General features: G+C 55.0%; 53 protein-coding genes (2 of these 53 running past the window's edge). 35 read left to right on the top strand and 18 right to left on the bottom strand.

Features of this window, described 5'->3' with window-relative positions; genetic code table 11:
• Positions 1-983, bottom strand: the 5' portion of a protein-coding gene (gene mltF, locus ACIGCM_RS13715) for a membrane-bound lytic murein transglycosylase MltF (protein WP_397502617.1). It extends 487 nt beyond the left edge of the window; 983 of the gene's 1,470 nt are visible here — the first part of the coding sequence; its start codon is at positions 981-983; its stop codon lies off the left edge, out of view.
• 166 nt (positions 984-1,149) lie between these two features.
• On the opposite strand from mltF, the gene purL reads away from it, so the two are divergent.
• Together purL and ACIGCM_RS13705 are read left to right on the top strand one after the other, a co-directional pair.
• A complete protein-coding gene (purL, locus tag ACIGCM_RS13710) occupies positions 1,150-5,046 on the top strand; it encodes a phosphoribosylformylglycinamidine synthase (protein WP_397502616.1) in 3,897 nt (1,298 codons plus the stop codon).
• Positions 5,047-5,407: 361 nt separating this feature from the next.
• Positions 5,408-5,725 (top strand): NGG1p interacting factor NIF3, encoded by a 318-nt coding sequence (locus ACIGCM_RS13705; RefSeq protein WP_397502615.1) that lies wholly within the window; start codon positions 5,408-5,410, stop codon positions 5,723-5,725.
• Between the two features lie 84 nt (positions 5,726-5,809).
• Here the strand turns inward: ACIGCM_RS13705 and ACIGCM_RS13700 are convergent, their stop codons facing one another.
• The gene (locus ACIGCM_RS13700) at positions 5,810-6,295 is read right to left on the bottom strand and encodes a murein L,D-transpeptidase family protein (protein WP_397502739.1); all 486 of its coding nucleotides are present in this window, start codon (positions 6,293-6,295) and stop codon (positions 5,810-5,812) included.
• A 55-nt stretch (positions 6,296-6,350) separates the two neighbouring features.
• Entirely contained in the window at positions 6,351-6,908 is a 558-nt protein-coding gene (locus tag ACIGCM_RS13695) for an NUDIX hydrolase (protein WP_397502614.1), read from the bottom strand.
• 157 nt (positions 6,909-7,065) lie between these two features.
• Between ACIGCM_RS13695 and ACIGCM_RS13690 the strand changes: the two genes are divergently transcribed.
• From ACIGCM_RS13690 to ACIGCM_RS13670, 5 genes are all read left to right on the top strand, one after another.
• Entirely contained in the window at positions 7,066-7,671 is a 606-nt protein-coding gene (locus ACIGCM_RS13690) for a CoA pyrophosphatase (protein WP_397502613.1), read from the top strand.
• 14 nt (positions 7,672-7,685) lie between these two features.
• A complete protein-coding gene (locus ACIGCM_RS13685) occupies positions 7,686-8,210 on the top strand; it encodes a gamma carbonic anhydrase family protein (protein WP_397502612.1) in 525 nt (174 codons plus the stop codon).
• Complete coding sequence (locus tag ACIGCM_RS13680) at positions 8,210-8,398, top strand: DUF1289 domain-containing protein (protein WP_397502611.1); 189 nt, start codon at positions 8,210-8,212, stop codon at positions 8,396-8,398. The genes ACIGCM_RS13685 and ACIGCM_RS13680 overlap by 1 nt, the downstream gene beginning before the upstream one ends.
• Before the next feature lie 81 nt (positions 8,399-8,479).
• Complete coding sequence (purT, locus tag ACIGCM_RS13675; protein WP_397502610.1) at positions 8,480-9,661, top strand: formate-dependent phosphoribosylglycinamide formyltransferase; 1,182 nt, start codon at positions 8,480-8,482, stop codon at positions 9,659-9,661.
• Complete coding sequence (locus ACIGCM_RS13670) at positions 9,658-10,377, top strand: SGNH/GDSL hydrolase family protein (protein ID WP_397502609.1); 720 nt, start codon at positions 9,658-9,660, stop codon at positions 10,375-10,377. Before purT ends, ACIGCM_RS13670 begins: the two co-directional genes overlap by 4 nt.
• Here ACIGCM_RS13670 and ACIGCM_RS13665 read toward each other — a convergent pair.
• The gene (locus tag ACIGCM_RS13665) at positions 10,367-11,653 is read right to left on the bottom strand and encodes an HlyC/CorC family transporter (RefSeq protein ID WP_397502608.1); all 1,287 of its coding nucleotides are present in this window, start codon (positions 11,651-11,653) and stop codon (positions 10,367-10,369) included. The two genes, ACIGCM_RS13670 and ACIGCM_RS13665, sit on opposite strands and share 11 nt — an antisense overlap.
• A gap of 15 nt (positions 11,654-11,668) precedes the next feature.
• Positions 11,669-12,469 (bottom strand): inner membrane protein YpjD, encoded by an 801-nt coding sequence (locus ACIGCM_RS13660; RefSeq protein ID WP_397502607.1) that lies wholly within the window; start codon positions 12,467-12,469, stop codon positions 11,669-11,671.
• A 272-nt stretch (positions 12,470-12,741) separates the two neighbouring features.
• Between ACIGCM_RS13660 and ffh the strand changes: the two genes are divergently transcribed.
• The 6 genes from ffh (at position 12,742) to ACIGCM_RS13630 (ending at position 16,915) form a co-directional block, all read left to right on the top strand.
• Positions 12,742-14,121, top strand: coding sequence for a signal recognition particle protein (ffh, locus tag ACIGCM_RS13655; protein ID WP_397502606.1), 1,380 nt, complete (start codon positions 12,742-12,744; stop codon positions 14,119-14,121).
• A 227-nt stretch (positions 14,122-14,348) separates the two neighbouring features.
• Positions 14,349-14,600 (top strand): 30S ribosomal protein S16, encoded by a 252-nt coding sequence (gene rpsP / locus ACIGCM_RS13650; protein ID WP_397502605.1) that lies wholly within the window; start codon positions 14,349-14,351, stop codon positions 14,598-14,600.
• Between the two features lie 6 nt (positions 14,601-14,606).
• Complete coding sequence (gene rimM / locus ACIGCM_RS13645; protein WP_397502604.1) at positions 14,607-15,143, top strand: ribosome maturation factor RimM; 537 nt, start codon at positions 14,607-14,609, stop codon at positions 15,141-15,143.
• 5 nt (positions 15,144-15,148) lie between these two features.
• Entirely contained in the window at positions 15,149-15,901 is a 753-nt protein-coding gene (gene trmD, locus ACIGCM_RS13640; protein ID WP_397502603.1) for a tRNA (guanosine(37)-N1)-methyltransferase TrmD, read from the top strand.
• A 42-nt stretch (positions 15,902-15,943) separates the two neighbouring features.
• Complete coding sequence (rplS, locus tag ACIGCM_RS13635) at positions 15,944-16,294, top strand: 50S ribosomal protein L19 (RefSeq protein ID WP_397502602.1); 351 nt, start codon at positions 15,944-15,946, stop codon at positions 16,292-16,294.
• Between the two features lie 201 nt (positions 16,295-16,495).
• Positions 16,496-16,915: an acyl-CoA thioesterase gene (locus tag ACIGCM_RS13630; protein ID WP_397502601.1), complete on the top strand. Its 420-nt coding sequence runs from the start codon at positions 16,496-16,498 to the stop codon at positions 16,913-16,915.
• Positions 16,916-16,975: 60 nt separating this feature from the next.
• Here ACIGCM_RS13630 and ACIGCM_RS13625 read toward each other — a convergent pair whose 3' ends face one another.
• Entirely contained in the window at positions 16,976-18,847 is a 1,872-nt protein-coding gene (locus ACIGCM_RS13625; RefSeq protein ID WP_397502600.1) for a cation:proton antiporter, read from the bottom strand.
• 142 nt (positions 18,848-18,989) lie between these two features.
• Here ACIGCM_RS13625 and xerD point away from each other — a divergent pair, with 142 nt between their 5' ends.
• The 5 genes from xerD to gtfA all read left to right on the top strand — a co-directional run bounded on the left by xerD (position 18,990) and on the right by gtfA (position 25,176).
• Positions 18,990-19,886, top strand: a complete 897-nt coding sequence (gene xerD, locus ACIGCM_RS13620) for a site-specific tyrosine recombinase XerD (protein WP_397502599.1) — start codon at positions 18,990-18,992, stop codon at positions 19,884-19,886.
• Positions 19,887-19,965: 79 nt separating this feature from the next.
• Positions 19,966-20,694, top strand: a complete 729-nt coding sequence (dsbC, locus tag ACIGCM_RS13615) for a bifunctional protein-disulfide isomerase/oxidoreductase DsbC (protein ID WP_397502598.1) — start codon at positions 19,966-19,968, stop codon at positions 20,692-20,694.
• 112 nt (positions 20,695-20,806) lie between these two features.
• The gene (locus ACIGCM_RS13610; RefSeq protein ID WP_397502597.1) at positions 20,807-22,111 is read left to right on the top strand and encodes a homoserine dehydrogenase; all 1,305 of its coding nucleotides are present in this window, start codon (positions 20,807-20,809) and stop codon (positions 22,109-22,111) included.
• 11 nt (positions 22,112-22,122) lie between these two features.
• Positions 22,123-23,532: a threonine synthase gene (thrC, locus tag ACIGCM_RS13605; protein ID WP_397502596.1), complete on the top strand. Its 1,410-nt coding sequence runs from the start codon at positions 22,123-22,125 to the stop codon at positions 23,530-23,532.
• Positions 23,533-23,733: 201 nt separating this feature from the next.
• A complete protein-coding gene (gene gtfA / locus ACIGCM_RS13600) occupies positions 23,734-25,176 on the top strand; it encodes a sucrose phosphorylase (protein ID WP_397502595.1) in 1,443 nt (480 codons plus the stop codon).
• Between the two features lie 58 nt (positions 25,177-25,234).
• On the opposite strand, the gene ACIGCM_RS13595 is transcribed toward gtfA, so the two are convergent.
• The gene (locus ACIGCM_RS13595) at positions 25,235-26,551 is read right to left on the bottom strand and encodes a short-chain fatty acid transporter (protein ID WP_397502594.1); all 1,317 of its coding nucleotides are present in this window, start codon (positions 26,549-26,551) and stop codon (positions 25,235-25,237) included.
• Positions 26,552-26,598: 47 nt separating this feature from the next.
• The gene (locus tag ACIGCM_RS13590) at positions 26,599-28,062 is read right to left on the bottom strand and encodes an amidase (protein WP_397502593.1); all 1,464 of its coding nucleotides are present in this window, start codon (positions 28,060-28,062) and stop codon (positions 26,599-26,601) included.
• 227 nt (positions 28,063-28,289) lie between these two features.
• Between ACIGCM_RS13590 and ACIGCM_RS13585 the strand changes: the two genes are divergently transcribed.
• Positions 28,290-29,201: a LysR substrate-binding domain-containing protein gene (locus tag ACIGCM_RS13585; RefSeq protein WP_397502592.1), complete on the top strand. Its 912-nt coding sequence runs from the start codon at positions 28,290-28,292 to the stop codon at positions 29,199-29,201.
• Between the two features lie 65 nt (positions 29,202-29,266).
• On the opposite strand, the gene ACIGCM_RS13580 is transcribed toward ACIGCM_RS13585, so the two are convergent.
• The 4 genes from ACIGCM_RS13580 to ACIGCM_RS13565 are packed head-to-tail and all read right to left on the bottom strand — an operon-like array spanning position 29,267 to position 33,393.
• Entirely contained in the window at positions 29,267-30,649 is a 1,383-nt protein-coding gene (locus tag ACIGCM_RS13580) for a tripartite tricarboxylate transporter permease (RefSeq protein ID WP_397502591.1), read from the bottom strand.
• Entirely contained in the window at positions 30,649-31,125 is a 477-nt protein-coding gene (locus ACIGCM_RS13575) for a hypothetical protein (protein WP_397502590.1), read from the bottom strand. The genes ACIGCM_RS13580 and ACIGCM_RS13575 overlap by 1 nt, the downstream gene beginning before the upstream one ends.
• Positions 31,126-31,180: 55 nt before the next feature.
• Positions 31,181-32,101, bottom strand: coding sequence for a hydroxymethylglutaryl-CoA lyase (locus ACIGCM_RS13570; protein ID WP_397502738.1), 921 nt, complete (start codon positions 32,099-32,101; stop codon positions 31,181-31,183).
• A gap of 5 nt (positions 32,102-32,106) precedes the next feature.
• Complete coding sequence (locus ACIGCM_RS13565) at positions 32,107-33,393, bottom strand: hydroxymethylglutaryl-CoA reductase, degradative (protein ID WP_397502589.1); 1,287 nt, start codon at positions 33,391-33,393, stop codon at positions 32,107-32,109.
• A 133-nt stretch (positions 33,394-33,526) separates the two neighbouring features.
• Between ACIGCM_RS13565 and ACIGCM_RS13560 the strand changes: the two genes are divergently transcribed.
• Complete coding sequence (locus ACIGCM_RS13560; RefSeq protein ID WP_397502588.1) at positions 33,527-34,897, top strand: PLP-dependent aminotransferase family protein; 1,371 nt, start codon at positions 33,527-33,529, stop codon at positions 34,895-34,897.
• An 18-nt stretch (positions 34,898-34,915) separates the two neighbouring features.
• Here ACIGCM_RS13560 and ACIGCM_RS13555 read toward each other — a convergent pair whose 3' ends face one another.
• Entirely contained in the window at positions 34,916-35,620 is a 705-nt protein-coding gene (locus tag ACIGCM_RS13555) for an endonuclease (protein WP_397502587.1), read from the bottom strand.
• A gap of 200 nt (positions 35,621-35,820) precedes the next feature.
• On the opposite strand from ACIGCM_RS13555, the gene ACIGCM_RS13550 reads away from it, so the two are divergent.
• Complete coding sequence (locus ACIGCM_RS13550; RefSeq protein WP_397502586.1) at positions 35,821-36,363, top strand: YaeQ family protein; 543 nt, start codon at positions 35,821-35,823, stop codon at positions 36,361-36,363.
• 69 nt (positions 36,364-36,432) lie between these two features.
• Here the strand turns inward: ACIGCM_RS13550 and ACIGCM_RS13545 are convergent, their stop codons facing one another.
• The 5 genes from ACIGCM_RS13545 to ACIGCM_RS13525 all read right to left on the bottom strand — a co-directional run bounded on the left by ACIGCM_RS13545 (position 36,433) and on the right by ACIGCM_RS13525 (position 40,935).
• Positions 36,433-37,659 carry an NRAMP family divalent metal transporter gene (locus tag ACIGCM_RS13545; protein ID WP_397502585.1) on the bottom strand — a complete coding sequence of 409 codons (1,227 nt, stop codon included), beginning with the start codon at positions 37,657-37,659 and terminating at the stop codon, positions 36,433-36,435.
• 96 nt (positions 37,660-37,755) lie between these two features.
• Positions 37,756-38,547: a putative hydro-lyase gene (locus ACIGCM_RS13540; RefSeq protein ID WP_397502584.1), complete on the bottom strand. Its 792-nt coding sequence runs from the start codon at positions 38,545-38,547 to the stop codon at positions 37,756-37,758.
• Positions 38,548-38,567: 20 nt separating this feature from the next.
• The gene (locus ACIGCM_RS13535; RefSeq protein WP_397502583.1) at positions 38,568-39,488 is read right to left on the bottom strand and encodes a biotin-dependent carboxyltransferase family protein; all 921 of its coding nucleotides are present in this window, start codon (positions 39,486-39,488) and stop codon (positions 38,568-38,570) included.
• Positions 39,485-40,189, bottom strand: a complete 705-nt coding sequence (pxpB, locus tag ACIGCM_RS13530) for a 5-oxoprolinase subunit PxpB (protein WP_397502582.1) — start codon at positions 40,187-40,189, stop codon at positions 39,485-39,487. Before pxpB ends, ACIGCM_RS13535 begins: the two co-directional genes overlap by 4 nt.
• Complete coding sequence (locus tag ACIGCM_RS13525) at positions 40,186-40,935, bottom strand: 5-oxoprolinase subunit PxpA (protein WP_397502581.1); 750 nt, start codon at positions 40,933-40,935, stop codon at positions 40,186-40,188. Before ACIGCM_RS13525 ends, pxpB begins: the two co-directional genes overlap by 4 nt.
• 216 nt (positions 40,936-41,151) lie before the next feature.
• On the opposite strand from ACIGCM_RS13525, the gene ACIGCM_RS13520 reads away from it, so the two are divergent.
• From ACIGCM_RS13520 to lysS, 14 genes are all read left to right on the top strand, one after another.
• Positions 41,152-41,679, top strand: coding sequence for a winged helix DNA-binding protein (locus ACIGCM_RS13520; RefSeq protein WP_397502580.1), 528 nt, complete (start codon positions 41,152-41,154; stop codon positions 41,677-41,679).
• Between the two features lie 64 nt (positions 41,680-41,743).
• Positions 41,744-43,459 carry a single-stranded-DNA-specific exonuclease RecJ gene (recJ, locus tag ACIGCM_RS13515; protein WP_397502579.1) on the top strand — a complete coding sequence of 572 codons (1,716 nt, stop codon included), beginning with the start codon at positions 41,744-41,746 and terminating at the stop codon, positions 43,457-43,459.
• A 294-nt stretch (positions 43,460-43,753) separates the two neighbouring features.
• Complete coding sequence (locus tag ACIGCM_RS13510; protein WP_397502578.1) at positions 43,754-44,515, top strand: tellurite resistance TerB family protein; 762 nt, start codon at positions 43,754-43,756, stop codon at positions 44,513-44,515.
• Positions 44,516-44,721: 206 nt separating this feature from the next.
• Positions 44,722-45,495, top strand: a complete 774-nt coding sequence (locus ACIGCM_RS13505; RefSeq protein ID WP_397502577.1) for a tellurite resistance TerB family protein — start codon at positions 44,722-44,724, stop codon at positions 45,493-45,495.
• Positions 45,496-45,653: 158 nt separating this feature from the next.
• Positions 45,654-47,291: a GMC family oxidoreductase gene (locus tag ACIGCM_RS13500; RefSeq protein ID WP_397502576.1), complete on the top strand. Its 1,638-nt coding sequence runs from the start codon at positions 45,654-45,656 to the stop codon at positions 47,289-47,291.
• 141 nt (positions 47,292-47,432) lie between these two features.
• Positions 47,433-49,073: a methyl-accepting chemotaxis protein gene (locus tag ACIGCM_RS13495; protein ID WP_397502575.1), complete on the top strand. Its 1,641-nt coding sequence runs from the start codon at positions 47,433-47,435 to the stop codon at positions 49,071-49,073.
• Positions 49,074-49,079: 6 nt separating this feature from the next.
• Positions 49,080-49,598 (top strand): chemotaxis protein CheW, encoded by a 519-nt coding sequence (locus ACIGCM_RS13490; RefSeq protein WP_397502574.1) that lies wholly within the window; start codon positions 49,080-49,082, stop codon positions 49,596-49,598.
• Positions 49,591-50,865 (top strand): CheR family methyltransferase, encoded by a 1,275-nt coding sequence (locus ACIGCM_RS13485; RefSeq protein ID WP_397502573.1) that lies wholly within the window; start codon positions 49,591-49,593, stop codon positions 50,863-50,865. Before ACIGCM_RS13490 ends, ACIGCM_RS13485 begins: the two co-directional genes overlap by 8 nt.
• Positions 50,858-51,544: a chemotaxis protein CheW gene (locus ACIGCM_RS13480; RefSeq protein WP_397502572.1), complete on the top strand. Its 687-nt coding sequence runs from the start codon at positions 50,858-50,860 to the stop codon at positions 51,542-51,544. Before ACIGCM_RS13485 ends, ACIGCM_RS13480 begins: the two co-directional genes overlap by 8 nt.
• The gene (locus tag ACIGCM_RS13475; protein WP_397502571.1) at positions 51,541-53,835 is read left to right on the top strand and encodes a hybrid sensor histidine kinase/response regulator; all 2,295 of its coding nucleotides are present in this window, start codon (positions 51,541-51,543) and stop codon (positions 53,833-53,835) included. Before ACIGCM_RS13480 ends, ACIGCM_RS13475 begins: the two co-directional genes overlap by 4 nt.
• Positions 53,832-54,836: a chemotaxis response regulator protein-glutamate methylesterase gene (locus ACIGCM_RS13470; RefSeq protein WP_397502570.1), complete on the top strand. Its 1,005-nt coding sequence runs from the start codon at positions 53,832-53,834 to the stop codon at positions 54,834-54,836. The genes ACIGCM_RS13475 and ACIGCM_RS13470 overlap by 4 nt, the downstream gene beginning before the upstream one ends.
• Positions 54,837-54,900: 64 nt before the next feature.
• Positions 54,901-55,914: a diguanylate cyclase gene (locus tag ACIGCM_RS13465; protein ID WP_397502569.1), complete on the top strand. Its 1,014-nt coding sequence runs from the start codon at positions 54,901-54,903 to the stop codon at positions 55,912-55,914.
• Positions 55,915-56,004: 90 nt separating this feature from the next.
• Positions 56,005-57,100 (top strand): peptide chain release factor 2 gene (prfB, locus tag ACIGCM_RS13460; protein WP_397502568.1). Its coding sequence is split into 2 segments (ribosomal slippage): positions 56,005-56,076 and positions 56,078-57,100, totalling 1,095 coding nucleotides; the frame shifts between segments, so codons are not numbered across the junction.
• A gap of 171 nt (positions 57,101-57,271) precedes the next feature.
• Positions 57,272-57,313 carry the 5' portion of a lysine--tRNA ligase gene (lysS, locus tag ACIGCM_RS13455; RefSeq protein WP_397502567.1) on the top strand. The gene runs 1,458 nt beyond the window's last position, so the window shows 42 of its 1,500 coding nt (coding positions 1-42); the start codon lies at positions 57,272-57,274; its stop codon lies beyond the right edge, outside the window.

The raw sequence follows: 57,313 nt of genomic DNA, 5'->3' as shown, positions 1-57,313 counted from the left end.
GTTTTAGAGGTGGCGGTGGGTTGCCATAGCGATTCCTGATAACCCATGGCGGCGAGCAGTCGCCAGTCCATATTATTGCTGCGTCCTGCCTGGCGGAAGAATTGCTCGTAGCGCGGTAAGCGTTTTTGCAGGTGCTGAGCAAAGGTGTAGGCACCCACATAGCCGAGTACATCGACATGGCCATAATAACGGTCGGTTAGGCGTTTGAGACTGCCGTTCTCTTTGGCGCGGGCGATGAAGGCGTTGACCTCATCGAGCAGGCTATGGTCTTCGCCCGGTTTTACTGCCCAGGCGAGATTGAGTGAGTCACCGAGGTCGAATGCTACGCGTACATTGGGGAAATACACCTGATTCATTGCCAGCTCATTGGAGTCAACCAGTGTCAGGTCTATCTGGCCTTCATCCACCATGCGCAGCAAGTCGACGATTTCGACGTCGGAGGATTCTTCGTACTCAAGTGTTGGCATCTGCACTTTTAGCTCAGCCAGCTGTTCGGCGTGGCTGCTGCCCTTAAGCACAACAATGTGTTTGCCAAGCAAGTCTTCCGGACGAGTAGGGCGGCGTTCGCCATTGCGGTAGATAACTTGTGGGGTAACTTCGAGATAGGCTTTGGAAAACAGTGCCTGTTGTTTGCGTCCAGCGCTATCGACCAGACCAGCGGCAGCCAATACCGGACCATCTGCACTGTTTAAACGGTTAAATAAATCATCGAGATTGTCGGCTGTTTCGATTTTTAGTTCGACTTTAAGATCGGCGGCAAATCGTTTAACCAGTTCATACTCGAAGCCGGTTTCACCATTTCGGTCCTGGAAGTAGGTTGCCGGGCTGTTCCTGGTGATCACCCGCAGTACTCCCTCCGCCTGCACTTGCTCAAGGGTTGTGGGTACTTTTTCTTCGGCACCACAGCCATTTAGCAGCAGAAGGATTCCGATCGCTGACAGCCATCTGGCGTAGCGCGTGCGGATCGCTGATTGGGAATACATCGATGCAGTATACGCAAAGGATTCGCCTTGCAATATCTCGACAGACGGGCGCATCTCTGCTAGCGCACAAACTGTCGTTTTGACGTTGCCAAACGGGTGATGTGTGCGGCGCTTTAGGCTAGAATGCACGGCCTCAAAGCACACCCCTTCCCAGAGGCTGTCATCGATGTTGATCCTGCGCGGCGCCCCCGCTCTTTCTGCTTTTCGCCACGGCAAGTTGCTTGAGCAACTTACCCGCAAAATACCGGCTGTTACTGGGCTGTACGCCGAATTTGCACACTTTGCCGATGTCGTCGGTGTTCTTAGCGCTGACGAAGAGCAAGTCTTGGCTCGTTTGCTGAAGTACGGGCCAAGTGTTGAAGTGCAGGAGCCAAGCGGTCGCTTGTTTCTCACGATTCCACGATTCGGCACTATTTCGCCATGGTCGAGTAAGGCCAGCGATATCGCCCGCAACTGTGGTTTGGCGAAAATTCAGCGCATTGAACGCGGTATTTCCTACTACGTTACCGGCGAGTTGGACGCCGCGGCGCGTGAGCAGGTTGCAGTTTTGCTCCATGACCGCATGACTCAGTTGGTATTGGATGACTTTGAAAGCGCTGCTGCGCTGTTCAGCCATGCAACGCCTAAGCCTCTCACCGTGGTTGATGTGCTGGGTGGTGGTCGTGCGGCATTGGAAAACGCCAACATAGAGTTGGGCTTGGCGCTGGCTGATGATGAAATCGACTATTTAGTCAGCAGCTTCGGCACCATGGGCCGTAACCCCCATGACATCGAATTGATGATGTTTGCTCAGGCCAACTCTGAGCATTGCCGCCACAAGATCTTTAACGCCAGCTGGGATATCGACGGCCAGTCGCAAGAAAAATCCTTGTTCGGCATGATCAAAAATACCTACCAGATGCACAGCGAAGGCGTCCTGTCTGCTTATAAAGACAACGCTGCAGTGATCGTGGGTAGCACGGCTGGCCGCTTCTTCCCTAATCCGGATACCCGCCAATACGGTGCTGTTACTGAGCCCGTGCACATCCTGATGAAGGTTGAAACCCACAACCACCCAACGGCGATTGCACCCTTTCCAGGCGCATCGACAGGTTCGGGCGGTGAGATTCGTGACGAAGGCGCAACCGGTCGTGGCGCTAAGCCCAAGGCTGGTCTGACTGGTTTTACCGTCTCCAACCTGCAGATTCCTGGCTTTGAACAGCCGTGGGAAGTGCCATACGGTAAACCTGAACGCATCGTGACCGCACTGGACATCATGATCGAAGGCCCATTGGGCGGCGCTGCGTTTAACAACGAATTTGGTCGTCCGGCGTTGACCGGTTATTTCCGTACCTTTGAGCAGTTGATTAACACGCCGCACGGTGAAGAAGTGCGCGGCTATCACAAGCCAATCATGCTGGCTGGCGGTATGGGCAACATCCGCGAAGATCATGTACAGAAAGCTGAAATCACCGTCGGCTCCAAGCTGATTGTGCTTGGCGGCCCGGCCATGCTCATCGGTTTGGGCGGCGGCGCAGCTTCTTCGATGGCCACGGGTGCCAGTTCCGCTGATCTCGACTTCGCTTCGGTACAGCGTGAAAACCCGGAAATGGAGCGTCGCTGTCAGGAGGTTATCGACCGTTGCTGGCAGTTGGGTGAAGACAACCCGATCAGCTTTATCCACGACGTTGGCGCGGGCGGTTTGTCCAACGCCTTCCCTGAACTGGTTAACGATGGCGAGCGCGGCGGTCGTTTTGACCTGCGCGCCGTACCGAATGACGAGCCGGGCATGGCACCGCTGGAAATTTGGTGCAACGAATCTCAAGAACGTTACGTGATGGCGGTAGATGCTGCTGATTTCGAACGTTTCAAGGCTATTTGTGAGCGTGAGCGTTGCCCGTTCGCGGTGGTCGGCGAGGCTACTGAGGAGCGCCACCTCACGGTTGCAGACAGCCATTTCGGTAACAATGCTGTCGATATGCCGCTTAATGTATTGCTCGGCAAGGCTCCGCGCATGCACCGTACGGCTGACCGTGAAGCGGAGGTGGGCGATGATTTCGATCCGTCCAAGGTCGACCTGAGCGAAGCGGTCACCCGCGTGCTGCATCACCCGGCTGTGGCCAGCAAGAACTTCTTGATCACCATTGGCGACCGCACCATTACCGGCATGGTCGCGCGTGATCAAATGGTCGGCCCGTGGCAGGTTCCTGTTGCCGATTGCGCAGTTACAGCTGCGAGCTTTGACACCTACAACGGTGAAGCAATGGCCATGGGCGAGCGTACGCCTTTGGCTTTGCTTGATTCACCCGCTTCGGGCCGCATGGCTATTGGCGAGACCCTGACCAATATGGCTGGGGCACGTATCGACAAAATTTCTGACATCAAATTGTCGGCAAACTGGATGGCTGCTGCTGGCCATCCGGGTGAAGATGCACGCCTGTTTGATACGGTTAAGGCCGTCGGTATGGAATTGTGCCCAGAGCTGGGTATCACTATTCCGGTGGGCAAAGACTCGATGTCAATGAAGACCCGTTGGCAAGACGGTGACACTGACAAGAGTGTCACCTCGCCGATGTCTTTGATTGTCACGGGCTTTGCGCCGGTCAAAGATATTCGTCGCACATTGACGCCAGAGTTGCGCATGGACAAAGGCGAGACCGATCTGATTCTGATCGATCTTGGCCGTGGTCAGAACCGAATGGGCGCCTCTATTCTGGCCCAGGTGTATGGCAAGCTGGGCAAGCAAGCGCCTGATGTTGATGACGCCGAAGACCTCAAGGCTTTCTTCGCGGTTATTCAAGGCCTGAACGCAGATGGTCGCTTGCTGGCTTACCACGACCGTTCAGACGGTGGGTTGTTGGCGACTGTGGTTGAGATGGCTTTTGCCGGTCACTGTGGTTTGAGCCTGCAGCTCGATACCCTGGCCCTTAGCCGCAATGAAATAGCTGGCGTGCTATTCAACGAAGAGCTGGGTGCGGTTATTCAGGTCAATCAGGACTTCACAGCTGAAGTGCTTTCACAGTTCTCGGCTGCCGGTCTGGATGATTGTGTGGCGGTCATTGGTAAGCCGGTCAATAACGGCCACGTCGAGATTAGCTACAAAGACCTCTCGGTATTCTCGGCTGAGCGTCGCATTCTTCAGCGTCAATGGTCTGAGACCAGCTACCAAATCCAGCGTCTACGCGACAATGCTCAGTGTGCGGATCAAGAGTTCGATGCACTGCTAGAAGAAGATAACCCTGGCCTCAGTGCCAAGCTGGGCTTTGATGTTAACGAAGACATCGCAGCGCCTTACATCAAGAAAGGTCTGCGTCCGCAGATCGCTGTTTTGCGTGAGCAGGGTGTGAATGGCCAGGTCGAGATGGCTGCTGCATTCGACCGTGCCGGTTTCAACGCTGTCGATGTGCACATGAGCGATATCCTGGCAGGGCGCGTTGACCTTGAGAGCTTTAAAGGTCTGGTCGCCTGTGGCGGTTTCTCCTACGGCGACGTGCTGGGTGCTGGTGAGGGCTGGGCTAAGTCGATTCTGTTTAACAGCCGTGCACGTGATGCGTTCAGCAGCTTCTTTGAGCGCAAGGACAGCTTCTCGCTGGGTGTGTGTAACGGTTGTCAGATGCTCTCCAACTTGCATGAGTTGATTCCGGGCAGTGAATTTTGGCCGCATTTTGTACGCAACCGTTCCGAGCAGTTCGAGGCGCGTGTGGCCATGGTGCAGGTGCAAGAGTCGGAGTCGATTTTCTTGCGTGGTATGGCCGGTTCGCGTATGCCAATCGCCATCGCTCACGGTGAAGGTCATGCCGAGTTCAAGAGCAAAGACGCGCTGGTTGAGGCTGACTTGTCAGGTTGCGTGGCCATGCGTTTTGTCGACAACCACGGCAAGGTCACTGAAAACTATCCGGCAAACCCCAACGGTTCGCCGCGTGGGATTACCGGCCTTACCAGTCGCGATGGCCGCGTGACAATCATGATGCCGCACCCTGAGCGGGTTTTCCGCGCCGTGCAGAACTCATGGGCGCCGGATGAGTGGGATGAAGATGGCGCATGGCTGCGCATGTTCCGCAACGCCCGCGTATGGGTTGACTGATGGTTTGGCAGGCTCTTTTGAGCCTGCCATTGTGTTACCTGAGGTGCGCCAGGTTAGCCCTGGCGACACCTGACTGTTTTATCGCTGTGGGCGTTCGTCCACGCTTCCCGATTGTTCCCGATACAGATTAAGCGTCAGCAATGGTCGCTGCTGCGTTGCTGTGGGCGCTCTACAGGATTGCCAGAATGTGATGGCAGTCATACTTCGTCGACTTCCGGGTTTAAGCAGCGCTGGCGGGGGGTTAGGGGTTGAACATTTCCGCAGTCTTCTAGTCTTTAGTTAGGCATATTCAAACTGTAGCTAGATAGATTGATGGCCAAATGACATTATTGGTTCGTGGATCTGGATTGCGGAGATATTGATGTACAAATTGTGCTTTTACGTGCCTGAAAGCCACCTGGAAACTGTGAAAACAGCGATTTTTGCCGCAGGCGCTGGGCAAATTGGTCACTATGATAGTTGCTGCTGGCAGGTGCCAGGGCAGGGCCAGTTTCGGCCATTGCCAGGCAGTCAGCCCTATTTGGGCAGTGAAGGGGTGGTGGAGCGTTTGTCCGAGTGGAAGGTCGAGTTGGTTGTGGCCGATGAGTTGATCCATGAGTCGGTCAAGGCGTTGAAAGCCAGCCATCCTTATGAAGCTCCAGCCTTTCAAGTATGGCGCCTGTCTGATTTGCAGTTTTGAATAAACGCTTTAACCCGGCCATCAGGGGGCAAATTAGCTCTGTTTCGGCTGCGCAGATAGTGGCCGAGAAAAGCGTCGATCACCTTACGGGCGGATCTCGATCAGGGTGCCGTCTTTAACCAATGACCAAATTTCGCGCATGTCTGTATTTTTCATGGCGATACAGCCGTTGGTCCAGTCCAGGGAGCTGAAGTACCACTCGGGGTACTCTTCGTCGATTGGGGTGCCATGGATCATGATCATGCCGCCCGGCGACAGCCCTTTATTGCGCGCCGCCGCTTGGTCGCGAGCATTGGGGTAGGAAATGTGCATCGACAACTGATAGTTGTCGCTGGTTTTGCGCCAATCAATCCAGTAAATACCTTCAGGCGTGCGCTGATCGCCTTCAAACTGCTTGTGCCCTTGAGGTTTTTTACCCAAAGAAACACGGTAGCTTTTGAAGGGCTGGCCTTTGCTGATCAACTGCAGCTTGCGTTCCGATTTCAGAATCAGGATTTTGTCGACGCGTTGAATGTGGCTGCTTTGCTGAGGAGGAGGCGGTATGGGTGTGTTTGCACACACATTGGTCATGACTGAAAAGCAGATTAAACACAGCAACCAGCGCATTAGAACGATATCCATATGGTCAAAAAGCTACTTTATAGTGCGCGCGCAAGGCCTCTAAGGACTCATTGCGGACCGGAAACTGAGCCGTTATGCGGTCGGCGAAGTAACATTCTAAAGTACGTCCGATTGTCGGGAAAGCCAGCTCTGACCAAGGGATGTCCGCCTCATCAAATAGCGCGACCTCCAGGCTTTCTTCGCCCACTGCAAAATCGAGGTCAGTCAGCTCTGCCCGGAAGAATACGTGCACCTGATTAATATGCGGTAGATCAATCAGGTTATACAGCGTCAGATCGTGGACGCGAGCGCAGGCTTCTTCTGCTGTTTCGCGCGCGGCAGCTTGTTCCATGGTTTCGCCATTTTCCATAAAACCAGCCGGTAAGGTCCAGAAGCCACGGCGCGGTTCAATTGCTCGGCGGCACAGGAGGATTTGCTGGTTCCAGGCCGGAATGCAGCCCGCGACAATCCGCGGGTTTTCATAATGAATCGTACTGCATAGCTCGCAGACAAAGCGTAAACGGCTATCCCCTTCAGGGATGCGATGGTTTACGGGGTTGCCACACTGACTGCAGAATTTCATGCCATTTCCTCACTGCTTATGGCGTATCTTGGCTTGATACGCCCGCTTGAATCAATCTCAGCGTCCTCAATAAGGCAATTTCGCCATTGTCTCAAGCTTGGGTGTGGCCAGCTTTCATGCCATTATCTCGGTAAGAAATAGAACACTGAGATTGCCCATGCTCGATGAGCTACTCCAACGTGTACGGTCTCATCAGCCGTTGATTCTGGGAACTGACCATGGTTTCCCTGAGGCGGCAGTGCTGGTTCCCATAACCCGCAGTGATGACCCTGAAGTTGTACTCACACTGCGTGCCAGTGGTTTGTCCACCCATGGCGGTGAGGTTGCGTTTCCGGGTGGGCGACGCGACCCTGAAGATCAGGATCTCGTGCAAACCGCGCTGCGCGAGGCCGAAGAAGAAATCGCATTGCCGCCGGGGCTGGTTGAGGTCATCGGCCCGCTCAGTACCCTGGTTTCGCGCCATGGTATTCAGGTGACGCCCTATGTGGGGGTGGTTCCCGATTTCGTTGATTACCGGGCCAACGATGGCGAGATCGCTGCAGTGTTTAGCGTGCCACTGAAGTTTTTCCGTGAAGACCCACGTGAGACCACGCATCGTATCGATTACCTCGGTCAGAGTTGGTACGTGCCGAGTTATCGCTATGGCGAATATAAAATATGGGGGCTGACGGCGATTATGTTGGTGGAGCTGATTAACCTGCTCTACGACGAATCCCCGATTGATTTACACACGCCACCCAAGCACTTCATTAGCCTGACATGAGGAAGATGAGCCATATGAAATACCGCTTAGGACAATCTACAGTCGAGGCGCACCCTGAAAGCTGGGCTGCACCGAATGCAACCCTGGTCGGCAAAATCAAGCTGGAACAGGGCGCTAGCGTCTGGTTTAACGCTGTGTTGCGCGGTGATAACGAGCTGATTCACATCGGTGAAGACAGTAACGTGCAAGACGGCACTGTCATGCATACCGATATGGGCTTTCCACTGACGCTTGGTAAGGGCGTGACCATCGGTCATAACGCGATGCTGCATGGCTGTACCGTAGGTGATTACAGCTTGATCGGGATAAATGCGGTAATACTCAATGGTGCCAAAATTGGTAAGTACTGCATCATTGGTGCGAACTCACTGATTGGTGAGGGCAAGGAAATCCCTGATGGCTCACTGGTCATGGGCTCGCCCGGCAAAGTGGTACGTGAACTCACCGATCAACAAAAGAAAATGCTTGAGGCCAGTGCTGCGCACTATGTCCACAATGCCCAACGTTATGCCTGTGATTTGGCTGAGCAAGAAGATTAATGAGTACTGAGCGTCCTGTAGCTTCGCCCTGCGTACATGTCTGTGCCCTGGATGACGAAGACATTTGCATCGGTTGCCAGCGTAACGTTGCAGAAATTACCCGCTGGAGCCGCATGGATAACCAAGAGCGCCGTGAGGTGCTGGTGCAGTGTCATCAGCGCGCAGTGAGCAAGGGTATTATTCTCTAGCGGTGACTCGCACCAATGACCCTGACGCTTTCTGCTCGGGTCGTCTTTCCCACAGTTGTTTGCTTAGCCCAAGGAATTGTTATGCCACGTATTGGAACCCCGTTGTCGCCAAGTGCGACCCGTGTATTGCTATGTGGCTCCGGCGAGCTGGGCAAAGAGGTGGTGATTGAGTTGCAGCGCCTTGGGGTTGAGGTGATTGCGGTCGATCGCTACGCCCATGCACCTGCCATGCAGGTGGCGCACCGCAGCCACGTGGTCAATATGCTGGATGGCGACGAGTTGCGCGCAGTCATTGAGCAGGAGAAACCGCACTACATCGTCCCTGAAATCGAAGCCATTGCCACTGCGACCCTGGCCGAGCTGGAAAGCGAAGGCTACACCGTGATTCCAAGTGCGCGTGCTGCTCAGTTGACCATGAACCGTGAAGGTATTCGTCGTCTCGCTGCGGAAGAGTTGGGCTTGCCGACTTCACCCTATGAGTTTGCCGACTCGTTTGAGGCGTTTCAGGCTGCGGTGGAGAACATTGGCTTCCCTTGCGTGGTCAAGCCGATCATGAGTTCTTCGGGCAAGGGTCAGTCTGTGCTTAAGAGTGCTGCTGATGTGCGTCCATCTTGGGATTACGCGCAAGATGGCGGGCGTGCGGGGAAAGGCCGGGTCATTGTCGAAGGCTTTATCGACTTTGATTATGAGATTGCCCTGCTGACAGTGCGTCATATCAACGGCACCACCTTCTGTGCGCCTGTCGGTCATCGTCAGGAGAAGGGCGATTACCAAGAGTCATGGCAGCCGCAGCCAATGAGTCCGAAAGCCATGGCTGAAGCTGAACGCATCGCGCTGGCGGTGACCGACTCGCTGGGTGGTCGCGGGCTGTTTGGCGTCGAGTTATTTGTTAAGGGTGATCAGGTCTGGTTTTGTGAAATTTCACCGCGCCCGCATGACACCGGCATGGTTACCTTGATCTCCCAAGACCTTTCTGAATTTGCCTTGCATGCGCGGGCCATTCTTGGTTTGCCGATCCCGACTATTCGCCAGTTTGGCCCGTCGGCTTCTGCAGTGGTGCTGGTTGAAGGTGAGTCGAAGCAAGTGAGTTTCGGTAATCTGGCAGCAGCTTTGGCAGAGCCAGATACGCAGCTGCGCTTGTTCGGCAAGCCGCAGGTGAGTGGGCAGCGACGCATGGGTGTGGCGCTGGCGCGGGACGAGTCGCTGGAGTCGGCGAGAGCCAAGGCAACCCGTGCGGCCAAGGCAGTAAACGTCGAGCTGTGAAGGCTCAAGGTTGGCGCTGGTGGCTGCTGCTTGGATTGCTGTCACCGGTGTTGTTGCCGTTAGCCGTCTACACGCGCCGCACGGCGCTGCGTCTTGAGCCTGCGGCTGGGGCTGATCAAGGTCTGGCAGGCTCCCAGTTCGTGGGGCCACCTTTGCGCTTGCTGGTGCTCGGTGAGTCAACGGTTGTCGGCGTTGGCGTCAGCTGTATGCAGCAAGCTTTGGTCGTGCAGTTGGCCGGTGAGTTAGCTGTACGTCATCAGCGACCGGTCGCTTGGCAGGCGTTGGGTGAGAATGGTATTACCGCTGCTCAGGCTTGTCAGCGTTTGCTGGGTCGGGTTCAGGCGGGTCCAATTGATTTGGCTGTGCTGGTATTCGGCGTCAATGACTGCAGCCATTTGACGACCCTGGGCAATTGGCGCTTGTCGTTAACCACGCTCGCGATTGGGCTGCAAGCCAGCGGTGCCAAGCTTGTCTTTACCGGTGTGCCACCGTTGCAGCATTTCAGCGCACTGCCTGGGTTGATGCGCTGGCTGCTGGGTGCCAGGGCGCAGCAACTGGATGCGCAGTTGCAGGTGCTGGCTGAAGCGCGAGACGCTCAGTACGTCCCCCTGAAGCTTGAGTTTTCTGCTGAGTACTTGGCGCTTGATGGTTATCATCCATCAAGCGCTGGTTACCGGTTGTGGGCGCAGGACTTGGCAGCTGCGATTACTCGCTAGCGTCGTCTTCTGATGCGCGGTTCTCCGCTTGCCAGGCTTTTACGCTTTTTACCCGGTTGTCAGACGATTGCAGAATTTCCAGGTGGTAGTCACCGATCTTCAGGCACACGGGGCTGTCAGGAATGCTTTCCAGTGCTTCGGTGATCAAGCCGTTCAGGGTTTTTGGCCCTTCGCACGGCAACTCCCAATCCAGGGCTTTGTTGATTTCTCGAACATATGCCGCACCGTCGATAACTTGAGTGCCGTCGTCTTGGGGGTGAATGTCGGGGTTGCGCAAGGTGTTCTGATTGCTGAAATCGCCAACGATTTCTTCAAGGATATCTTCCAGTGTGACGACGCCAATCACGTCACCGTATTCATCAACGACGATGCCGATACGGTGTTTCTGCTTCTGAAAGTTGATCAGCTGAGTTGAAAGTGGCGTGCTCTCAGGAACGAAGTACGGCTCCATGCAGGCACCCAGCAGGCTGTCTTTGGTCAGCTGATTGCTGGTCAGCAGCCGAGCAATCTGGCGGATATGCACCACGCCTTCGATCTGGTTGATGTCACTGCGAAATACCGGCAAGCGGGTATGGGTGGTGCTAACCAGCTGCGTGATGATGATTTCGATGTCATCTTCCAGATTGATTCCGGTGACCTCGTTGCGTGGAATCATGATGTCGTTGACCGTGACCTTCTCCAGGTCAAGGATGCCCAGCAGCATGCTCTGACGATTCTTCGGCAGTTCATGACCGGACTCACGGACAACGCTGCGCAGTTCTTCGGTGGTCAGGCTGTCGTTGTTTTTGCTGGTTGGATCAACGCCAACCAGCCTGAGAATGCCGTTGCTGATCCAGCCCAGCATGATTACCAATGGGTAAAACAGCTTAAGCAGGATGCTTAGGGGCATGCTGAACGGGTAAGCAACGCGCTCCGGGTGCAGTGCTGCGAGTGTTTTCGGAGTGATTTCACCGAAGATCAGCAGGGCGATGGTCAGGCCGATGGTTGCGATGGCGATACCAGCCTCGCCCCAGAGCTTGATGGCCAATACGGTGGCGATCGAAGACGCAAGAATGTTGACGAAGTTGTTACCAATCAGAATGGTCCCTAACAGCCGGTCAGGACGGCTGAGCAGGGCGCTGACGCGCTTGGCCCCGCGATGACCTTCTTTGGTCAAATGCCGCAGGCGATAGCGGTTAAGGCTGAGAATGCCTGTTTCCGAACTTGAGAAGAATGCTGAGCAAGCCAGCAGGAAAATCAAAACGCCAACCAGAAAGCCGGGGGGCAAAGTGTCCACGGGGTGCGGGCCTACCTATATGTGCAGAATGAATTCGCGAACCAGCTTGCTGCCAAAGTAGGCAAGCATCAGCAGGCAAAAGCCTGCCAGCGTCCAGCGAATTGCCTTGTGTCCACGCCAGCCAAGTTGATGGCGACCCCAAAGGAGCACGGCGAAGACGACCCAGGCGAAGCAAGAAAGGATGGTTTTGTGCACTAAATGCTGTGCAAACAAGTCATCAATGAAAAGTGCGCCCGATAATAACGACAACGAGAGCATGATCCAGCCAGCCCACAAGAAGCCAAACAGCAGGCTTTCCATGGTCTGTAGCGGCGGGAAATTTTTGGTCAAGCCGGATGGATGCTTATGTTTGAGCTGGTAATCCTGCATTGACACGAGCAAGGCTTGAAACACGGCAATGGTCAGCATGCCGTAGGCAATGATTGACAGCAGAATATGGGCAATGATGCCGGGCTCTTCATCGATGGGGTCAATGGTGCCAACGGGCATAAATTGCGCAAGCAATACGGTTATGCAGCCCAGGGGAAACAAAAACAGTAATAAATTTTCAACGGGAATGCGTAAGCAGGCCAGTAATGTGATGCTGATCACAGCGAAGGTGATCAGGCTGGCCGCATTGAAGAAGTCCAACTGCATGCCAATGTCGTGATACATCTGCACATACAAGCTGCCACCATGACACAGCAGCGCAAGCACGCCGAGCAGGCCTAGCAGGCGTTTGTCAGGGTTACTGCGCTTAGCAAGGCGCAGTCCTTGGTAGATTGCAGCGCCGCCGTAAAGGCAGGCAGCCGCTAGGCTGGGCAGCAATGGGTGCATAAATCCTAATAGGGAAAGCCCGAAAGGCGCTGAGTTTGGCACATAAAGCATCACTCACGAAAGACTACTATAGCGGTGTCGGTGTCGCAGACAGTTGGTTATAATCGTGGGTCAGGCCTGTTTTAGCGTGATACTGCGTTTCTTGACACTCATTTGGAACTACCAAACTTCGTGTCTCATGCCTTGCCTCCCACTAAAGCAAGCTCCGGCCCGGCCGTGAACGAAACCTCAGCAGACCTTTGTTGGTACAGCTGGACCTGAAAGGAACGAGCATGTTCGAAAACTTAACAGATCGCCTCTCGCAGTCACTGCGTAATGTCACTGGCAAAGCCAAGATGACCGAGGAAAATATTCAGGACACCCTGCGTGAAGTGCGCATGGCGTTGCTCGAGGCCGACGTTGCCTTGCCTGTGGTCAAGGACTTCGTTAACCGGGTCAAAGACCGCGCGGTTGGCACTGAAGTCTCGAAAAGCCTGACGCCGGGTCAGGCCTTTGTAAAAATCGTGCGCGCCGAGCTTGAAGAGCTGATGGGCGCGGCCAACGAAGATTTGGCCTTGAATGTAACGCCACCTGCCGTGGTGCTGATGGCGGGTTTGCAGGGTGCGGGTAAAACCACCACTGTCGGTAAGCTGGCTAAGTTTCTTAAAGAACGCAAAAAGAAAAGCGTGTTGGTGGTGTCTGCTGACGTTTATCGCCCGGCGGCGATTAAACAGTTGGAAACCCTGGCCAATGATATTGGCGTAACCTTCTTTCCGTCGGACATTAGCCAAAAGCCTGTGGCTATTGCCCAGGCCGCTATCAGTGAAGCCAAGCTCAAATACATTGATGTGGTGCTGGTCGATACCGCCGGTCGTTTAGCCATTGATGCTGAAATGATGGCTGAGATCCAGGCGCTGCATGCTGCGGTCAAACCTGCTGAAACCCTGTTCGTGGTAGACGCCATGACTGGTCAGGATGCGGCCAACACCGCTAAGGCCTTCGCTGACGCCTTGCCATTGACCGGTGTGGTCTTGACCAAGGTTGATGGTGATGCCCGTGGAGGTGCGGCCCTGTCCGTACGCCATATCACTGGCAAACCGATCAAATTCATCGGTATGGGCGAGAAGAGCGACGCGCTGGAACCCTTCCATCCAGACCGTATTGCTTCACGCATCCTCGGTATGGGCGATGTGCTCAGCCTGATCGAGCAAGCCGAACAAACCCTTGATCGTGACAAGGCAGAGAAGCTCACCAAAAAGCTGAAGAAGGGCAAGGGCTTCGACCTTGAAGACTTCCGTGATCAGTTGTTGCAGATGAAAAGCATGGGCGGTCTTGGCGGCCTCATGGATAAGCTGCCGCAAATGGGTGGCATGAATCCGGCGCAGATGGGCAATGCTCAAGGCGCAGCGGAAAAACAGTTCAAACAAATGGAAGCCATCATTAATTCGATGACTCCAGCGGAGCGTCGTGACCCTGAAGTGATCAGTGGTTCGCGTAAGCGCCGTATCGCCATGGGTTCTGGAACCCAGGTTCAAGACATCGGCCGGCTGATCAAACAGCACAAGCAGATGCAGAAAATGATGAAGAAATTCTCCGCCAAGGGCGGCATGGCGAAAATGATGCGCGGTATGGGTGGAATGCTGCCAGGTGGCGGTGGGATGCCCAAGATGTAATTCAGTGTCTCGATTTAGGCCTGCAGCCCCCTAAACTGGGCTGTTCAGGTGTTTGGTCGAGATGATTTGAATGGCTTGGCAGGCATGCTGGGTCGGCACCTCGACCGGCGGGGGCAAAAAGTTATTTGCAAAAACCCGGATTATCCTTAGAATATGCGGCCTTTCGGGCCTAGTGCCCGATGCTTGCATTATCAGTTTTGCAGCACCGACTACAGGAACGAAGTTTAATGGTAACCATCCGTCTAGCCCGTGGCGGCTCTAAAAAGCGCCCATTTTACCACCTCACCGTGACCAACAGCCGCAATGCGCGCGATGGTCGTTTCGTTGAGCGTGTAGGTTTCTTCAACCCAGTTGCATCGGGTAACGAAATCAAGCTGTCCGTAAACGAAGAACGCGTTACTTACTGGCTGAGCCAGGGTGCGCAGCCGTCTGAGCGTGTTGCTCAGCTGCTGAAGGAAAATGCTAAGGCTGCAGCCTAAGTATTTATGAGCACAACGCCAGCTCCCGCCGAAGACTTGGTCGTCCTTGGCAAGATCGTATCGGTGCATGGCGTGAAAGGCGATGTGAAGGTGTATTCCTTTACGGACCCAATCGATAACGTGCTCGATTATCCACGTTGGACGCTTAGGCGTGACAACGAGGTTAAGCAGGTTGAAGTGGCCAGTGGGCGCTTGCAAGGCAAGGTCCTGGTAGCGAAGTTGAAAGGTCTCGACGATCGCGAAGTTGCGCGTACTTACGCCGGCTTTGAGATTTGCGTGCCTCGCAGCCAGTTACCGGAACTAACCGATGGCGAGTTCTACTGGTATCAGTTGCAAGGTCTTAAGGTGATTGATCAGGCAGGGCAGTTGCTCGGCAAGATTGACCATCTGTTTGAGACCGGAGCCAACGATGTGATGGTGGTCAAAGCCTGCGCCGACAGCCTTGATGATCGCGAACGCCTGTTGCCCTATACAGAGCAATGCGTGTTGTCGATTGATTTGAGTGCTGGCGAAATGCGGGTCGACTGGGATGCGGACTTTTAAGCGCTATGCCTAGCTTGCGCGTTGAAGTCATTACGTTGTTCCCGGAAATGTTTGCTGCCATCAGTGAATATGGCATTACCAGCCGTGCGGTGAAACAAGAGCTGTTGCAGCTAACTTGTTGGAATCCGCGGAGCTACACCACTGATCGTCACCACACTGTGGATGATCGACCTTTTGGTGGAGGTCCTGGCATGGTGATGAAGATCAAGCCGCTTGAGGATGCTTTGCTCGATGCCAAGCACGCCGCAGGTGAAAAAGCGAAGGTGATTTACCTTTCGCCGCAAGGTCGCCCGCTGACTCAGTCAGCAGTACGCGAACTGGCAAACGTTGAGGTATTAATCCTCATCGCAGGTCGCTACGAAGGCATCGACGAGCGCTTTATTGAAGCGCATGTAGATGAAGAATGGTCGATTGGGGATTACGTCCTGTCTGGCGGTGAGCTGCCAGCCATGGTTCTGATCGATGCGGTAACGCGCCTTCTGCCTGGTGCATTAGGTCATGCAAGTTCGGCCGAGGAAGACTCCTTTACGGATGGCTTACTTGACTGCCCGCACTACACCCGCCCGGAGGTGTATGCGGATAAATGTGTTCCTGAGGTGCTGCTTAGCGGTAACCACGAACACATCCGGCGCTGGCGTTTGCAGCAGTCCCTTGGTAGGACGCACGAACGACGCGCTGATCTTCTGGATAGCCGCTCGCTTTCTGGGGAAGAGAAGAAGCTGCTGGAGGAATACATCCGCCAGCGGGACGATAGTTAATGTATCGATGACAAGCCAGATTGCTTGTCTTAGGAGCGCAGCATGACCAACAAAATCATTCAGCAGATCGAAGCTGAGCAGATGAGCAAAGAAGTCCCTTCTTTTGCACCGGGCGACACCATTGTCGTTCAGGTAAAAGTTAAGGAAGGCGACCGTCAGCGTCTGCAGGCTTTCGAAGGCGTCGTAATCGCCAAGCGTAACCGTGGTCTGAACAGTGCTTTCACTGTTCGTAAGATCTCCAACGGTGTAGGCGTTGAGCGTACTTTCCAGACCTACAGCCCGCTGGTTGACAGCCTGGCCGTTAAGCGTCGTGGTGACGTTCGTAAAGCTAAGCTTTACTACCTCCGTGACCTGTCTGGTAAAGCAGCACGCATCAAAGAAAAACTGTCGTAAGACGTTTTTCTTTGAAAAAAGGCAGCCTTCGGGCTGCCTTTTTCGTTTTAGGTGGTGACGAGGTTTTTTCTCCCACCCTTTTGATGGTCAATATTCGCGCTAGGGGTTTTGTCAGGGTGGACAGATGTCGCGTTGTCTTGCCTGGCACCTATGCTTAACCATATGAATATTCACTCTGCACCTAACCACAGGCCGTATCTGATGACCGCTCGTGAGCAAGAAATTCAGCGCCGCACCGAACTGTCGACTACCCGCGTCGCCAAAGCGGTGTTCCCGCCGACCACCAATCATCACAACACCCTGTTTGGCGGCACCGCGTTGGCCTGGATGGACGAAGTGTCGTTTATTGCCGCCACCCGCTTTTGCCGCCTTTCACTGGTGACTGTGTCTACGGACCGTATCGACTTTAACCATGCGATTCCCGCAGGTTCGATCGTCGAGCTGGTTGGCCGGGTGATCAAAGTTGGCAATACCAGCCTCAAGGTTGAGGTCGAAGTGTTCGTTGAGAATATGTACCAGGATGGTGTCGAGCGGGCGATTAGCGGTGTGTTCAGCTTCGTGGCCATTGACGAAGACAAGCGACCCATCCCGGTCTTGCCGGACTTCCCGCAAGACGCCTAAGCGATATTCGGATATGAAAAAGGCGCCAGGATGGGCGCCTTTTCAATCTATTTCGCGGTGCTAGGTCGCGCTGTTAATAGCGCTTTCAAGCTCATCCTTGTCGATTACATCTGTTCGGGCTGCCGCCTCGGCAGGTGTTTTCTCATCAATCAATGACACCAGCGTCCAGTCCGCTTCCGGCACAAAGTCCAGAGGCTGGGTCGCCACGTGGATCCAGCCTTTTGGATCTCTTGCCATCAGTAGTAAAGCGCTCTCACCGTGCAAGTCTTGATACTCCTGCCAGCCGAATGCCGCTTTCAATGTGGTGGTGCGGATTTCAGCGCCTTTGCTCAGGCGGCTGGCAAACTGCGGAAAGCTGATCGACTCACTGCCCAGGCAGCGTCCGCGTACACCATCACTGCTGCGGTGTTTGTCTGAGCGTCGGCTGTCGCTGCCAGAGGGCAGGGTAAAGCGGTTCTTTGCAGCAAAATCATGGCGAAAATGCATGCAGGCCAGCGCATTAAGCTCGCTGGACGGTGACAATGCTATCAAGTGGCCCAGGCCGACAAGGTCGAGATTGGCTTCAGCGTGTTGTGAGGTTGGGTTGCCGAAGTAGGTGGGTAAGTTGGCCATGCGCGCGGCACGGGTGTTTTCCCAGCTTGAGTCGGTCAGTAAGACGCGATTGCCAAGGCTTTGCAGGGCTTTACCCATGGCGCGGCCCACCGGGTTAGCGCCAATGATCAGGAAGCCGCTGGGCGCGGGCTCGGCGACTTTAAGCAGTTGCGCTAAAGGGCGTGCCGTTGCGCTTTGCAGTACCACGGTGCCGATAATCACCAGAAAGGTCAGGGGTACAAGCAGTACGGCTTGTTCATCACCGGCTTCTTGCAGACGCAGGGCGAAGATCGCTGAAACTGCGGCGGCGACGATGCCGCGTGGAGCGATCCAGGCCAATAGGCTGCGTTCGCGCCAGTTTAAGTTCGAGCCCAGGGTACAAGCGAATACGCTCAGTGGGCGGGCAACAAATTGAATAACTGCCAGCAATACCAAGGTCACCGGCCCCAAAGCAATCAGTGCCTTCAGGTCCAAGCGGGCGGCGAGCAGGATAAACAGCCCGGAAATAAGCAGGACGCTCAGGTTTTCCTTGAAGTGGAGGATTTGCCGCACATCCACGCCGCGCATGTTGGCCAGCCACATGCCCATGACGGTAACGGCTAGCAAACCAGATTCGTGCATCAGTTGATTGGAAGTAATGAAGATACCCAGCACCGCCGCCAGGGAGGCGAGATTGTGCAGGTATTCAGGCAGCCAGTGGCGTTTGAGCACTTGGCCAAATAGCCAGCCACCGATGACGCCGAGTAACGCGCCCGTGCCAATCACCGCGCCGAATGTAGAGAGACTGTGGCCCCATGGGCTGCCGTCCTTGACGCTGACGATAAAGCTGAACACCACAACTGCAAGCAAAGCCCCTATGGGATCAATGGCAATGCCTTCCCAGCGCAGGATATTAGCAATCGAGGCTTTCGGCCGTACCACGCGTAGCATCGGTACGATAACTGTTGGGCCAGTAACCAGGGTCAGGGTGCCGAACAGCAGTGCCAGTTCCCAGCTGAAGCCAAGTAGGTAGTGGGTGGTGCAGGCAATAACAGCCCAGGTAATCAGTGCGCCCCATGTCACCAGGCGATGAACCACGGTGCCGATCTCTTTCCATTCGGACATGTGCAGCGTCAGGCTGCCCTCAAACAGAATCAGCGCGACCGCCAGCGATACCAGTGGGAACAGCAAATCACCAAAGAGTGCTTCAGGGTCGAGAATTCCGCTGATTGGCCCTGCCAGCAAGCCGCTTAACAGTAAAAATAAAATGGCTGGTAAGCGCAGGCGCCAAGCCAGCCATTGGCTTGCCAGGGCAGCTGCACCTATGCCGCCAATGGCAAATAAAATTTGGGTTTCGTTCATCAAGACTCCTTGTCACTGGTACAGCATTACCGGCTGTGGAAAACTAAGGAATCTCTGAAAAATACTGCGCTCGATAGGCTCTCGTCGCTCGCTACTTTTTTCAGGAGATCCCTAAAGCGCCGCCACATTAAAGCAGTTACTTATGCCAACGCTAGAACATCCGCTGATTGACCGGTTCCTTGAAGCATTATGGTTCGAAAAAGGCCTTTCTGCGCACACGCGAGATGCCTATCGCAGTGATTTGGCTCATTTTAATAAATGGCTCGACTCTCGCGGCTTGACCTTGGAGGCCGCAGGGCGTGATGTGATTCTAGATCACCTGGCGTGGCGCCTGAATGAAGGTTACAAAGCCCGCTCCACTGCGCGGTTTTTATCGGGTTTGCGTGGCTTTTATCGGTACTTATTGCGTGAAAACTTGATCAGTCAGGACCCGACATTACAAGTCGATCTGCCGCAGCTCGGTCGCCCGTTGCCCAAGTCCTTGTCCGAAGCCGATGTCGAGGCGCTGCTGGCTGCGCCTGAACTGGATGATCCAATAGGTTTACGCGACCGCGCCATGCTGGAGGTGTTGTATGCCTGCGGTTTACGGGTGACTGAGTTGATCAGCCTGACCTGGGAGCAGGTTAATCTGCGACAAGGGGTGCTGCGGGTCTTTGGCAAGGGCAGCAAGGAACGGCTGGTACCGCTGGGCGAGGAGGCGATTGTCTGGATCGAACGCTACAGCAAAGAGGCACGGCCGTTTTTGCTCGATGGCAAGCCCAGTGACGTGGTGTTTCCCAGTTCGCGTGGTGAGCAAATGACCCGGCAGACCTTTTGGCACCGCATCAAACATCAAGCCAAGGTTGCGGGGATCAGCAAATCATTGTCGCCCCATACCCTTAGGCATGCCTTTGCCACGCACCTGCTCAACCATGGGGCTGACCTGCGTGTGGTGCAAATGCTGCTGGGCCATAGCGATCTATCAACCACACAAATTTACACGCACATCGCCCGTGCTCGTCTGCAAGAGCTGCACGCGGTTCACCATCCGCGCGGATAAGGCTGTTTGGCGCCGCCCAGCAGGGCTGAATTATGATAGTCTCCAGCCTCCGAATTCGCGCTGCTCTGTAGGAGAACACATGCGCTTAACCCGAATTATTGCGACCGCTGCGCTGGCACTGTTAAGCAGCATGGCGTTTGCCGACGAAGCCGAACAAGCCATTCGTAAAACACTGGACACCTTGCAAATCGATGTTCCAGTTGAAAGTGTTACAGCCAGCCCGCTCAAAGGCCTGTATGAAGTTAAGCTCGAAGGCGGCCGGATTATCTATGCCAGTGCCGACGGCCAGTTTGTCATGCAGGGTTATTTGTTCCAGATGCAAAACGGCGCACCGGTCAACTTGACTGAAAAAGCTGAAAGCCAGGGCATTGCTAAGGTGATCAACGGCATTCCTCAAGCAGAAATGGTGGTCTATCCAGCTGTCGGCAAGGCCAAGACCCACATCACCGTGTTTACCGATACCACCTGCCCGTATTGCCACAAGTTGCATGGCGAAGTGGCGGATCTGAACAAACAAGGTATCGAGGTGCGCTATGTTGCGTTCCCACGTCAGGGCCTGGGCTCTGCCGGTGACAAGCAGCTACAGGCGGTGTGGTGCTCTAAAGACCGCCGCGAGGCCATGGATAAAATGGTTGAAGGCGACAATATTTCGGCTGCAGCTTGCGCCAACCCGGTCTCCAAGCAGTTTGCTTTGGGGCAAACCATCGGTGTGCGTGGCACGCCAGCAGTGGTGCTTGCCAATGGTCAGTTGATCCCAGGTTATCAGCCTGCCGCTCAACTCGGTCCTCAGGCACTCGCCGCCCAGTAATTACGGGCTGCGCAGATTGACTATTACCTAGCCGCTTCGTAATGTGCGGCTCTCTTTTTATGCGACCGACTTATGAGTCGGTCGTTTTGTGCAGTACAGATGGGAGTTCAGTGTGAAACCGGTCAAAGTAGGCATTTGTGGTTTAGGTACTGTCGGTGGCGGTACATTCAACGTGCTCAAGCGTAACGCCGAAGAAATCGCGCGACGTGCAGGGCGTGGTATTGAAGTGGCGCAGATTGCGCAGCGTTCAGCTAATCCGCAATGCGATACAACCGGCACGGCAATTACCAACGATGTCTTCGAGTTGGTCAGCAACCCTGAAATTGAAGTGGTTGTTGAGCTCATTGGTGGCAGCACCATCGCCCGTGAAGTGGTGCTCAAAGCCATTGAAAACGGCAAGCACGTGGTCACCGCCAACAAAGCGCTGATTGCGGTGCATGGCAATGAGATTTTTGCCAAGGCCCGCGAGAAGGGCGTGATCGTTGCGTTTGAAGCGGCTGTTGCTGGCGGCATCCCCGTGATCAAGGCGATCCGTGAAGGCTTGGCGGCAAACCGTATCAACTGGCTGGCGGGTATCATCAACGGCACGGGCAACTTCATTCTCAGCGAAATGCGTGAGAAGGGCCGTGCTTTTGCCGATGTCTTGGCTGAAGCCCAAGCCTTAGGTTACGCCGAAGCCGATCCGACTTTCGACGTTGAAGGTATCGATGCGGCGCACAAGCTGACCATTCTGGCCTCGATTGCCTTTGGCATTCCGTTGCAGTTCGACAAAGCCTACACCGAAGGCATTACCAAGCTCACCACTGCAGACGTTAACTATGCAGACGCGCTCGGTTATCGCATCAAACATCTGGGCGTGGCGCGTCGCACTGAGGCGGGCATCGAATTGCGTGTGCACCCAACGCTGATCCCGTCCGATCGCTTGATTGCCAACGTCAATGGTGTGATGAATGCGGTGATGGTCAACGGCGATGCTGTGGGCTCGACGCTGTACTACGGTGCGGGTGCCGGTATGGAGCCAACTGCTTCGTCAGTGGTTGCCGATCTGGTTGATGTGGTGCGCGCCCTGACCACAGACCCAACCAATCACGTGCCGCACCTGGCCTTCCAACCTGACTCGCTGTCTGATCATCCGATCCTGCCGATCATGGCCAGTGAGAGCGCTTATTACCTGCGCATTCAGGCTAAAGACCGTCCGGGTGTACTGGCGCAAGTGGCGAGCATCTTGTCGGCGCGAGGCATTAATATCGAATCGATCATGCAGAAAGAGGCCGAAGAGCATGACGGTCTGGTGCCAATGATTCTGGTCACCCACCGTGTGGTTGAGTCGCAGATCGATGAAGCGATCACCGCGCTTGAAGCGCTGGATGATATTGCTGGAAGCGTTGTGCGTATCCGCGTCGAACAACTGGTCTAAGGGAAATCGTTATGCGTTATATCAGCACCCGTGGCCAGGCACCGGCCCTGAATTTTGAAGATGTACTGCTGGCAGGTCTGGCCAGCGATGGCGGTCTCTATGTGCCGGAGAATCTGCCGCGTTTTACCCAGGAAGAAATCGCTTCTTGGGCTGGCCTGCCATACCACGAGCTGGCTTTCCGGGTGATGCGTCCATTCGTGACGGGCAGTATTCCGGATGCCGACTTCAAGAAGATCCTTGAAGAAACCTATGGTGTATTTGCCCACAACGCTGTCGCACCGCTGCGTCAGCTCAATGGCAATGAGTGGGTGTTGGAGTTGTTCCACGGCCCAACCTTGGCATTCAAAGACTTCGCTTTGCAATTGCTCGGTCGCCTGCTTGATTACGTGCTGGAAAAGCGCGGTGAGCGCGTCGTCATCATGGGCGCAACCTCAGGTGACACGGGTTCTGCTGCAATTGAAGGCTGCCGTCGTTGCGAAAACGTCGATATCTTTATTCTGCACCCCCACAATCGGGTTTCAGAGGTTCAGCGTCGGCAGATGACCACCATCGCCGGCGACAACATCCATAATATCGCTGTCGAAGGGAACTTCGATGACTGCCAAGAGATGATCAAGGACAGCTTTGCTGACCAGAGCTTTCTCAAAGGCACGCGTTTGGTCGCGGTCAACTCGATCAACTGGGCGCGGATCATGGCGCAGATCGTTTACTACTTCCACGCATCCCTGCAACTTGGCGGGCCAGCGCGTTCGGTGGCGTTTTCGGTACCAACGGGTAACTTTGGCGATATCTTCGCCGGTTACCTGGCGCGCAACATGGGGCTGCCGATCAGCCAGCTGATTGTCGCCACCAACCGCAATGACATCCTGCACCGCTTTATGAGCGGTAATCAGTACGTTAAAGAAACCCTGCACCCAACGCTGTCGCCATCGATGGATATCATGGTGTCCTCGAACTTCGAGCGCCTGTTGTTTGATATGCACGGTCGTAACGGTGCAGCCATTGCTGAGTTGATGGCTAACTTCAAGAAGGGTGGCGGCTTCAGCGTTGAGCAAGATCGCTGGACCGAAACCCGCAAGTTGTTTGATTCGCTGGCGGTGGATGATGCCGCGACCTGCGAAACCATTGCTGAGGTTTACAAGGAGTGTGGTGAGTTGCTTGATCCGCACACCGCTATTGGCGTTAAAGCCGCACGTGAGTGTCGTCGTAGCCTGAGCGTGCCCATGGTGATTCTCGGCACTGCGCACCCGGTTAAATTCCCGGAAGCGGTTGAGAAGGCCAATGTTGGTCAGGCTCCGGCATTACCGCCACACTTGGTTGATCTGTTTGAGCGCGAGGAGCGCTGCACAGTGCTTGCCAATGACCTAAAAGCAGTTCAGAGCTTTGTTACCGCTCATGGTAATCGGGGTAAGTCGCTGTAAGCGATTTGCACTTTAGCCTTTAAAGAAGGTCGGAAACCCCAGGGGTTCCGGCCTTTTTTGTGGCCGCTATTTACATTTGATCCCAATTTTTTATCAACTGCACCGGCGATACTTGCTAGGGTAGAGGAGATCGCATCGAAAGCCGTCGCCTGGGGCGTTTTCGTGTACTGCCCGTATGGGCCGAACTGGAAGGGGGCTGCCATGTCGCTGCGTAACGCTGTCCAGCTAATCTGTTATCCCAATCGTTTGGGTAATGACCTCGCTGATCTCTACACCGTTATCGATCGTTATTTAGGCGATGCCATTGGTGGCGTGCATATTCTGCCGCTGTATCCATCCAATGCCGACAGTGGTTTCTCACCGCTGACCCACGCTGAAGTCGACCCTGCGTTTGGCACCTGGGCTGACATCGAGCGCATCACCGCGCGCTATGACTTGTGTTTGGATCTGACCATCAATCACATTTCCGATGAGTCCGTGGAATTCAAGGACTTCCTCGAAAAGGGTGCAGCCTCCGCCTATGCCGACCTGTTTGTGCAGGTTGACCGCTTGGGTCCCATTAGCGCGGAAGATCTGGCGCTGATCCACATCCGCAAAGAGAAAGAACCCTTTCGCGAGGTGCAGTTCGCCAACGGTGAGCGTGGCCGCGTCTGGTGTACCTTCACTGAGCAACAGATTGATTTGGATTACACCGCCGCCCACACCTATCAGTTGATGGAGGGCTACATTGCTTTTCTTGCAGCCCGTGGCGTGAAGTTGTTCCGCCTCGATGCGTTCGGCTACACCACCAAGCGCATTGGCAGCAGCTGTTTTCTGGTGGAGCCTGAGGTCTACCGGATACTTGAATGGTTCCGCGACACCACCCAGAAATACGGCGCCGAAACCCTGCCGGAAGTACATGATCACACCAGCTATCAATACGCCATTTCTCGACGTGGCATGCGGCCATATGCCTTTGCGCTACCGCCGTTAATGCTGCATTGCCTGCTTGAGGGCAGTAGTCGTTACCTGAAAAACTGGTTGCGCATGTGTCCGCGTAACCAAGTGACGGTACTGGATACCCACGATGGGATCTGTATTCCTGATGTTGAGGGCGTGCTGCCCGAAGATCAGATCAAGGCGTTGGTCGCCAATGTTTCCGAGCGCAGTGCCGACCCAATCATGCGTCGTTCAGCGGTGAATGTGCACAGTGTCGGCGCAATTTATCAATTGACCTGCACCTTTTATGAAGCGCTGCAGTGTGATGACGATGCCTACATCGTGGCCCGCGCCATTCAGTTCTTCACACCAGGCATCCCGCAGGTTTATTACGTCGGCCTGCTGGCAGGGGCAAATGACTATGACTTGCTGGAAAGTGGTGGTGAGGCGCGCGATATCAATCGTCACTATTACAGCTTTGACGAGATCGATCAGCAAGTGCAGCGGCCAGTGGTACAGCGTCTGCTCGAACTGATGCGGTTTCGCAGCAACTATCCGGCTTTCGAGGGGCGCTTTGAGCTCAACTCATCTATCGATAGTCGAGTGTTGATGGGCTGGCGTCACGGCGAGTTTTATTGCCGGCTGGACATCGACTTGATCGCCAAGACGGCAGTCATCAACTACCGTGATGTCGAGGGGTGTTGCGAGATGGAGATGCAGTGCTAGAAACAACAAGGGCTCATTAGGTGAGCCCTTGTTGTTTGAGGTCGAAGCGCAAAAGGGCTTAGGTCAGCATCGACACAATGACGAATGTGCCGCCAATTGCGACGCCGGAAATACCCAACCAGATGATCAAGTAACCCATGATGTCTCGGGCTGACAGCCCGGCAACGCCGAGAAGTGGCAGCGCCCAGAAAGGCTGAATCTGGTTGGTCCAGCCGTCACCCCAAGTAAAGGCCATGATGGTTTGCGCAGGATCTGCGCCCAGTGCGTAGGCAGCGTTCATCATGATCGGGCCTTGGATCGCCCACTGGCCGCCACCGGACGGAATAAAGAAGTTAACGATGCCGGCGCAAAGGAAGGTCAGCAGCGGGAAGGTTTCTGGTGTGGCAATGTGAATGATTGCCTCAGAGAACTCCGTTACCAGTCCAGAGCCAGTCATCATCCCGGCAATACCGGCGTAAAGCGGGAATTGCACGATGATCCCGCTTCCCGCGGTGACCGCTTTGCTTGCCGCTTTCATATAGGACGCTGAGTTCTTGTGCAGAATCAGTCCCAGGGCAAGGAAGAACAGGATGACGGTATTGAGGTCTACGTTGAAGCCTTTGTCGAGCCCTTGTCCAATCAGATAGGCCGCCGCAACACAGCCCAGCAAGAACAGTGGCCAGCGACTGTTTTCAAGTCGATCTGAAGGCGCCATGTCTTTTTTGCTGATGGGCTCGTCTTCGTGAGTGTCCTCATCAGTTTCCTGCAAGCGGATGATGTTCTTCGGCTGCTTTTGCAGCAAAAAGAATCCAATGAGCAATACCAGCAACAAGAGGGTAAGGACGATATTCCAGGTCGCATAAAGCGTTTGTGAGACTGGAACAATGCCAATAGCATCTTCCATAAAATGGCCCGGTGTCGCGATGACCAGCGGGATCGAAGACGATGGGCCGCGCACCAGTTCACCGCCATAAGCCGCTGCCACAATCAGTGGGAAGTGAATCGCCACTCGCTTGCCCATTTCCCGCGCCAGGATGGCACCCGCCACCATGCCAAAGCCCCAGTTGAGGTAGTAGCAAACGAAGCTGACGATGATCGTCAAAACCAATGCTTGTTTCGGTGTACTGGCATGCTTGGTAAAGCCGGTCAGCATTGCCTGAACAGCAGGGCTTAACGCGAGCACATAACCGGTCAGCAACACCAAGACCATTTGCATGCCGAAATTAAACAGTTTGGAAAAACCATCACCCCAATAACCAGCCATGGCCATAGGTGACTGGCCAGTGATGCCGACGCCCATCAATAGCACGATAAACGTCAGCAATACGGCCAATAGGAAGGCGCTAGGCAGATAGCGCTGCACCATTTTTACCGAGAAATTCGTTATAGCTTCCATTGCAATCCTGTTGTTCTTGTTGAGAGGAAATTAATAACTCACAGGGTTCAGCTTTCCATGCTGAGCATCGGTGGCGGGCAGCGTTGGTACCATTGCGTGGCTTGCTCGTAAGCATGTGCCAATTGCAACACCGCCATATCTGCTTGATGCTTGCCGATAATCTGTATGCCCATAGGCAGGCCTTGCTCATTGAAGCCAACAGGTACGCTCGCCACCGGACAGCCTGAGAGGGTGCCGGGAATCACCACTTCCATCCAGCGATGATAGGTATCCATGGCTACGCCTTCGATTTCTTTTGGCCAGTCGAGGGTCTTGTCGAACGGGAACACCTGCGCGCTGGGCAGCAACAGATAGTCGTACTTCTCGAACAGCTTGCTGATCGCCCGGAACCAATCGGTGCGCGCAGCAGAGGCGCGATAAACATCCATCGCCGAAAGGGCCAGGCCGCCTTCAACTTCCCAGCAGGCTTCGGGTTTCAACTGCGCACGTTGTTGCGGGTCGGCATAGCGATTGCCGAGCGAGCCGGCTACCAACCAGTGGCGAAGGGTACACCAGGTTTTCCAGAGGTTCTCTGGGGCATAGTCGGTGTGAGCATCTTCAACATGGCAACCCAGGGTTTCGAAGTCGCCCAGTGCTCGCTTGCACAAGTCCATCACACCGCGTTGCATCGGCAGGTAGCCATTAAAGTCGCCCAGCCAGCCGAGCTTTGCGCCTTTGAGATCGCACTCAAGCGAGCCTGCGAACTGCGCACCCGATTCGCTGATTGATAGGGGCGAACGCGGATCGCTGCCAGCCTGCGTCGAGAGCAACATGGCAACGTCGCGCACGCTGCGCCCCATCGGACCTTCGTAGCCAAGCTGATCAATAAATAAGTCAGCGCTGTCGTCGAACGGCACCCGACCCTGCGATGGGCGAAAACCAATGATATTGTTGAATGCAGCAGGGTTGCGCAACGAGCCCATCATGTCGCTGCCGTCGGCCACCGGCACCAGTTGCAAGGCCAGTGCTGCACCTGCGCCGCCACTACTGCCTCCCGCCGTGCGGCTAGGGTCATAAGCGCAGCCAGTTACACCGAAAACATTGTTATAGCTGTGTGAGCCGAGGCCAAATTCAGGGGTGTTGGTCTTGCCAATAATGATGGCACCCGCCCCACGAATACGCTCAACCATAATGCCGTCGGCCTGAGGAATGAAGTCGCGCAGCAATGGTGAACCCGCGGTTGTACGAATGCCCTTGGTCAGTGACAAATCTTTGATCGCATGGGGTAGGCCATGCATCCAGCCGTGGTACTCACCGCGAGACAACTCGGCATCACGTTCATCCGCCTGGGCCAGCAAAGTCTCCTGCGGCTGTAGGCTGACAATGGCATTTACCGTTGGATTGAAACGTTCGATATGCGCGAGATAGTCACTCATAACTTCGCGGCAGGATACTTGGCGCAAACGAATACGCTCCGCCAATTCATGGGCCTGAAGTTGGACGAGTTCGCTGATGTTGTTATTTGTGCTCATGACCATTCGCCTTAGAAATCTGGTTTTGAAAGGATGTTCTGTAGGGCTCACCCTTGATTAAGACTGCCTGCTTGCAGCGCCCAGCTTGTCTTGAGCACGCGAAGGACTTTGGTTTGGGTGCCCGCTTTTAATGCTTGAGTCGAGTTTCCCCAGATTGCGGTTGAGTGAAAAGCTCAATTTGTTTACTGTTGCTGTTAATAAAAGTAATAGCAAAACGAAGGGTCGTTATGACTTCAACACGTCTGCCTCCGCTAAATGCTGTGCGTGCTTTTGAGGCGGCGGGGCGTTTAGGCAGTTATGTTGCAGCCTCGAAGTCACTGCACGTAACTCAACCCGCTATTGGTCGCCATGTGCGCCTACTGGAAGACTGGCTCGGCGTGAAATTGCTTGAGCGAACCTCGCGCGGGGTCAGCCTGACCCCGGCAGGGCAGCGTTATTTCGACAAGGTGTCCATTGCTCTGCAGCAGATTGCCGAAGCCAGCCTTGAGCTGACGCCAGGTGGTTCAGCGCGCTGGCTGAAAATTCTCGTCGTACCAGCCTTTGCCAAGCGCTGGCTGATGCCTCATTTAGAGGTATTGCGTCAGGAGCGCCCGGGGTTGAAGGTGGCGATTGAGCCAAATCCTACTTTCACAGAGGTTGATGCCAATGTGGCCAGCCTGGGTATCGTCTATGGCATGCCCGGGGATTACTCTCAGAGCCAGGGCATGCTGCTCCACCCGCAAGTGTTCCCCGTATGCTCGCCCGACTATTTAAACGCTCACGGACCGTTGCTGGGGATTGAAGAGTTGGTGCAGCACGAGTTGATTCATGTTGACGAAGGTGGCTGGTGGAACGCCTGGCTCGCCGCTAACAATCAGGAACTTCGTGTGAGTTCGGAAGTACGTTATGTGAGTAACGACCATGCGCTCTCTATGGCCGAGGCGGGCGCCGGTATCGCTTTGGCTAATGACGTGCTGGTGCGCAGGGAACTGGAGTCAGGCCTTTTGGTGCGGGCACTGCCCAATCAGGTGCGGCTGGACAGTTACCAACTGTTGGTACCGCCAGGACCGCGAAGTGCTGATATGCAGTGGTTCGAAGGATGGCTGAAGTCTATCTTGGTCAGAGAGTTTCCTGATGCCATTCCAAGTGCTACTGGCTAGGCGTTGCGAGCCTGGCCGCGACAAAGGTTTATCAACTCTTGTCGCGGCTACATAAACACCGCTAACTAGCCATTGAGCATGGCCACCAAGGCCGGCACCGTGAGTACAGCGGTGTAAAAACCCATAAACTGCACGCCGATATTGAAGCCCAAAAAACGCGATAGGAACCCGCCCAGAAGCCCTATGGTGACGATCACCAAAAGCCCTAGCAGACCGCCTTCCCAAATGCCGATGACCAGAATTAGCCCGACAAAGGTCGCGATCACGGCTTCGTGGCTGATTTTGCGTGATACATAAGAGGCTGCTTTGTGGGCGTAATTCATGGTGAATGGGTAAGCAATCAGGATTGCGATCACCACAGCCAGCATGCCATAGCCGAGGAACTCCCACGTACTAAGCAGGGTGTGCAGGTTTTCCACCTGGCCGCTGGCGCTGTCGACAGTGAAGCGCGGTGGCGCATTAAACAATGGCGCGGCAGGGCCCGCCGCCACTGGGCTCAGTGGCAAGCCGAAGGCGATCAATGGAATCAGTGCTTCGGCTATATAGGTGGCCTCGGTAACCCCGTTTCTAGCCGTGATGACCGTGGTCAACCGGTGATAAACGTGTTTGACCCGTGAACCCACCACTTCACCCAGAATGACTGTCATTGCCACTGGGCTGAAGACAAAGGTAGCGCTGGAAATGGTTGCCGTCGCGGCGGTCCACCAGCTTTGTTTCTTGTCCAAAACCTTGAGTGGATTTGGAAAGAAGCCACCCCAGCTTTTGACATCAGGTGAGAGGGAGAAGGTGCGGACTTCATCGCGGCGCATTTTTTCCCGCTCAGCAGGTGCAAGCATCGAAAACAGCGCTGCGATCAGTGGGCCAATGGCGATGCCGAGAAAGTAGCTGACACTTAGCTTGACGCCGTACTGGGCAGTAAGGGTCTGTAGGCCAACGATGATCATGACGAACGGGATTAGGGTCAGCACTGCCGCAAGGCGTCCTTTCGAAAACCAGGCAATGCCAATCGCCGCAGCTAAAAATACCCAAGGTGCGGCGTGTTTGATGATGTCGCCAAATGGTGTCAGTAACACCGCAAAAAGCACAGCCATGGGCACAGCTAGTAACGCTGCAATAACAGCGCCTGAAATCATTTTGCGCAGGGCAATGTGCGGCACGCCCAAGTTGCGTAAAAAGTTGGCTTCGCGCATAAGCGGTGTTGCCATGGTGTCGCCAGGGATACCCAGTAAAGCTGTGGGTACCGCATGGGTCATATGCTTGGCCACGGCACCGGCAAGAAAGAACGTGAGTACACCGGGCGCAGGGACGCCTAGTAAGACAACGAGCAACGTAAGCGGGGCGAGGGTCGTGGTTTCGTCACTGCCGGAGATAAGGCCTATGCCCGCAAAAATGATAGCGCCTAGAGCGCCCATGCCCAGTGCAATCATGATCTGGTCTAATAAGGGCATTAGTGCGCCGCTCCGTTGCTGGTCACGGCGCAGTCTGGCGTGCGCGCTGGTAAGTGGGCCGCAGTGTCGTCGGTCGCGTGCATTTTTTCATGCTCGGCAAATAGGTCGAAAAGGTCGAGCTCGTGCAGTTCAGCAACCGTTTCTGCTGGTAAGTCGGACATGCGGCCAAGGTCACCGAACTCATTTTGCAGTTCTTTAAGAACCTCGGCTCGCCAAGCTGGATCCGCCTGATGTTCGACGACATGCCGCTTGGGCTTGAACAACGTCGCACTGATAGCTCCGCCCACCAGGCAGCCAACAATGCCGATCAACATGGCGTAGGCGCGAGCCATTTGCGGCGAGTCTACCCAGTTGACCAATAAGGCCTGGGCAATGAAGAACGCACTCAAGCTCACGATTGCGCCAATGCCGATGGCATAAACCAAGTGACGACCGTTTACGGTGTCACCCCATACTTCGTACAGTTCAGGCTTCAAGGAAATTCTCCTATGCCCTTGCGGGCTCTTATTGTTATTAATCAGCAGTTGCGATTTAGCTTAGGGAGCGGTTACTCCGTTTGGCGAGCAACGCGCGGGCGACGCTGGAAGTGACCTTGCGGTCTAGTTCGGCGTTGATAAACACGCCGATATCAATCAGTGCATCAATGTTTACACCATGCTTGATGCTCAGGCCGTTGAGCAGATAGACCACCTCTTCGGTGGCAACATTGCCAGTGGCCCCTGGTGAGTAGGGGCAGCCACCCAACCCGGCAACCGAGCTGTCGAACACCCGAACACCTGCCTCGATAGCCGCATAGATATTGGCGATGGCCATCCCGTAGGTGTCATGAAAGTGGCCTGCCAGCGCGCTAAGTGGAAGGTGTTGGTTGCAGGCCAAAATCAATGCCTTGGTCGCTGCCGGTGTACCGGTGCCAATGGTGTCGCCCAAACTGATCTCGTAGCAGCCCATCTGGTATAGGGATGCGCTAATGGCTGCTACGTCCTCAGGTTTTACCTCACCCGTGAACGGGCAACCCATGACGCAGGAGATATAACCGCGCACTTTAACGCCAGCTTCACGTGCACGAGTCATAACCGCATGTACCCGGTTCAGGCTCTCGGCGATCGAGCAGTTGGTGTTTTTTTGCGAGAATGCCTCAGAGGCTGCGACGAAAACGGCAACCTCTCGGCAACCCGCAGCCAGAGCGGCTTCCAAGCCTTGGAGATTGGGCACCAGTGCAGTCCAGGTGACGCCTGGACGCGCTGGTAACTGCTTGAGTACCTGGTCGGAGCCGGCCATTTGTGGCACCCAACGGGGTGACACAAAAGCACCGGCTTCCAAGGTCTGCAAACCGGCATCAGCCAATCGAGTCAAGAGCTGCACCCGGGTTTCGGGCGACAGGGCACGTTGCTCGTTCTGTAAGCCGTCACGCGCACCAACCTCAACCAGGCGAATGAAGTTATCGTCGGCCATTGCCATTACTGCGCTCGTTTTTGCTTTAACAACTCGCTGGCATTATCGGCGCGAACATCCCGCGCCTCGACCATCTGCTTGACCAGCCAGCTTACTTCGTCGCCACGAGCACCGGCCGAGAGTGCGATGTTACGCGCATGCAGTGCCATATGGCCGCGTTGAATGCCTTCGGTGGAGAGTGCGCGCAATGCCCCAAGATTTTGTGCCAAGCCCACTGCAACAGCGATTTCGGCGAGTTCCTGGGCTGTCTTGACTCCCAGAATTTTGAGCGATAACTGCGCCAGCGGGTGAGTCTTGGTTGCACCCCCTACCAAGCCAACCGGCATTGGCATTTCCAGTGTGCCGACCAGGTGACCCTTGGCATCCTTCTCCCATGTAGTTAATGAGCCGTAATGGCCATCGCGGCAGGCATAGGCGTGAGCGCCTGCCTCAACAGCCCGCCAGTCATTGCCTGTGGCAACAATTAACGGGTCAATGCCATTCATGATGCCTTTGTTATGCGTGGCGGCGCGGTATGGGTCAACTGTGGCGAAATTGTAGGCGTCGAGAATGCCTTCGATGACGTCTTCACCTTTGTACTCAGCCGTCGTCATGTGTTCTGGTGCGATCCGGATTTGTGCACGCGCCAGACGCAGGTCGGCAAGGTTAGACAGAATACGCAGGCGGACTTTACCGCCAGTGATTTCCTCCATCAGCGGGGCAACAGCCTCGGCCATGGTATTAACGGTATTGGCGCCCATGGCATCACGCACATCGACGATCAAGTGGGCGACCAACATGGGGCCACGTGGGCTTTGCGGGAAGGTATGCACTTCGATGTCCCGGCAGCCACCGCCCAAGCTATTGAGCAATTGATCTTTGCGATTGGCCAGCTCGATAATCTCGTCTTTGCGCCGCATCAGGCTCAGCCGGGCATTGAACGGATCTTCAATCTCAACGATTTGCACCTGCGCGCGCATTAACGGCAGGCTGCTTGAGGTCATAAAACCTCCCGCTTCGCGTGCAAGCTTTGCCATAAAGGATGCCGCAGCCACTACCGAGGGCTCCTCGACAACAAGTGGCACGATGATGTCTTTGCCATTGATTTGAAAGTTGCTAGCGAGTGCGTAGGGCAGTTCGAACTTGCCGACAACGTTCTCGATCATACCGTCGGCAATCTCAAGCGGCAGAGCGCCTGATTCGCTCAATAGGGCAATGTCGTCGTTTGGCAGTTTGAGTAATTCTTGCAGGTGGCCGAGGCGCTCGGCCGGGCTCATGTTGCGAAATTTTGGAAGGCGCGAATCAATGCTCATGGGTAATCCTGATGCAGTTATTATTTTCGAATGAATTCACCATAATTCGGACTGTAACCATAAAAAAGGTACAGTAAGGACAAACAGTGCCTGGCTGTACGCTTGGTATTTAATTTGTGCAGGAACCTCCACTATGTTGCGTCTGACTTTGGCCCAGAAGCTCGCAGGCACACTGGCTGAGCAGATAACCAACGGCACCTATCGTGAAGGTGACCGTTTACCCTCATTGCGCGAGAGCGTCAGTCTGTTTGGTTACTCGAAAAATACGGTCATTAACGCCTACGAGTTGCTGGCCTCTCAGGGCTTGATCGAAGCGCGTCATGGGCAGGGCTTTTTCGTCAAGCAAGCGCCCATTAACACGGAGCCGGAAGAAGCACAGCCCTACGCGCGGGCCATGGATACCATCTGGTTGATGCGTCAGCAGTTTGTGCGTGAGCCGAGTCAGTCGCCACTCGGGGAGGGTTTCCCGCCGGTTGAGTGGCTTATGGATATGCGTCTGGACAAGTTCACCCGGCAAATCATGCGCACCGGGGTGACAACCCTGTTCCGCTACGGCAACCGTTTGGGCAATGCGGGATTGCGCCAGCATCTCGCGCAGAAATTGGCGAGCTATTCGATTGCTGTTAAACCGCGCCAGATCGTGACCACCCATGGCGCTAATCACGCACTGGATTTGATCATCCGTCGGTTTATTAGCGCTGGGGACAGCGTGCTGGTCGAGGACCCGGGTTATTACCCTTTGTTTGGCAAGTTGCAATTGCAAGGTGCACGGATGTTGTCCGTACCGCGTTTGCCCGATGGGCCGGATATTGACGTGCTGGAACGCATTCTGCGGGTTGAGAAGCCTAAGTTGTTCTTTCTTCAGTCAGTGGGGCACAACCCGACGGGCTCGGATATCTCACCGAGCAAGGCGCATCGTCTGGTCACCTTGGCCGAGGAGCATAACTTCATACTGGTCGACGACGATGCCCTCGCTGATTTCAAACCGGCTTCGGCAATTAAAGTCTCCGCATTGGATCAACTTAAAAACTCGCTGTATGTCGGCAGTTTCTCCAAATCAATCTCCGCCGCGCTACGGGTTGGGTTTATCGCCGGGAGCAAAGAGGTGATAGACGAGTTGGGGGATTTGAAGATGTTGCTGCACACCAGTTCGTCTGAGTTTAGTGAGCGTATCGTCGATGTGATTTTGGCTGAGGGCCACTTCCTAAGGCACTTGATCCGTCTGCAAGAGCGCCTTAAAGCTGCGACTGAGGCAGGCCTGCAAATGCTGGATGAAATAGGTGCCGAAGTGTTCTTTCGCCCTGAGCAGAGTCTTTATCTGTGGGCAAGAATGGGTCATGTCGATGATGCCCGTGAGTTGACCCGTCAATTGCTACCAAAAGGGTTCATGATCGCGCCGGGCCATATATTTTCACCGCAGCAGTCACGGATTAACCCTTGGACCCGGTTAAACGTGGCGTATCTGAATGATCCACTGCTCAAGGCTGTTCTCAAGCGCCCCTAAAACCTGTGATCAACCCGCCTAAATTCGCTGTTTGTTGCATGCCTGCTGGTCCAGTTTTCCGACATAAGGATTGCTCCAGCCCATTACACAGCCAAGTTGTTGGTTGCGTTGACGCTCCCAGTTTTTGACCGGATAGGTGCGGTTCCAGACTTGGTAAATTTGGCGGTTCTTCTTTGATAAGCGCAGCTTGTAGCGGTCGCTCATATATAGGTAGGTGCGGGCGATCATGCCGCGAATTGATTTGCGCGGCATTGCAACCCGGGCTTTGAAATCCACCACCATCTGGCAAGCACCATATTGGCTCGGCGGTTGTGGTAGCCAGCCATAGCGAAAGTTGCTGCGGTCACCGTTCACTTCGCCTATGCCCGGGACGAGGTTAAACAGGTCAGCCTCGGCGCGCTGGTAGACTTTGTCGGTCTTTGTGCAGTTTTTGCGCCCGCCATTTTGCCAGCATTGGCGCTGGTGGCCGATCTCCCAGGCCGGGACTATATGCTCCCACTCAATGCGTGAGGCGCGGTTACGATTTTTCCGTGGGATGTAACCGCAACTCTTAAGGTCGACACGCTTACCGCTGAACTTGCAGCCGCAGTAAAACTCGGTTGATTGAGCGGCGTAGAGCTTCCAGCCTATTTTTTTCGCCTCGCTAAAGGTGCGCGGCGGGTTAGCCCAAATACTGCTGCATACCAGCAGGCAGGCAAGGCTGAGAATAAAGCGAACAAACATTCAACGGCGTCCAAAAGCGTCGCATCATAGCAACCGCTGAGTATTTTCCAAGGGCGGATAAGTATTTGTATCTAATAACAAATTAGCTTATCCGCTTGAACCGCTGTCCCTCCGTCCATCATCCCCAAGAGATGTCCCTGACGTGCGCAAGCTGCATCGGGTAGAATTGCCGCCTATTTGATCAGCCAAGAAGCTCGCCCATGGCCCTGCCTTCCACTACGTACAAAATTGAGATGAACCTCACCGATATCGATCGTGGGGTTTATCAAAACTTGCGCTTCACTGTTGCTCGGCATCCGTCGGAGACGGAAGAGCGTCTGGCTGTTCGCCTGATTGCCTATGCGCTGTTCTACGACGAGCAGTTGGCGTTTGGTCGTGGCCTGTCTGATGTTGATGAGCCAGCGTTGTGGGAAAAAAGCCTGGATGACCGTGTGCTGCACTGGATTGAAGTGGGCCAACCAGACAGCGATCGCATCACCTGGTGTTCGCGGCGTACTGAAAAGTTCAGCTTGGTTGCCTATGGCAGTCTGCGCGTGTGGCAGACCAAAGTTCTGGCACCGGTGTTGAGCCTGAAGAACATCAATGTGGTGGCGCTGGGGCAGGAAGAATTGGCCAACTTAGCGCTGGATATGCCACGTGCGTTGAACTGGAGTGTGATGATCAGCGACGGTGAGTTATTTGTCACCGATGAGCGCGGCCAGCATGAGATTCCGATGGAGTGGCTCAAGGGCGAGCGCAGCTAAGCATTGAAATTGCCGAGGGTGAACGGCGCCTGCCCACCCTCAGCTGTATCACGCTTCAATCAGGTGCAATCAAGACATCCAGAACTTGATAAACGAGTCGAACGACAACACCACACCGACGCACGTCGCAAGCACGGCTAGTATGCCAAAGCCGAGCATCCAGTTCGGGTGGTGATAGTCCTTGCCGACGATACTCGGTTTCTTCGCCGCGATCAGAATGCAGCCCAGTGCCAAGGGTAGAACCAGCGCGTTAAGCGTGCCTGCCACGACCAACACTTTCACGGGCTGGCCAACCAGGCTGTAGATAAGTGTTGAGCACACAATAAAGGCAATGACCACGCCTTGGTTGTGGCGTTTGATGCCTTCATGCAGCGAGTACATAAAGCTTACGCTGGTGTACGCCGCGCCAATGACTGAGGTGATCGAAGCGGCAAGCAGCACGACACCAAAGATTTTGTAGCCGATCGTGCCCATCGAGTGTGAGAACACCGATGCGGCTGGGTTGCCTGGGTCAAGGATCAAGCCCTGGCTGACGACACCCAGCGCAGCGAGAAACAGGCAAACCCGCACCACGCCAGTGGTGGCAATACCGATGACTGCCGCGCGGGTGACTGCTGTTACATTTTCGATGCCAGTGATGCCCGCATCCACTAAGCGGTGACCACCGGAGAAGGATATGTAGCCGCCGACAGTGCCGCCGACCAAGGTCACTATTGGCAGCAGCAGAAGCATTGGATCATCAGGGTTGATGCTCTGCGACAACGCTTCAAGCAGCGGTGGGTTGGATTGCAGCATGGCGTAACCGATCATGCACAGCATCACCAGACCCAGCAGTTGCATCACTTTGTCCATTACCCTTGCCGCGTTGCGCATCAGGAAAATGCCGATGATGGCGATGGCGGCAATGATTGAGCCAATGACCGGCGGTACACCAAATAGCACGTTCATGGCCAGGCCTGCGCCGCCAATGTTGCCGATGTTGAAGGCGATACCGCCGAGTACGATAAACCCGGAAACCAAATGGCCAACACCTGGTAAAACTTTATTGGCGACATCCTGGCCGCGCAGGTTGGAGACGCTCAGTACGCGCCAGATATTTAATTGTGCGCCGATATCAATCAGCAATGAAATCAGAATGGCAAACGCGAAGCTGGCCATGTATTTGGCGGTGAACAACGATGTCTGGGTGAGAAACGCCGGACCAATTGATGAGGTCGCCATGATAAAAATCGCGCCGCGCATTACGCTGCGCTGCTGCCCGGGGGCGGTGTTGAGAGTGCTTGCCGTAGGTTGCATGAGTACCTTCTTTTTTTTTGGAGTTTGGCAGGGCGGTTTTACAAAAGCGGTGCAGTCAAAATTGTTATTGTGCGAAGCCTGTCAGTATTTGTTTGCCTAGATCACGCCGAGCTGCTCGTTGCGCAGATCGCAAATAAGCATGTGCCCTGGGGCGTGGGTAATCGCCAGTTCGGGTTTGCTGTGCATGGCAACCGCCTGCGGGGTGACGCCGCAGGCCCAAAACACCGGTATCTCACCATCAGCCAAGCGTGACGCTGTGCCAAAGTCGGGTTGGGATAAATCATCAATGCCCAAGGCCGCCGGGTCGCCAATGTGTACGGGCACGCCATGCACGCCGGGAAAGCGGGATGTCACTTGGACTGCGCGCACGACTTTGTCAGCGGGCATCGGCCGCATGCTCACCACCATCGGCCCGCTGAACTGGCCCGCCGGACGGCATTGGCGGTTGCTGATGTACATGGGCACGTTGTGCTGGTCTTCGATATGCCTGACTGGTACGTCATTGGCCAGCAGCGCGCTTTCAAAGCTGAAACTGCAACCGATCAGAAAGGCAACCATATCGTCTTGCCAGTGGCTTGAGATATCGCAGGTTTCTTCATCGAGCACACCGTGGCGGTATATCCGGTACTTGGGCAAGTCGCTGCGAATGTCTGCACCGGGTGCGGCATATCGAGAAACGGCTGAGCCCACATCAGTTACATCCAACAGCGGACAGGCTTGTGGATTGCGCTGGCAGAACAACAAAAAATCATAGGCCTGCGCTTGTTTGACGATCAGCAGATTAGCCTGGGCAAAACCGGCGGCCAGGCCAGCTGTTGGTCCGGTAAACTGTTGGCTGCGAATCAGCTGGCGCAGTTGCTCGGGGCTCAGCTCGTTTAATTGCTGCATGTTTTGGGATCCTTGAGGCATTAAACCCACTGGGCCAGTTGGCGCAGGTGCAGGCGCTGAGCCGACTCCAGCGCCATGGGTTTGAGCTGCAGTTCAGTGCCGGGCAGGCACTGCGCCAATTGGGCCACCGCTGTTGGCGTCAATGCGCCAAGGCGCGGATACCCACCAATGGTTTGGCGGTCATTGAGCAGCACGATCGGTTGACCATCACTTGGTACCTGTATTGCGCCAAGGGGCACGCCTTCAGACACCATTTGCTGGCGCTCGCAGCGCAGTGCCGGGCCAAGTAGGCGAATGCCCATGCGGTCAGCGCGCTGATCAACCTGCCATGTGCTGTTGAATGCATCGAACAAACTCTGGCCGCTGAAATCAGCAATCTGCGCTCCTAAGACCACAGGCAGCAGGATTTTTCCTGAGCGTTGTGGCGTTTGGCTTGCGCTCAACTCGCGCGGTTCTGGGGGATTGCCGGATTTGTGCCACTGAAGTTGGTCGTCGGCTTTGAGTGGCTGTCCATCGCCTTGCAAGCCACCGAGTTGGTCACGCTTGACGCTTGAACAACTGCCCAGCACTTGCGGGGCGACAAAACCACCGGGCGCTGCGAGGTAAGCGCGTACCCCATCTACTGGATTCTGAAAGCGTAAGCGCTGACCTTTGCGCACGGTAAAACTGCGCCAAGGCGTGATGGTTTGGTCATCGAGCTGAGCGCCAAGATCGGCGCCACACAGCGCCAGGCAGGTATCGGCTTCGGCGAGTAATTCAAGGTTGCCAAGGGTGATCTCAATCACCGGCGCGTTGAGCGGATTGCCGAGCAGCCAGTTGGCCCAGTTTTGCGCAATCCAGTCTGCGCCGCCCCCCTGGGTTACACCGAGATGACGTACGCCTACGCGACCGGTGTCGTGCAGGTTTGCCAAAGCGCCACTGCGTTCTATTAATAGGCTCATGGCTTGGCCTCAAAGGCTGTGTCATCACCACCAAGTGTGATGAACTCAGCGTGATCAATGGGTACAAAACGCACTCGGTCACCAGGTTGTAGCAGGCTGTAGCCTTCTAATTCGCGGTCAAACAAGCGTGCAGGGCTGCGCCCGATTAGGTTCCAACCGCCCGGCGATTGCAGCGGATAAATCGCGGTTTGCCGGTCAGCAATCCCTAAACTGCCAGCCGGGACTTGCTGGCGCGGGGTGCTTAGGCGGGGGCTGGCGAGCACTTCATCAACCAAGCCCATAAAGCCAAAGCCGGGGGCAAAGCCAAGGGCGAAAACCTGATAAGTGTGTTCACTGTGCAGCTTGATAACGCCGGCATCACCGAGGCCGGTGCGCTGGCCAATTATGGGCAGTTCTGGGCCGACTTTGCGGTCATACCAAACGGGAATCTGCAACTCACGCCCGGCACCACGGGTTTGCGGTTGCAGGTCAGTTAGCGCTTGATGAATCAGTGCGCGCGCTTGGCAGTCGTCAATTTTATTCAGGTCGTATTGCAGCAGCACGGTGGTGTAGGAGGGCACCAACTCCAGCAGCGCGTCAGCGAAGCGCTCACGCAGGCGCTCGGTTGCCGCCAGCAACCAGGGCATGTTGTCTTCTGCGATTTCGTCGAACAGGCGCAGCATCAAGCTGTCGATAGCAATCACTTCAATACGCAGTTTCATGCCGTAAGCGCCTTCAAGGCAGCGCGAATCTGCTGCACTGCTGCGATCGATCCGGCGTTATCACCATGTACGCAAAGAGTGTCAGCGCGCAGTTGCAAGGCACTGCCATCCTCAGCGACCAGTGCTGTATGGCTGGCAAGGTCAGTGGCCTGTTTGATGATGGTTTCAGCGTCGTGATGGACAGAGCCTGGCTTAGCACGCGAGACCAGCATACCGGCGGCGTCATAAGCTCGGTCGGCAAATACTTCAAACCACAGCTTGATTCCGATCTCATCGGCTAGACGTTGGCTGGCGCTATTATCGCGAGTCGACATCAGCATCAGCGGCAACTCGGGGTTATAGCGGGCGACTGCCTGCATAACTGCACGCAGTGAGTCCGGGTTGCGCATCATGTCGTTGTACATCGCACCATGGGGTTTAACGTAACTGACCTGGGTGCCTTCAGCCCGGCACATGCCTTCGAGTGCGCCAATTTGATAGAGCAGCATGTCTTCGATTTCCTGCGGGCTGCAGGCCATCGAACGGCGACCAAAACCGACCAGGTCGGGGTAGGCCGGGTGTGCGCCAATACGCACTTGATGCGCCACCGCGAGGGCAACGGTGCGGCGCATGATGCTGGGGTCTGAGGCGTGAAAGCCGCAGGCAATGTTGGCACAGTCGATGAACGGCATGACTTCAGCGTCGAGGCCCATGCGCCATGCACCATAGCTTTCACCGATATCACAGTTGAGGAGTAAACCACTCATTGAAATCCCCTGTTTATTATTGGCGTTCGAAAAGCGAACTAGAATTTCTTTGGCAAAACGATGATATTTTATCGATAAAACGTCAACGTATTTTTCCAAAGAATCTTCCGATCACCCATCTGCCAGACAAATGGCTTTGTTGTATGCTTGCCTGCAAACAACGCTTGAATCGGCAAAAAACCGTATAACAAACTCTAGCTCAACCACGGATTTCAAATGATCGACGGTAACTCTTCACGGTCCACGCGCAGCTCTATTGTGGCCTCTAGCCACCTTGCAGAGCAGTCGCAGGAACTCTCGCAAATGGAGTTCGGCATGATCATCGCGGGCAACGCCTTTATGCGTTGGATGGAGCGCTGCATGAAGGCTGCTGGCGGCGTTGAAATGAATGCGCTGGATGTGATGGTGCTGCACAACCTGGTGAGTCGAGGTCGGGCTAAACGCCAGGCCGACATCTGCCTGCTGCTGAATATTGAAGACACCCATACAGTGACCTACGCCCTGAAAAAGCTCAGCAAGCTCGGGCTGGTTGTGGGTCAAAAGCAGGGTAAGGAAATGTTCTATCAAGCCACCGCCAAGGGGCTGGAACTGTGCGCTGAGTACACTGAAATTCGTCAAGAATGCCTGATCTCGGCCTTTGAAAATTTAAATATCAACCCCGAGGACATTCATCGCCTCGCCGGTATGTTGCGGGCAATGTCCGGGCTTTATGACCAAGCCGCACGCGCCGCTACCTCTTTGTAGCGTCTATCTTTCTGTAAAAACTGCATAAGTGCTTTGTTGTGCAGCCATCTTGGGTACTGAGTTAATGCGTATTGAGCCTCGTCCACTGCCGGATATCCTGCCTGATCTGGGCAGCTTGCCACCTTTGCTGACGCGCTTGTATGCAGCGCGGGGTGTGCAAACTATCGCTGAGCTGGATAAAGGTCTGGCGCGATTAATTCCCTACCAGCAGCTCAAAGGTATTGAGGCCGCTGTTGACCTTTTAGTGATTGGCCTCGAACAACGCCAGCGTATGTTGATTGTTGGAGATTTCGACGCAGATGGTGCCACCGCCAGCACAGTGGGCGTGCTGGGCTTGCGCATGCTCGGAGCGGCCCACGTCGATTACTTGGTGCCTAATCGCTTTGAATATGGCTACGGATTGACCCCTGAAATCGTTGCGGTGGCCCTTGAGCGCGAGCCGCAATTGCTGATCACCGTGGACAATGGCATCTCCAGCGTCGAAGGTGTGGCAGCGGCCAAAGCTGCAGGGCTGACCGTATTGGTCACCGATCACCACTTGCCTGGGCCTGAGTTGCCAGCAGCGGATGCCATCGTTAACCCCAACCAGCCCGGCTGTGACTTTCCGAGTAAGGCCTTGGCCGGTGTCGGCGTAATGTTCTATGTGTTGCTGGCGCTGCGAGCGCGCCTGCGTGCAAACGGTTGGTTCACTGCGCGAGGCATACAGGAGCCAAACCTGGCCGAGTTGCTGGATTTGGTTGCGCTGGGCAGTGTGGCTGACGTGGTACCGCTGGATGCCAATAACCGCATTCTAGTGCACCAAGGCTTGGCGCGAATTCGTGCAGGCCGTGCGCGGCCCGGTTTGCGGGCAGTGCTTGAAGTTGCTGGTCGCCAGCATGGGAGGATCACCTCAACCGACCTCGGCTTTATCCTTGGGCCGCGCTTGAATGCGGCGGGACGCCTAGATGATATGAGCCTGGGGATCGAGTGCTTGTTGTGTGAAGACGACATGCTGGCCCGCGACATGGCTGTGCAGCTTGATCAGCTCAATCAAGACCGTAAAAGCATTGAACAAGGCATGCAGCGTGAGGCATTGGCGCAACTCAAAGACTTGCCGCTTGAGGATATGCCTTTTGGGTTGTGCTTGTTCGAGCCAGACTGGCACCAAGGCGTTATTGGTATTCTCGCTTCGCGCCTGAAAGAGCGTTATCACCGACCGACCATTGCTTTCGCTGATGCAGGCGATGGCCTGCTCAAGGGCTCGGCACGCTCGGTGCCAGGCTTTCATATTCGCGATGCGCTGGATGCCGTTGCGGCCAGACATCCTGGGTTAATCAGCAAGTTTGGTGGCCACGCGATGGCTGCGGGGCTGTCATTGCCGGAGCTTAACTTTCCAGCATTTGCCGAGGCATTTGATCATGAAGTGCGTCGCCAGTTGGTCGAGGATGACCTTACCGGGCGCTTATTCTCTGACGGCACATTGTCGATTGAAGAATACAACCTAGAGCTGGCGCGAGCACTGCGCAACGCCGGTCCTTGGGGGCAGCATTTTCCTGAGCCACTTTTCCATGGTGCATTTCAACTTCTACAGCAACGGTTAGTGGGGGAAAAGCACCTGAAAATGGTGCTTAAAACCGAATGTGGCGGCCAAACGTTGGATGCCATCGCATTCAATATCGACCGCGACCAATGGCCGAATCCAACCGTGCGCTGGGTCGAGTTAGCCTACAAACTCGATGTAAATGAGTACCGTGGCAATGAGACGGTGCAGTTGATGGTCGCCCACGTGGCTGCGCGCTAAAGCACTTCTGCAGCCATTGTGCGTGGGTATGGCAATGCACAGCTTGCCCACCAAGGCTGAATATCGAAGTGCTCAACTACGGGTATGCCAGCCTTGTTTTACCCTGATTGTTGAGCGCCATTTACCCAGGCGGTCTATGTCTAGCGCATGCATAAATAGACGCCTGTACGCCCACAGTCGGCAATATTTCGATGCACTCTGTTTGTAGGTTTCGCGCAACTGATGCGCTTAAATCTGGTCAATTTTATTAGACCCAAGGTTTATGACGCCTGTAGATTTGGCGCGGAGAATGAAATGAATACACGTGGATTGCTCGACCAATTACTCAAGTCCGGTCAAGACCTGATGCAGCAAAAGTCATCAGGCTCTCAAGGCGCTGCCAATAACTCAACCTCAAGCTCCAGCGGCGGTGGGTTAAGTGATGTTTTGGGTAGTGTTTTGGGCAAGTCAGGCGGAAGCGGTGGTTTGGGCAGCTTGCTCTCAGGTGCTGGTGGCGGTGCATTGGCTGCTGGGGCTATGGGCTTGTTGCTAGGCAATAAAAAAGCCCGAAAATTTGGTGGCAAAGCTCTGACCTATGGCGGCTTGGCAGCACTGGGCGTTATTGCTTACAAAGCTTATGGCAATTGGCAATCCCAGCAAGCGGGCAGTGTGCAGCAAGAGCCGCAAACGATCGACCGCTTGCCTGCGCCAGAAGCAGAGATTCACAGCCAGGGTATTCTCAAGGCGTTAGTGGCAGCCGCCAAAGCGGATGGCCATGTCGATGCCCGTGAACGCCAGTTGATTGAAGGCGAGCTAAGCAAACTGGCGGATGACCAATCATTGCAACGCTGGCTTGAAGCCGAATTGAACAAACCGCTGGACCCGGCCGATGTCGCCCGCGCCGCTACCACTCCGGAAATGGCTGCGGAAATGTACATCGCCAGCGTGTTAATGGTTGATGAAGAGCACTTTATGGAGCGTGCTTATCTTGAAGAACTCGCACGTCAGCTGAAGTTGGACCCTGCATTGAAGCAGGAGCTGGAAACGCAGGTACGAGCTGAGCTGATCCCTGCTTAACCTGCACGTTCTGGCTTCCTGGCTGTGTTGTTATGCAGCCTCCACCCAACCGCCCGAGGCAATTACCTTGGGCGTTTTTGTGTGTGCTTTGGGTGTGACTCGACTCACTTACTAGACCGAAGGGCGGTTCGCTGCTGGTGCGGTGCTTTTAGCTGGACTATGGTTTATTCGCTTAAATCGAGTGTATTCAGGCAGCGGAGGCATATATGAACACTAGCGGTTTACTTGAACAGTTATTACGCGCTGGGTTGTCGGGGCAGGGAGGCTCAAGCAAAGGCGCAGGTGGTATGGCGGGTGGTCTCGGAAGTGCTCTGGGTGGAGCGCTTGGCGGGCTGCTGGGCGGGTCGAACAGCACCTCTGCAAGTTCCGGAGGTCTTGGGGGCCTGGGTGGTTTACTGGGTGGTTTATTGGGCGGGGGCGGGCCTGCGGGACAGGCACAACCGCGCGCTACTAACGCCAACAGCGGTGGCGGTATGAGCATGAGCGGCTTGGCCACCATCGGCATGCTGGCTTATCAGGCCTATAGCGTTTGGCAAAAAAATCAGGCGCAAAATGCCGAAGTACCTGCGAGGGCTTCGGCTGCCATGGCCATGCCGCAAACCGTCGATATGCTTGCCGGTCCCGAGGTTGAGGAGCACAGTCACGCGATATTGCGTGCGCTGATCGCGGCATCCAAGGCCGATGGGCGTGTGGATGAGCAAGAGAAAAAATTAATCTACGGGGAAATCGCCAAGCTCACCTCTGACCCTGAGTTGCAAAGCTGGCTGGACCGCGAAGTCCGCAGCCCTCTGGATGCCACTGTGGTTGCTCAAGCTGCCAATAGCCCAGAAATGGCCGCTGAAATGTATTTGGCCAGTGCACTGTTGATCGGTGATCAGGAGGGCGGTGAGCGGCAGTACCTTGACCAACTGGCGGCGGCGTTACAGCTCAATCCTGGCTTACAGGCTCAACTTGAAGCACACGCACGTCCTCAGGGTTGATTGATCGTGGCAAGCATTGCCAGCCGCGTCCTGCGGCTGGCAAATTCATGCACCCGCATGGCCCGTATTTATTACTCCGACCAATAGATCATTCTGTTAGCACCGTTAAGGAGGTAGGCTGGCTCGTGGGCATATAAAAATTAGAAAGCGAGGCGTCAATGCAGCAACTTCTCGAGAGCTATGACTACCTGATCGTCGGTGCCGGGCCTGCCGGGTGTTTACTGGCTAATCGCTTGTCTGCCGACCCCAGTGTGCAGGTGTTGCTGCTTGAGGCGGGAGGGCGAGACAACTACCTATGGATTCACATTCCCGTAGGTTACCTCTATTGCATTGGCAATCCGCGCACTGACTGGTGTTACGACACCGTTGCCGAGGCCGGGCTCAATGGCCGCTCGCTGAAGTATCCGCGTGGTCGGGTGCTCGGTGGCAGCTCCTCTATCAACGGCATGATCTACATGCGTGGTCAACGTCAGGATTACGATGGCTGGGCGGCCGCGGGTAATTCAGGTTGGGCCTGGGATGATGTCTTGCCGCTCTTCAAGCGCACTGAAAACCACTATGGCGGTGACAGTGAGTTGCATGGTGGCAAAGGTGAGTGGCGAGTCGAACAACAGCGCTTGAAGTGGGATGTGCTGGAGTCGTTCAGGCAGGCCGCAGCGCAAACCGGCATCGCCAGTATCGAGGATTTCAACGGCGGCGATAACGAGGGTTGCAGCTACTTTCAGGTTAATCAGCGCCGGGGGATACGCTGGAACGCTTCCAAAGCTTTTTTGCGCGGGATCGAGCAGCGAGACAACTTACATATTGCGACCGACGCTGATGTGCAGCGGGCTATTTTGGCGGATGGCCGTGCCCAGGGACTGATCGTACGGGCTCAGGGGCGTGAGCAGACAATTAAGGCGCGCCGAGAAGTTATTTTGTGTGCAGGTGCGATTGGCTCTCCGGCGTTATTGCAGCGTTCGGGTATTGGCCCACGGCCACTATTGGAGCGTTTAGGTATCCCTGTACTGCATGAATTGCCAGGCGTTGGCGAGAACCTGCAGGATCACTTGCAATTACGCCTTATCTATAAAATCAGTGGGGTCAAAACCCTTAATCAAATAGCCTCAAAACTGACCGGCAAAATGGCCATGGGGCTTGAGTATTTACTCAAGCGTAGCGGTCCACTGGCGATGGCTCCGAGCCAGTTGGGCGCGTTTGCCCGTTCGAGTGCTGAGCAAACCAGCGCTAACTTGCAGTATCACGTGCAACCTTTATCGCTTGAGCGCTTTGGTGAACCCTTGCACGCTTTCCCGGCGTTTACCGCTTCGGTGTGTAATTTGCGCCCGTTCAGTCGCGGCAAAGTCGAAATTAACTCACTGGATAGCACGGCAGCGCCGCTGATTCAGCCCAATTACCTAACCGACCCGCGTGATTTGCAGGTTGCTGCCGAGGCAATTCGATTGACCCGGCAGATTGTTGCTGCGCCGGCGTTGGCTGCCTTCAAACCTGAAGAGTACAAGCCCGGTCCAAGTTATCAAAGCGAGCAGGATTTGCACCGTGCAGCCGCGGAGATAGGCACCACCATTTTCCATCCCGTGGGCACCTGCAAGATGGGGCAGGGCACCGATGCGGTGGTGGATGCCCAGTTGCGTGTGCACGGGGTTCGTGGCTTGCGAGTCGCCGATGCCTCGATTATGCCTAACATCGTTTCGGGCAATACCTGTTCACCTGTGTTGATGATTGCCGAAAAAGCGGCTCAGATGATCACGCAGGGCTGTGGCGCAGCTATGGTTAATAGCGCAGGCGTTCGATGAGTGACTTTTTGTGAAACAACAAAGTTGCTTTAGATAAGTCACTTGCGGTCGATACTCTGAGTCACTAGAGTCGCGACCATAGCCGCTAGCTGTAGGCTGCGGACCTGCACTGAATCAAGTATTTTCAAATCGGGGAAAACTGTGAAGAACTGGACTGTTCGGCTGCGTATTGTTGCAAGTTTTGCGGTTGTCATAGCCATTCTGCTGCTGCTTGCGGTCTATACCTACACCCGCCTTATGAATGTCGACAAGGAAGCAACGTCGGTTCAGCAAGATGCGGTTCCAGGCCTGTATCAGATCTCCAAAATTCGCAGTTTCTGGGTTGATCATATGCTGATGACTCAGCAGAGCCTGCTGAGTGCATCTGTAGGCCAGGGCGAAGCTGGGCCGAACAACCAGAGTGAGTTCGGAAAGAGTTTTGCGGCCAGTGAAAGTCAGCTCGACAAACAAATTAGCTTGTACAAAAAGACCGTATTCGATGAGGCCGATAACGAGCTGTTAGCTGCCTTTGAGCAAGATCGTGTGGATTACCTAAAACTTCACGCCGAGTACAAGGCGCTGGTAGATCAAGGGCAGCTCGCTCAGGCATCAGTCCTGGTAAGAGGTCCACTGGCCAGTAAATGGTTGCAAGGGCGAGATCAGCTCAATCAGCTGGTCGAATTAAACCGCAGCAACGCAACACTGGCAGTAAAAGGTATTTCTTCTGCTGTACATGCATTGGAAATCAGTACCGGTATTGCGGTATTGCTGGCTATGTTGATCGCTGGCATTTGTGGCTTTCTCCTGCTGCGGGCCATCACTACCCCGATTAAAGCTATTGTTAAAACCTTGCGGGTCATGGGTGAGGGCGATTTGTCGGTGCGCCTGAACTTGCAGCGCAATGATGAATTCAATGCGATCGAAGTTGGTTTCAATGACATGAGTGAAGCGCTTAAGGCTTTGGTGACCCAGGCTCAACGCTCGTCCGTGCAGATGACAACGGCTGTGACTGAAATTGCTGCAACCTCTAAGCAGCAGCAAGCTACGGTCACGGAAACTGCTGCAACCACCACCGAGATTGGCGCAACTTCGCGCGAGATTACGGCTACCGCACGCGATCTGGTGCGCACCATGGATGAAGTGTCCGGTACGGCCGAGCAAACTTCTGTGCTGGCAGGCTCTGGCCAATTGGGCCTGACTCGCATGGAAGACACCATGCACCAAGTCATGGGCGCGGCTGATCTGGTTAATGCAAAGCTGGCAATTCTCAATGAGAAGGCAGGCAACATTAACCACGTCGTGACCACCATCGTTAAGTTTGCAGATCAAACCAACTTGTTATCCCTGAATGCTGCAATTGAGGCTGAAAAAGCCGGTGAGTACGGCCGTGGTTTTGCGGTTGTGGCGACTGAAGTGCGGCGCTTGGCTGACCAGACCGCAGTGGCAACCTACGACATCGAGCAAATGGTCCGTGAAATTCAGTCAGCTGTGTCTGCAGGGGTTATGGGCATGGACAAGTTTTCGGAAGAGGTGCGTCGCGGTATTGCCGAAGTGGGTCAGATGGGTGAGCAGTTGTCGCAAATCATCCATCAGGTACAGGCGTTAGCGCCACGCGTACAGATGGTCAACGAGGGCATGCAAGCACAAGCAACAGGGGCTGAGCAGATCAACCAGGCCTTGGTTCAATTGGGCGAAGCCAGTGGTCAGACTGTTGAGTCGCTGCGGCAGACGGGCTCGGCAATTGATGAGTTGAACAAGGTGGCCAGCAGCCTGCGTTCCGGCGTTAGCCGCTTCAAGGTTTAAACCGCAATGAGCCTGCGAGCCAATTACCAGCAAGCTCGCCGCCCGCGAGGTGAGTTGCACTTGCTGTTTTCACTCGGCAAAGACCGCTATGCACTTGATGTGCATGCCATTAGTGCGGTTTTGCCCTTGCAGCGGCTCAAGCAAATACCTGACGCCCCGCCCTGGGTTTCAGGCTTATTTGTCTTTCGCGGCGAACCGGTGCCAGTGATTGATCTATGCCAAATGGCAATGGCGACTCCGGCCCAGGCGCGAGCCAGTACCCGGTTGGTGGTGGTCAAGTATTTAGCCACCGATGCCCAGCCTGTTCAGATCGGCTTGATCCTGGAGCAAGCAACCGATACCCAGCGCCTGCTTGATGATGCCTTTAGTCCTAATCCGCTGCAAAACCCGGCCACTCCCTATTTGGGTATGATCCAGCAAACCGCACTGGGCATGGTTCAGCGTATCAGCGTTGAGCAACTGTTAAGTGAAGACGTGCGAGCGCTGTTGGTGCGCAACGCAGTGGATGCATCGGCTGATGAATAAACGCTTTGAGGAGTTACTCAAACGCAAGATTGGCCTGGATATTGAGTCTGTTGGTCAGGTGGTTCTTGAGCGCGCGATTCGCCAGCGAATGAAGGCCACTGCAAGCGTTGATGAGGACAGTTACTGGCAGCAACTGCACATCTCAGCAGCGGAGCAACATGCTTTGGTTGAAGCCGTTGTGGTGCCTGAAACCTGGTTTTTCCGTTACCCGGAATCATTTAATCTGTTACTGAAACTGGCTCAGGAACGGCTAACTGAGTTGAAACATTCGCGACCGCTGCGGATCATCAGTTTGCCTTGCTCCACGGGTGAAGAACCCTATTCGATTGTCATGACCTTGCTCAATGGCGGCTTAGCACCGCAGTCGTTTGAGGTCGAAGCGCTGGATGTCAGTGAGCGAGTTCTTGAGCTGGCAGCTAAGGGCTTGTACGGGCGCAATTCATTTCGCGGTGAAAACCTGAGCTTTCGTGATCGGCATTTCAGTGTCGCGGATGATCGCTACCTACTGGATCAGGCTGTGCGTAGTAAGGTGAGCTTGCAGTGCGCCAACTTGCTGGATGCTAATTTACTCAACAGTCGCCAGCCCTATGACTTTGTCTTTTGTCGCAATTTACTGATCTATTTTGACCGGGCTACCCAACTACAAGCTTTGCAGGCATTGAAGCGCTTGCTGGCGCCAGGCGGTGCAATGTTCACCGGGCCAGCTGAAACAGGGTTGTTCAGTCAGAATGGTATGCAGGCAATGGGTGTGCCACTGAGCTTTGTCTTTAAAACCGCAGAGGGTCACCCGTACGCAGTGAAGTCAACGGCTGTCAAAGCGTTTGTGCCCCAGCCTCTGGCCGCAAAAAACAGAACGCCGGTTGCAACCCCAACCACGGCCAGGCCGATGCGACCCCTGCCTGCTGCAGTAAAACCAGCGGTTTCTTCGTTGAGCGCGTTGGTGGACAAGGACGTTTCGGCAGATCAACTGGGCGAAGTTGAGCGGCTTGCCAACAGCGGGCGTACAGCTGACGCGCTCAAGGTCTGTGAAGCATTATTGAATGTTCAGGGGCCTGGCGCCGAGCTGTTTTACTGGCTTGGTCTGCTCAACGATACCGCGGGCAATAGCGATGTCGCACAAACCTATTACCGTAAAGTGTTGTATCTACAACCTGAACACATTGAGGCGTTATCGCATCTGGCGATGTTGCTGGAAGCGCGTGGTGATCAGGCGGGTGCCCGCAGGTTACGACAGCGTGCGAGCCGTGGAGTAAATAACAGTGGTTGATAGTACGCACGCCTTCAGCGCTGATGAGACCCTGCCGGTGCTCGATGACTGCTGGAAGCGCATTGGTGTATACGGCGATAAAAGCTGCCCCAGGCTGGAAGAGCATGTGCATTGCCGCAACTGTGAGGTGTATGCCCAGGCTGCTATCAGCTTGCTCGACCGCTATGGTGCGCAACTGCTTGAGCGTGACGACAGTGCTGTGCAGGTTGATGAGGAGCGCGGCGAACAGCGCTCAATGCTGATTTTTCGGTTGGGCGAACAATGGCTAGGCCTTGCGACTGCGGGCCTGGTTTCTGTCGTTGGGCAAACCGCGATTCACTCATTGCCCCACCAGCGTTCGCCTAGCTTGTTGGGGATAACTAACGTGAACGGTGCGTTGGTTTCCTGTATTTCACTGCAAAATTTGCTCGGTTTGGATTCGGCAGTGATAACCAGTCCTGAGCGCAGGGTTGTACCGCGGATGCTGATTCTCGGCAGTAGCAATGGCGTATTTGTTGCGCCAGTTGATGAAGTTGAGGGTATTCACGCCATTGCCCTGCGCGATGTGCGGGAGCCCGGCCGCGGGGGCGGTCAGGCGGCCGGCCAGTACGCCAGTGGTGTGGTCCGCTGGCGTCAACGCAGCATCACCCTGTTGGATGAGCAGTTACTGGCTCAGGCAATGATCAGGAGCCTTTCATGACCCCTGATCAAATGCGCGATGCATCGCTGCTTGAATTGTTTCGAATGGAGGCTGAGGCACAGACACAGGTATTGGATGCCGGCTTATTGGTACTGGAGCGTGACCCTACTCACGCCGGTCAGCTTGAAGCCTGTATGCGTGCAGCGCATTCGTTAAAAGGTGCTGCGCGAATAGTTGGCCTCGATGAAGGCGTCAATGTTGCACACGTGATGGAAGACCTGCTGGTCGGGGCTCAAGAAGGCTTACTGCGTTTACAGTCGGATCATGTCGATGCGCTGTTACAGGGCTCCGATGCACTGCTGCGCATTGGTCAGGTGGGGCTTAGCACTGAACAGCAAGCACAGCTCAGCGAACACGTTAGCAATCTGGTTGCACGTTTGCAGGCCTTGTTTGGTGCCGCTGTTCCGGCTCGTGCAAAAACGCCACCGTCCACGCCTGCGCAACCGCAAGCCAAACCAGAAATGCCGCAAGCTGAGCCCATTGTCTCAACGACAGATGACTCATCTGCTGCAGAGAGTGCTCAGGGCTCCACAAGTGATGCGCGCGGGCGCGTGCTACGGGTGTCTGCTGAGCGGCTTGATCATCTTTTGGATATGTCGGGCAAGTCACTGGTTGAGTTTCAACGCATTAAGCCGCTGAGTGAGTCGTTGGCGCGTCTCAAACGCTTGCATGCCACAACCAAGCGCGCACTGGACGCGTTGCGTGAGGCAACTCTTGAGTCATCCATGGATGTGCACGCTCAGGCCCTGCTGGGTGAAAGCCGGGGGTTGCTCGGTGAGTGCCAGCAGATGCTGATGCAACACATGGAGGCCTTTGATGAGTTCGCCTGGCAAGGCGAGAAGCGCACTCAAGCACTTTACGACGCCGCACTGACCTCGCGAATGCGCCCATTTGCCGATGTGTTGTCGGGCCAAATGCGGATGGTGCGTGACCTGGGACGCTCGCTTGGCAAGCAAGTAAGCCTAGAAACTGAGGGAGAAAACACCCAGGTCGACCGCGATGTACTGGAGCGGCTTGAATCACCACTTACCCACTTGCTGCGAAATGCTGTGGATCATGGCATCGAAAGCCCCGAACAACGTATAAATGCCGGCAAACCAGCCGAAGGGGCGATCAAACTTCGCGCCCGCCATCATGCAGGCATGCTGGTGCTGGAACTGCAGGATGACGGCGGCGGTGTTGATTTAGAACGACTGAAACAGAGCATTCGCGATCGCAAACTGTCGACAGCCGAGACCATCGTACAGCTGAGTGAAGAAGAACTGCTGGCGTTTTTGTTTCTGCCCGGTTTCAGCATGCGCGAGCACGTCACCGAAGTATCAGGCCGGGGAGTTGGCCTTGATGCGGTTATGCATGAGATTCGCCAACTGCGTGGCAGCGTTCGCATGCAGCAACAGGCTGGGCAGGGCAGTGTATTTATTATTGAAGTGCCGCTGACGCTCTCGGTTGTGCGCAGTCTGGTCATTGAAATTGGCGCTGAGGCCTATGCCATCCCGCTGGCGCATATCGAGCATATGCTGCGTCTTGAACAGGATCAGATTGTTCAGCTAGAGGGGCGTCAACACTTTTGGTACGAAAACCGCCATGTCGGGTTAATTGCCGCCAGTCAGCTGCTGCAAAAAGCAGAAGGGCGTGTCGATCAAGAGGGCATTTCGGTCGTGCTGATCAATGACCGTGACATGCTCTATGGACTGACGGTCGAGCGTTTTATCGGTGAGCGCACACTGGTGGTGATGCCGCTTGATCCACGGCTCGGCAAAGTCCGGGACGTGTCAGCCGGTGCCCTGTTGGATGATGGCACACCGGTTTTAATTCTTGATGTCGAAGACCTGTGCAGCTCAATTGCCAAGTTGCTGGGCAGTGGCAACCTGCAGCGGGTTAACAGTCGTGATAAACAAGCCAGTGGGCGAGCGCGTAAGCGGGTACTGGTGGTCGATGACTCACTTACGGTGCGCGAGCTTGAACGCAAATTATTGCTCAACCGAGGTTATGAAGTCGCCGTGGCTGTAGACGGCATGGATGGTTGGAATGCGCTCCGCGCAGAGTCATTTGATCTGCTGATCACCGATATCGACATGCCCCGTATGGACGGCATTGAGTTGGTCAGCCTGGTACGTCGCGACAGTCGCCTGCAATCACTGCCCGTAATGGTGGTGTCGTACAAAGACCGTGAAGAAGATCGTCAGCGCGGACTCGACGCGGGTGCCGATTACTATTTGGCGAAAGCCAGTTTCCACGATGAAGCATTGCTTGATGCCGTGCAGGTACTGATTGGGGATGCGCAGGAATGAGGATAGGGATTGTCAACGATATGCCGTTAGCGGTTGAGGCGTTACGGCGGGTTATCAGCCAGGCGCCTGCACATCAGGTGATTTGGATCGCCAGTGATGGCATTGAGGCCGTGAGGCTATGTGGCGAGCAACGCCCCGATGTGGTGTTAATGGATCTGTTGATGCCGCGCATGAACGGTGTTGAAGCCACACAGCGGATCATGGCCGAGTTTCCTTGCGCTATTTTGATCGTCACATCTGACATCGAGCGCAATATGAACCAGGTTTTTGAAGCCATGGGCCATGGTGCACTGGATGTAGTCAACACACCATCGCTGGGCGATTCGCAAGCTGTCGATGCCGCGGCATTGCTGCGTAAATTACACAATATCGGCTGGATGATAGGTCAGCAGGGTGGCAAACCGGTCACTGCGCCAACTCAAACCGAAACCACTCGCAAACCTGAGCGGATTGTTGCCATCGGCGCATCGGCGGGCGGCCCTGCATCCTTGGTCTGCCTGTTGAGGCAGTTGCCAGAAGATTTCAGTGCCGCTGTGGTCTTGGTGCAGCATGTAGACGAAGTATTTGCACTGGGCATGGCGCAGTGGCTGGCCAGCGAATCCAAGCTGCCGGTGCGTTTAGCGCAGCCGGATGACCGACCGCTGCCGGGCGAGATACTGCTGGCAGGGACTAATAATCACCTGGTTATGCAAGCCAATGGGTGTTTGAGTTATTGCAAGGAGCCCACTGAGGAAATATATCGGCCATCAATCGATGTGTTTTTCGACAGTTTGGTGCGTAATTGGCAGGGCGATGCCGTGGGCGTGTTGCTCACCGGTATGGGGCGTGACGGTGCGCAAGGTTTGAAGCACATGCGTGAGCGAGGCTTTTTGACCATCGCCCAAGATCGCGCCACTTGTGCGGTGTATGGCATGCCTAAAGCAGCTGCTGCGATTGAGGCCGCGGTTGAGATTCTGCCGCTGGATCAGATTGCACCTAAATTAGTTAAATATTATGCGTAACAGTTTGCTAATTGGCTCAGTCAATTAGTTGAAGGCACAATGCGCTGGGTTAATTGGAGACAGTATGCAAGATTCCACGCAAATTGATGCGCAAAAGCTTGCCGTTTCAGCGAACGCTGTCATGGTTTTATTGGTTGATGATCAGGCCATGATTGGTGAGGCGGTACGCCGTGCGCTGGTGGGGGCGGAAGGTATCGACTTTCACTTTTGCTCGGACCCCTTTCAAGCGGTAGAGATTGCCCGGCAAATAAAACCAACAGTTATTTTGCAGGATTTGGTCATGCCTGGCGTCGATGGCCTGAGCTTGTTGGGTGATTATCGAGCAGACCCGGACTTGCAAGATATTCCAATCATCGTGCTCTCGACCAAAGAGGACCCGCAGGTTAAAAGCGCTGCATTCGCCAACGGTGCCAATGACTACTTGGTAAAGCTGCCCGATAACATTGAGTTGATCGCCCGCATTCGTTACCACTCGCGCTCCTATCTCGCCCTGCAGCAGCGCGATGAGGCATTTCGCGCGCTGCGACAAAGCCAGCAGCAACTTCTAGAGGCGAATCTGGTGCTGCAGCGCATGATGAAGTCCGACGGATTGACCGGTTTGGCCAATCGCCGGCACTTCGATGAATATCTTGAAATTGAGTGGAATCGAGCATTGCGCGAGCAGAATCAGCTCTCGCTGGTGATGATTGATGTCGACTATTTCAAAGTTTATAACGACCAGTTCGGTCACGTAGCGGGTGATGATGTTTTGCGCCGTGTCGGCACTGCGCTGTCTGAGTCCTGCACGCGTTCATCGGATCTAGTGGCTCGGTATGGTGGTGAAGAGTTCGCCATGGTTCTGCCGAGCACGTCACCTGGCGGGGCGCGTTTACAGGCTGAAAAGGTTCGTCGCGCCATTGAGGCGCTGGCGATCCCACATTGTCGACCCGGGGACGGTTCACCCGTCACTGTTAGCATCGGCGTGGCAACCATGGTCCCAGCAGCTGGAGGCAATTCATTGGCTTTGGTTGAGAAAGCCGACAACGGCTTGTACATGGCCAAGGACAAGGGCCGCAACCAGGTCGGGGTTGAGCAATAACGCCCGGTAAACACTGGGCTGTCGATAGCGCGCTATAGCAGGTATAATTGTCGGCTTTTCCGACGTTTTACCTGTGAGTGCCCGCCAGCTATGGAAATCAACCCGATCGTTAACAGCATTAAGGACCTCTCCGAGCGCACCCTGACTATTCGGGGGTATCTTTGACTACGATCAAAAGCATGATCGTTTAGTTGAAGTTAACCGTGAGCTTGAAGACCCAAATGTCTGGAATGACCCTGAGTATGCCCAGAACTTGGGGCGCGAACGCGCATCCCTTGCCTTAATCGTCGAGACGCTGGACGACCTTCACACAGGTCTGGCTGACTGCAGCGATTTGCTTGAAATGGCCGCTGAAGAAGACGATCAGAACGCTGTTGATGATGTAGCGGCTGAGGTTCAGCGTCTGCGTGAAATCCTTGAGAAACTCGAATTTCGTCGCATGTTCAGCGGTGAAATGGACCCTAACAACGCTTATCTAGATATTCAGGCCGGTTCTGGCGGCACAGAGGCACAGGACTGGGCCAACATGCTGCTGCGTATGTACCTGCGCTGGGCCGACAAGCGCGGTTTTGATGCCACCATCATGGAACTCTCGGCCGGTGAAGTCGCTGGCATCAAAGGCGCTACTGTGCACATCAAGGGTGAGTATGCCTTTGGCTGGCTACGCACGGAGATCGGCGTGCATCGCCTGGTGCGCAAGAGTCCATTCGACTCGGGTAACCGCCGCCACACCTCGTTTACTGCAGTGTTTGTCTCGCCTGAAATCGATGACAACATCGAAATTGAGATTAACCCGGCTGATTTGCGCATCGACACCTACCGTTCTTCGGGTGCCGGTGGCCAGCACGTAAACACCACTGACTCAGCGGTGCGTATCACTCACGTGCCGACTAATACGGTGGTCAGCTGCCAGAACGAACGCTCCCAGCACGCCAACAAAGACACCGCCATGAAAATGTTGCGGGCTAAGTTGTACGAGCAAGAAATTCAAAAGCGTAATGCCGCATCGCAAGAGCTTGAAGACTCCAAGTCGGATATCGGCTGGGGGCATCAGATTCGCTCTTATGTGCTCGATCAGTCGCGAATCAAAGATTTGCGTACCAACGTTGAGAACAGCAACTGCGATGCAGTGCTCGATGGTGATCTTGACGGCTTTATTGAGGCCAGTCTCAAGCAAGGGCTGTAAAACAGCTGCGCTTGGCGTGGCTGTGCAACACAACGCAATGTAGGTTGAATCCGGCTAAGCTGGGCTCAACGAGCGGCGCTGCATTTGCGTAGGATCCCGGCTAAACAGGCCGGATGTTGAGCATCGCTGCGCTCAGCAACACCCTACGAATACAGGAACAGACGAAAGACCATGAGCGACCAACAACTCGACCAGCATGATCTGCAACAGGAA

It is taken from the genome of Pseudomonas sp. NPDC078700 (assembly GCF_044542375.1).
Classification (GTDB): Bacteria; Pseudomonadota; Gammaproteobacteria; order Pseudomonadales; family Pseudomonadaceae; genus Aquipseudomonas.
This window is presented reverse-complemented; position numbering and strand designations above follow the sequence as displayed.

Bases quoted from the DNA above. Each gene is read 5' to 3' on its own strand.
- ACIGCM_RS13525 (WP_397502581.1), bottom strand. From the start codon at position 40,935: ATGAGTGGTTTACTCCTCAACTGTGATATCGGTGAAAGCTATGGTGCA.
- ACIGCM_RS13500 (WP_397502576.1), top strand. From the start codon at position 45,654: ATGCAGCAACTTCTCGAGAGCTATGACTACCTGATCGTCGGTGCCGGG.
- ACIGCM_RS13580 (WP_397502591.1), bottom strand. From the start codon at position 30,649: ATGCCCTTATTAGACCAGATCATGATTGCACTGGGCATGGGCGCTCTA.
- ACIGCM_RS13690 (WP_397502613.1), top strand. From the start codon at position 7,066: ATGCTCGATGAGCTACTCCAACGTGTACGGTCTCATCAGCCGTTGATT.
- recJ (WP_397502579.1), top strand. From the start codon at position 41,744: ATGCGTATTGAGCCTCGTCCACTGCCGGATATCCTGCCTGATCTGGGC.
- ACIGCM_RS13585 (WP_397502592.1), top strand. From the start codon at position 28,290: ATGACTTCAACACGTCTGCCTCCGCTAAATGCTGTGCGTGCTTTTGAG.
- ACIGCM_RS13700 (WP_397502739.1), bottom strand. From the start codon at position 6,295: ATGACCAATGTGTGTGCAAACACACCCATACCGCCTCCTCCTCAGCAA.
- purT (WP_397502610.1), top strand. From the start codon at position 8,480: ATGCCACGTATTGGAACCCCGTTGTCGCCAAGTGCGACCCGTGTATTG.
- ACIGCM_RS13630 (WP_397502601.1), top strand. From the start codon at position 16,496: ATGACCGCTCGTGAGCAAGAAATTCAGCGCCGCACCGAACTGTCGACT.
- ACIGCM_RS13470 (WP_397502570.1), top strand. From the start codon at position 53,832: ATGAGGATAGGGATTGTCAACGATATGCCGTTAGCGGTTGAGGCGTTA.
- trmD (WP_397502603.1), top strand. From the start codon at position 15,149: ATGCCTAGCTTGCGCGTTGAAGTCATTACGTTGTTCCCGGAAATGTTT.
- gtfA (WP_397502595.1), top strand. From the start codon at position 23,734: ATGTCGCTGCGTAACGCTGTCCAGCTAATCTGTTATCCCAATCGTTTG.
- xerD (WP_397502599.1), top strand. From the start codon at position 18,990: ATGCCAACGCTAGAACATCCGCTGATTGACCGGTTCCTTGAAGCATTA.
- ffh (WP_397502606.1), top strand. From the start codon at position 12,742: ATGTTCGAAAACTTAACAGATCGCCTCTCGCAGTCACTGCGTAATGTC.
- ACIGCM_RS13475 (WP_397502571.1), top strand. From the start codon at position 51,541: ATGACCCCTGATCAAATGCGCGATGCATCGCTGCTTGAATTGTTTCGA.
- ACIGCM_RS13680 (WP_397502611.1), top strand. From the start codon at position 8,210: ATGAGTACTGAGCGTCCTGTAGCTTCGCCCTGCGTACATGTCTGTGCC.
- ACIGCM_RS13590 (WP_397502593.1), bottom strand. From the start codon at position 28,062: ATGAGCACAAATAACAACATCAGCGAACTCGTCCAACTTCAGGCCCAT.
- ACIGCM_RS13595 (WP_397502594.1), bottom strand. From the start codon at position 26,551: ATGGAAGCTATAACGAATTTCTCGGTAAAAATGGTGCAGCGCTATCTG.
- ACIGCM_RS13510 (WP_397502578.1), top strand. From the start codon at position 43,754: ATGAATACACGTGGATTGCTCGACCAATTACTCAAGTCCGGTCAAGAC.
- rpsP (WP_397502605.1), top strand. From the start codon at position 14,349: ATGGTAACCATCCGTCTAGCCCGTGGCGGCTCTAAAAAGCGCCCATTT.
- ACIGCM_RS13520 (WP_397502580.1), top strand. From the start codon at position 41,152: ATGATCGACGGTAACTCTTCACGGTCCACGCGCAGCTCTATTGTGGCC.
- ACIGCM_RS13660 (WP_397502607.1), bottom strand. From the start codon at position 12,469: ATGCACCCATTGCTGCCCAGCCTAGCGGCTGCCTGCCTTTACGGCGGC.
- rplS (WP_397502602.1), top strand. From the start codon at position 15,944: ATGACCAACAAAATCATTCAGCAGATCGAAGCTGAGCAGATGAGCAAA.
- ACIGCM_RS13560 (WP_397502588.1), top strand. From the start codon at position 33,527: ATGTTGCGTCTGACTTTGGCCCAGAAGCTCGCAGGCACACTGGCTGAG.
- ACIGCM_RS13465 (WP_397502569.1), top strand. From the start codon at position 54,901: ATGCAAGATTCCACGCAAATTGATGCGCAAAAGCTTGCCGTTTCAGCG.
- thrC (WP_397502596.1), top strand. From the start codon at position 22,123: ATGCGTTATATCAGCACCCGTGGCCAGGCACCGGCCCTGAATTTTGAA.
- ACIGCM_RS13545 (WP_397502585.1), bottom strand. From the start codon at position 37,659: ATGCAACCTACGGCAAGCACTCTCAACACCGCCCCCGGGCAGCAGCGC.
- ACIGCM_RS13485 (WP_397502573.1), top strand. From the start codon at position 49,591: ATGAATAAACGCTTTGAGGAGTTACTCAAACGCAAGATTGGCCTGGAT.
- ACIGCM_RS13695 (WP_397502614.1), bottom strand. From the start codon at position 6,908: ATGAAATTCTGCAGTCAGTGTGGCAACCCCGTAAACCATCGCATCCCT.
- ACIGCM_RS13550 (WP_397502586.1), top strand. From the start codon at position 35,821: ATGGCCCTGCCTTCCACTACGTACAAAATTGAGATGAACCTCACCGAT.
- rimM (WP_397502604.1), top strand. From the start codon at position 14,607: ATGAGCACAACGCCAGCTCCCGCCGAAGACTTGGTCGTCCTTGGCAAG.
- purL (WP_397502616.1), top strand. From the start codon at position 1,150: ATGTTGATCCTGCGCGGCGCCCCCGCTCTTTCTGCTTTTCGCCACGGC.
- ACIGCM_RS13555 (WP_397502587.1), bottom strand. From the start codon at position 35,620: ATGTTTGTTCGCTTTATTCTCAGCCTTGCCTGCCTGCTGGTATGCAGC.
- pxpB (WP_397502582.1), bottom strand. From the start codon at position 40,189: ATGAAACTGCGTATTGAAGTGATTGCTATCGACAGCTTGATGCTGCGC.
- ACIGCM_RS13685 (WP_397502612.1), top strand. From the start codon at position 7,686: ATGAAATACCGCTTAGGACAATCTACAGTCGAGGCGCACCCTGAAAGC.
- ACIGCM_RS13570 (WP_397502738.1), bottom strand. From the start codon at position 32,101: ATGGCCGACGATAACTTCATTCGCCTGGTTGAGGTTGGTGCGCGTGAC.
- ACIGCM_RS13705 (WP_397502615.1), top strand. From the start codon at position 5,408: ATGTACAAATTGTGCTTTTACGTGCCTGAAAGCCACCTGGAAACTGTG.
- ACIGCM_RS13625 (WP_397502600.1), bottom strand. From the start codon at position 18,847: ATGAACGAAACCCAAATTTTATTTGCCATTGGCGGCATAGGTGCAGCT.
- ACIGCM_RS13505 (WP_397502577.1), top strand. From the start codon at position 44,722: ATGAACACTAGCGGTTTACTTGAACAGTTATTACGCGCTGGGTTGTCG.
- ACIGCM_RS13565 (WP_397502589.1), bottom strand. From the start codon at position 33,393: ATGAGCATTGATTCGCGCCTTCCAAAATTTCGCAACATGAGCCCGGCC.
- ACIGCM_RS13535 (WP_397502583.1), bottom strand. From the start codon at position 39,488: ATGAGCCTATTAATAGAACGCAGTGGCGCTTTGGCAAACCTGCACGAC.
- dsbC (WP_397502598.1), top strand. From the start codon at position 19,966: ATGCGCTTAACCCGAATTATTGCGACCGCTGCGCTGGCACTGTTAAGC.
- ACIGCM_RS13540 (WP_397502584.1), bottom strand. From the start codon at position 38,547: ATGCAGCAATTAAACGAGCTGAGCCCCGAGCAACTGCGCCAGCTGATT.
- ACIGCM_RS13490 (WP_397502574.1), top strand. From the start codon at position 49,080: ATGAGCCTGCGAGCCAATTACCAGCAAGCTCGCCGCCCGCGAGGTGAG.